Below are 55,191 nucleotides of genomic sequence, written 5' to 3' on the forward strand. Positions count from 1 at the left end.
GTGGTGTACTTCCTGCTCGCCGTCGGTGCGGACGTGCTGCAGATCGTGCTGACCGTGTTGTTCGTCGGCCTGTCGGTGATGCTGCTGGTCGAAGGCATCCGCGAAGGCAAGGTGCAGCGCGACAAGGTGATCGCAATGCTGATCATCTTCGCCTTCAACGTGCTGTTCTGGATGTTCTTCGAACAGGCCGGCAGCTCGTTCACCTTCCTGGCCGACAACATCGTCGACCGCAGTTTCGGCGACTGGACCTTCCCGACCGCCTGGTTCCAGTCGGTGAACTCGATTGCGATCATCACGCTGGCGCCGGTCATCGCCTGGATCTGGGTCAAGGCCGGCCGCTTCAACCCGTCGATTCCGCGCAAGTTCGGCCTGGGCCTGCTGTTCAACGGCCTGGCGTTCCTGCTGCTGATGTTTGCACTGTCGAGCCTGGTCAACGATGCTGGCAAGGTGCCGTTCTGGACCTTGTTCATGGTGTACGTGATCCAGTCCGTGGGCGAGCTGTGCCTGTCGCCGATCGGCCTGTCGATGGTGACCAAGCTGGCGCCAGTGCGCCTGGTCGGTTTCGGAATGGGCGGCTGGTTCCTGTCCACCGGCATCGGCAACAACCTGTCGGGCATTTTTGCCGGGCATGTCAGCGGAAGCGAAGGGATGAGCGTGTCTTCGGCCCTGAGCGGGTATACCTTCGGATTTTGGGCGCTCTTGGGCGCTGGCGCGGTGTTGTTCCTGATCGCGCCGTTGATCAACAAACTGATGCATGGTGTGAAGTGAGGAGAACAGCGATGCCGATCAAACCCACTGTCTGTGGCCTGCTGCTGGCAGGTCTGTTGAGCGCCTGCGGGCAGCCCACCGAGCAACAGGAGGCGCCACGGCCGCTGGATACCTCGATGCAGAAGCCGCCCAGCGCCGATCCCAGCCAGCCGGTGTCCTCGGGCAATACGCCGACTGCGGCGGACATCGCCGCGGCGGCGGCGCTCAATGCGCAGTACGACCCTTCGCGCGATCCGGCCGCCGATCTGGAGACCGCCAAGGTCGAGGCCAAGCGCGGCGGCAAGCGCATCGTGCTCAATGTCGGCAATGCGGCCTGCGAGCCGTGCAAGGCGCTGGACGAACTGATGGGCGGCGATGCGGAGCTGCGCAGCTTCCGCGATGCGCACTTTGTGGTGGTCAAGGTCAATCGCGATGCGGCCAACGAGAATGCCGCGTTCCTGTCGCAGTTCGCCCAGCTCAACGACTATCCATCGCTGCTGGTGCTGGACAACGACGGCAAGCTGCTGACCACCCAGACCGGCCCGGACCTGCGCAAGGGCGAAGGCTTCGACCGCCGCAAGCTGTTCGACTTCCTCAAGCAGTGGGCGCCGCCGCAGGCCTGATCCGTCGTTGCCGTGGCATGCAAAAACCCCCGCACTGCGGGGGTTTTTTTATCAGTCCTTGCCGGCCATGCGCGGCAGCCCGTCCTTGGCCAGCCGGTCGATCAGCTTTTCCAGGATCTGCTGCTCCTCGGCACTGAATACCGACATCAGCCGCTGTTCCATCTCGTTGACCAGCGGGGCGACGGTCTCGTAGACCTGGCGGCCGGCCGGCGACAGTGCCAGCATCGAGCGGCGGCGGTCGTCGCCATGGGTTTCGCGGCGGATGAAGCCGCGCTCCAGCAGGCGCGCCACGGCGCGGCTGACTGCAACTTTATCCATCGCGGTGCGGTCGGAGACCTCGCTGGCCGAGGAACCCGGATACAGCGCCAGGATGGTGATCACCCGCCACTCGGGGATCGCCATGCCGTAACGATCGCCGTAGACCTTGGCGATGTTGCTGCTGATACGGTTGGACAGCACGCTCAGGCGATACGGCAGGAACTGCTCGAGATTGAGCAGCACAGGATGTGGCGGTGGGGTGGGGGCGTCGAGATCGCTCATGTTGCGCTGTGTCTTGATTTTGGTTTCATTTGCAACTACAAACCTTGGGTGGCCTGCGCATTCTCGCGGGTCTTCTGCCACCCCGCATAGCCCTGCGGACGGCCTAGCGTGGAGAAACGACGATGAGCGCACAACCGAGCAGTACCGCAACCCGCCCGAACCTGGGCATGCAGGTCACCACCTTCGACAATCCGATGGGGATCGACGGGTTCGAATTCGTCGAATTCGCCGCACCGGCCGACCAGGCGGCGCAGCTACACGACTATTTCCGCAAGATGGGCTTCAGCGCGGTGCTGCGCCACCGCAGCCGTGCCATTACCGTCTATCGCCAGGGCGGGGTCAACTTCCTGCTCAACGAAGAGCCCGATTCGTTTGCCGCCGATTTCGCCGCCGCGCACGGCCCGAGCGCCTGCGGCTTTGCGATCCGCTTCCGCACCCCGGCCGAGACGGTGCTGCAGACCGTGCTGGGCAACGGCGGCGAAGCGGTGCAGGACAAGGCCGACACTCGCGCCGTGCCGGCCCCGGTGGTCAAGGGCATCGGCGACTGCATGCTGTATCTGGTCGACCGCTACGGCGATGCGGGCAGCATCTACGACGCCGACTACGAGCCGATCGAAGGCGCCGACCAGCACCCGGCCGGCTTCGGGCTGACCTTCATCGACCACCTGACCCACAACCTGTACTTCGGCAACATGCAGCGTTGGTCGGACTATTACGAGCGCCTGTTCAACTTCCGCGAGATCCGCTACTTCGACATCAAGGGCGCCAAGACCGGCCTGGTGTCCAAGGCGATGACCGCACCGGACGGCATCGTGCGCATTCCGCTCAACGAGTCCTCCGACCCCAAGAGCCAGATCAACGAGTATCTGGACGCCTACCACGGCGAAGGCATCCAGCACATCGCCTGCTTCACCGACGACATCTACAGCTCGGTGGAAAAGATGCGCGAGGCCGGCGTGACATTCCTGGATACGCCGGACACCTATTTCGACGTGGTGGACCTGCGCATCCCCGACCACGGCGAGGATGTCGAACGCCTGCGCCGCAACAAGATCCTGATCGATGCCGACGTGGACACCAAGCAGCGCAAGCTGCTGCAGATCTTCACCCAGAACTGCATCGGCCCGATCTTCTTCGAGATCATCCAGCGCAAGGGCAACGAGGGCTTCGGCGAAGGCAATTTCCAGGCGCTGTTCGAGAGCATCGAGCGCGATCAGATGAAGCGTGGGGTGCTTTGAGGGCGGGATTGGGGATTCGCTGTTCGGGATTCGGGATTCGGGATTCGGGATTTGTGGTTGGTGCGGTTAACTGGGTCGGTGCGGGCTTGAGTGGTGCAAAGTGTTGCGATGTCCAGCCTGGCTGCCCGTCACGTCGGATGTAGTTCCGGTACGGATCCAACGAAGCGGGCGGCAAGTGGTCGCAATCAAGCGCGCTCAGGCAAGGTATTTTTCCGACGACACAAAGCAACGAAGACGCACGTCGTTAAAGCCCCTCTCCCCGCGAGGAGAGGGGCTTAATCCGCCAGGTTAGCTCTTCTACGGTAGGAAAGCGGCCTGATTCAATTCAATCCCAACCTTCTGCATCCGGGAAGGGAGGGCCAAGATCCGGACGCATGCCATGCATAACAACCAGCACTACATGACCGGTTTCGGCAACGCGTTTGCGACCGAGGCGGTGGCCGGTACCTTGCCGGTGGGGCAGAACTCGCCGCAGCGTGTGGCGCACGGGTTGTATGCCGAACAGTTGTCCGGCACCGCGTTCACCGCGCCACGCAGCGAGAACCGGCGCAGCTGGCTGTACCGCATCCGCCCGGCGGCCGTGCATGGCAGTTTTTCCCTGGTCGAACAGTCGCAGCTCCACAACGATTTCGGGCGCGGCCCGGTGCCGCCGGATCAACTGCGCTGGAGCCCATTGCCGCTGCCGTCCACGCCAACCGATTTCGTCGACGGTCTGTACACCATGGCCGGCAACGGCGGGCCGGAGGCGATGTCGGGTGTCGCCGTGCATCTGTATGCGGCCAACGCATCGATGCACGATCGCTTCTTCTACGATGCCGATGGCGAGCTGTTGCTGGTGCCGCAACTGGGCCGCCTGCGCATCCATAGCGAGCTCGGTGTGCTGGAGCTGGAGCCGCAGCAGATCGGGGTGATACCGCGCGGTGTGCGTTTCCGCGTCGAGCTGCCCGATGGCGAGGCGCGCGGCTATGTCTGCGAAAACTTCGGCGCAGTGCTGCGGCTGCCCGACCTGGGGCCGATCGGCTCCAACGGGCTGGCCAATGCGCGCGACTTCGAAACGCCGCATGCGGCTTACGAACAGCGCGAAGGTGCGTTCGAGCTGGTGGCCAAATTCCAGGGCCATCTGTGGCGTGCGGACATCGGCCACTCACCGCTGGACGTGGTGGCCTGGCATGGCAACTACGCGCCGTATCGCTACGATCTGCGCCGCTTCAACACCATCGGCTCGATCAGCTTCGATCATCCGGATCCGAGCATCTTCACCGTGCTGACCTCGCCCAGCGACACGCATGGCACGGCGAACATGGATTTTGCGATCTTCCCGCCGCGCTGGCTGGTGGCGCAGCACACCTTCCGCCCGCCGTGGTTCCATCGCAACGTGGCCAGCGAGTTCATGGGGCTGGTGCACGGGGTCTACGACGCCAAGGCCGACGGCTTCGCACCGGGTGGTGCCTCGCTGCACAACTGCATGAGCGGGCATGGCCCGGATGCGGCGACCTTCGACAAGGCCTCGCATGCGGACCTGACGCGCCCGGATGTGATCGCCGACACCATGGCCTTTATGTTCGAAACGCGTGCGGTGCTGCGTCCCACCCAGCAGGCCTTGCAGGCCGCGCACCGGCAGGGCGACTACCAGCAGTGCTGGTCCGGATTGCGCGCGGCGTTTCAGGCGCCCGGTTCAGAGGATGCGCAGTAACTCAGGCAGTTGGGCGAATGTGCTGATCAGGCACTACGGCAGCCAGGGGTCGCAGGTGCCGGATCGAGGGTTCCAGTTGTCCGCTCAAGCCGCCTGCAGCGCATCCGGCAACAGCTCGCCAATCCGGGCACGTACGCGCTCGGCGTAGCTTGCCGAGGTGATCTGCGGCAACGCGCGCAGCGCGTCGGCAATAGCGGCGCCGATGGCGTCCTCGGCGCGTGCGGCCTGCAGCTGCCGATGCAGCGCCGCGGCGGCCGGGTCACGTTGCAGCTGCAGGATGTCGAGCAGGTACAGCCGTGCATTGGTGGCCGCGCGACGGCGCTGGCGCTGCAGGTCTTCTTCGCTCGGTGGTGCCGCTGGCGGCGTCACGTGGGTACCGAGCACGCCCGCCGGCGAGGAATCAGACGCCTGGGCAGTGCGTGTCGCACTCCCTGCCTGCGTGCCGAACTCCAGATAGCCCATCGCGCAGAGCGCATGCACCAGCGCGGCGCCGTCGCCGCCCAGCAGCACGGCCAGCGTTGCCAGATCGCGCTGGCCGTCGGCCAGGATCAGCGCCCGTCGCTGCAGCAAGGTGAGTGGACTGCGGTGCGATTGCAGCGCGGTGAGGGCGAGCTCGGTCTTGCGTGGGGTCATGGCGGCGGTCCTGCGAGGCACCCAGCTTGCCCGCCGCCAATGAAGCGCCGATGACATCGGTACGAGGCAATGCCAGCGCGTTCTGCACATCGTCGCGATGTGGGCTGTGTACGCTGTAGCGGACCCGTAAGGAATGCATGCATGACCACCAGATTGCTCGGTTTGATGGGCGCATTGCTGTTGCTGACCGGCTGCAACCGTGCCGAGGACGCCACCACGGCCGCGCCCGACGCGGCACCCGCACCGGTGGCAGCCGCCAACGACCAGCCAGCCGGGGAGGTTCCGCCGGCCACTGCGCCGGCCGGCACGTTTCCGCCGCAACTGCGCCAGCAGCCGGCTGCGCTCGCGCGCCTGGATGGGTACGGCGATCTGCGCCTGGGCATGGACGCAGCGCAGGCGCGCGCTGCCTGGGGCGGCGACCTGCGCGGCGAACCGGCGACCGACGGCGGCTGCTATCTGCTACGGCCGCAGTGGGCCGAGGATGCACGCCGCTTCGGTTTCATGTTCGAAGGCGATCGCCTTGTGCGTTATCAGACCAACGAACCCAAGGAGCTCGCCCCGGGCGGCGGCAAGGTCGGCATGACGCTGGCGCAGCTGCGCGCGCTGTATCCGGCAGGTCTGACCGAACAGCCGCACAAATACGTCCCCGGCGCGTTCACCCTGCGCCTAGCCGATGCGGCCACCCGGTCCGCATTGGTGTTCGAGACCGATGCCGACGGCAAGGTCAGCAGCTGGCGGGTCGGGCAGCCGCCGCAAGTGGATTATGTGGAAGGCTGCGGCTGATCCGTCACGGCCGCCGCTGCGCCGCATCGGCGGCGCAAGCGGCTTCCGGCAGCGCAGCGTGCGCGCGCATAGTCGATTGGTAGCAGGCGCGTAGAACAATGTGTCGAGACCATCCGGGCAGGGATCTCGAAGCAGCTGCAAAACTCAGCGCGGATCCTTGTCCGGCTCGGCGTGCTGTTTGGCGGTTTCCGCGTTTTCGCCCACATCGCCTTGCGTCTGCGGTGTGGGCAGGCCTTCCTTCTTCATCTCGCCATGGTTGGGTACTTCCGGGCGGTTTTCCATCATCAGCGACAGCGCGGCCTTGGCCATCAGATGGGCGCTGATCGGTGCGGTGATGAACAGGAACACGGTGATCAGCAACTCGCGTGGTTGCGGGTCCACACCCAGGAACAGGTGATAGCCGACCGATGCCAGCAGCACGCAGCCCACCCCCAGGGTGCTGGCCTTGGTCGGCGCATGCAGGCGCTTGAAAAAATCCGACAGCTTCACCAGGCCGAGCGCGCCGATCAGGATGAAGAAGGTGCCGACCAGCAACAGCGCGCTGAGCAGATATTCGGTCAGCGCAATCATTCGACGATGTCCCGACGCAACACGAACTTGCTCAGCACCACGGTGCTGCCGAAGCCCAGCATCGCGATCACCAGCGCGGCCTCGAAGTAGATCGGCGAGTCCAGGTACATGCCCAGCAGCATCAGCTCGGCGATGGCGGTGATGGACAGGGTGTCTAGCGCCAGAATGCGATCGGGCACGCTCGGGCCGCGCAGCAGGCGCCACAGCGCCATCAGCATGGCCAGGCCCACCGTGTGCATGCAGATGACGATGGTCGATTCGATGAACATGTGGCCGGTCACGGAAAGATCTCCATCAGGGGCTTCTCGTAGCGGGTCTTGATCTCGGCGATCAAGGCGTCCGGGTCGTCCAGGTGCAGCACGTGTACCAGCAGATACTTGCGGTCGTCCGAGAGCGCCGCCGACACCGTGCCGGGAGTGAGCGTGATCATGCTGGTCAGCGCGGCGATGCCGTGGATGTTGGCGATATCCAGCGGTACCCAGATGAAACCGGGGTGGATGCGCGACTCCGGGCCGAGCACCTGGCCGGCGACCTTGATGTTGGAGCGAACGATGTCGCCGGCGGCCACCAGCAACATGCGCGGCACCGAACGCAGCGAACCGATGCGGGCGAACTCGCGGTCCAGGCGCGCCGCAAAGATCGGCACCACCCAGCCGAGCAACAAGCCCAGCACCCATTGCTGCGGCCCGAAGCTGTCGCTGAGCAACAGCCAGAAAATGAAGACCGTCACGCTCAGCGACGGCGAGGGCAGCAGCCGGCTGCGCAGCGGCAGGCGCGTGCTCATGGCTGCCTCCGTTGCGGCGTGGTGGCGCGGACCTGCTCGACGTAGGCGCCGGGATCGCGCAGTTGCACGCCAGCCGCGTCGGTGTAGCGCATCAACGGGCCGGCACCGGCCGTCATCGCCACCAGCCCGCTCAGCAATAGCAGCGTGGCGGCGGTTTCCACCGGGCGCATGCGTGCACGCCGTTGCGGCTGCAGCTCGGGAACATCCTGCACCGCTTCGGGCACGCGCCAGAACAGGCGCACGCCGGCACGCGTCAGGCCGATCACCACCAGCAGGCTGCTGCCCAGGATGGCGAACCACACTGGCCCGACCAGGCCCTCGGGCACGTGCTGCAGCAACGCGGCCTTGGCCAGGAAGCCGGACAACGGCGGCAGCCCGGCGACCGCGACCGCGGCGACCATGAACATCGCGCCGGGGATCCCGCGCCGCGGCAGTGGCGCGACCACTTCCTTGCGGTCGCTGGCGCTGCCGCGGCGACGCCGGATCAGGTCCGACACCATGAACAACGCCGCAGCCACGAAGCTGCTATGCGGCAGGTAGTACAGGCCCGCACCCAACGCGCCGGCATCGTCCAGCGAGAAGGCGATGAACAACGTCGCCGCCGAGAACACCACCAGATACGACACCATCACCCGCAGCCGCGATGCGGCCATCACCCCGAACGCGGCCATCAGCAGCGTGGCGATGCCCAGCCACAGCAATGCGTGGCGGCCGAAGCCCTGCAGCGCGCCGGCACCGGCGCCGAACCACAGCGCCGACACCCGCAGCGTCGCGTACAGCCCGACCTTGGTCATGATCGCAAACAACGCCGCCACCGCCGCCGGCGCGCGCGAATAGGTCTCCGGCAACCACAGGTACAGCGGCAGCAACGCGGCCTTGCTGCAGAACACCAGCAGCAACAGGCCCAGGCTGGCCTTGGCCAGCGGCAGGTCCTGCGCCGGCAACGCGGCGATGCGTTGCGACAGCTCGGCCATGTTCAAGGTGCCGAACACGCCGAACAGCAGGCCCAGCGCGATCAGGAACAGGGTCGACGCGCACACGTTGAACACCACGTAATGCAGGCCCACACGCATCTGCAGCCCGCGCCCGCCGCTGAGCAGCAGGCCGTAGGAGGCGATCAGCATCACTTCGAAGAACACGAACAGGTTGAAGATGTCGCCGGTCAGGAACGCGCCGTTCAAGCCCATCAACTGGAACTGGAACAGTGCATGGAAATGTGGCGCGCGCCGGTCCCAGCCGGCGCAGGCATGCAGCAGGCAGGCCGCGCCCAGGATCAGGGTGGTCAACAGCATCCACGCCGACAGGCGGTCGCCCATCAGCACGATGCCGATGCGCGCCGGCCAGTCGCCGAGCAGGTACACCAGCACCTGGCCTTCGGCGGCGCGCGCGAACAAGGCGATGACCGCTGCGGCCAGCAAGGCCATGCTCGCCCATGCCACCGTGCGCTGCACGCGCGGCCCATAGCGGCGGTGTTCGACGAACAGCGACGCCGACGCGCCCAGCATCGGGATCAGGATCGGCAGGATCAGCAGATGGCTCATCGCCGGGCCTCGCGCGTGTCCACGCCGGTGGTGGCGTCTTCATGCGCGTCCACATGATCGCTGCCGTTGTCGCTGCGGCTGCGGATCGCCAGCACCAGGCTCACTGCGGTCATCGCGAAGGCGATCACGATCGCGGTCAGCACCAGTGCCTGCGGCAACGGGTCGGTGTAGTGCATCAGGTCGGCGGGTACGCCCTCGCGCAGCACCGGCGCCTGGCCGCTGCGCAGCCGCCCACCGGCGAAGATCAGCAGGTTGGTCGCGTACGACAGGAAGGTCATCCCCAGGATCACGTCGAAGCTGCGTGCGCGCAGCAACAGGTAGATCGCCAATGCGGTGAGGACGCCGATCGCGCTTGCCACTGCCAGTTCCATCAATGCTGCTCCGCGGTGCGTGTCGAACGTTGGGTGGGGTCGATCTCGCCGCGCTGCGAGCTGCGCGTGCGCGAGGGTTTGATCGTGCCCATCATCGACAGCATCAACATCGCCGCACCGAACACCACCAGATACACGCCGACATCGAAGCCCAGCGCGCTGGCCAGTTCCAGGTCGCCCAGCAGCGGCAACGGAATCTCCAGATGCCCGCTGCTCAGGAACGGCATGCCGAACACCAGCGCACCGGCGCCGCTGACCAGCGCGCATAGCAGGCCGATGCCGATCAGGCGGATGTAGTCGAAGCCGAAGCGCGATTCCACCGACGCGGCACCCTGGATCACGTACTGCATCAGCAACGGCACCGCCAGCACCAGCCCGGCGATGAAGCCGCCACCGGGCGCGTTATGGCCGCGCAGGAACAGGAACAAGGACACCGTCAGCGTCAGCGGGAACATGATCTGCGCCAGATCGGCCGGCACCGGCAACTTGATCGGCGGGCCGGGCATGCTGCGCTCCGGCGCCATCCGCGAGCGCCGCAGCAGCGCGTGCACTACCAGCCCGGCGATCGCGAACACGGTGATCTCGCCGAAGGTATCGAAGCCGCGGAAATCCACCAGGATCACGTTGACCACGTTGCGCCCGTAGGCTTCCGGCAGCGCACGCTGCAGCAGCTCGCCGGCGACCGTGTGGCTGGGCTGGGTCATCAAGGTATAGGCCAATGCGGCAAGCCCGGCACCACCGACGACGGCAATGCCGGCATCGCGCAGCTTGCGCAGGCGCGCGGGCTCGGGCAGCGAGCGCTCGGGCAGGTAATTCATCGCCAGCAGCATCAGCACCAGCGTGACCATCTCCACCAGCAACTGGGTCAACGCAAGATCCGGTGCCGACAGGAACACGAAGGTCATGCTGACCGCCAGGCCGGTGCCACCCAGCACCAGCACTGCGAGCAGGCGCTGCTTGTACAGGAACAGGCTGCCCAGGGCGCAGGCGATCATCAGCAGCCAGATCGTCCAGCCCAGCAGCGGCAGCGGGGTGGGCGCGGGCCAGGCCGGCAATGCGCCGCCCTGCAGAAACGGCACCAGCGCCACCACGACAGCGCTCAGCACCAGCAGCATCAGCATGCGTTGCAGGTTGCCGTTGGTGACTGCATCGGTCATACGCACGGTGCCGGCGAACAGCGCGCGCAGGTTCCAGTTGAACAGCGCCTTGCCGGGCGAGCGGTTCTGGATCGCGTGCATGTCCAGCGTGCGGCGCAGCGCCATGTACAACAGGGTGCCGCCCACCATGCCGGCGATGCTCATCGCCAGCGGCCAGTTCCAGCCATGCCACAGCGCCAGGCTGTAGTCGGGCAGGCGCGCGCCCAGGATGGCGCTGGCACCGGCGCGCAGCACCGGCGCGATGGTCCAGGCCGGCACGATGCCCACGGCCACGCAGATCAGCACCAGCACATCCACCGGAATCCGCATCCAGCGCGGCGGCTCGTGCGGGGTGGTGTCCAGGTCGCGCGGGCCCTGGCCGAAGAAGGTGTCATGCACGAAGCGCAGGCTATAGGCCACGCCGAGCAGGCCGGCCAGCAGCGCGGCGATGCTGGCCAATACCCGCATCGTCTGCGGCGCATCGGTTTCCAGCGCCACGGCAAAGAACATTTCCTTGGACAAAAAGCCGTTGAGCAGCGGAACGCCGGCCATCGCCAGCGAGGCGGTGATCGCCAGTACGCTGGTGACCGGCATCAGGCGGCGCAGGTTGCCCAGCTTGCGCATGTCGCGCGTGCCGGTCTCGTGGTCGATGATGCCGGCGGCCATGAACAACGAGGCCTTGAACACCGCATGGTTGAGGATGTGGAACACGCCGGCCACCACCGCCATCGGCGTGGACAGGCCGAACAGCATGGTGATCAGGCCCAGATGCGAGATGGTCGAGTACGCCAGCACGCCCTTGAGATCGTGCTGGAAGATCGCGTGCCATGCGCCGAGCAACAGCGTGATCGCACCGATGCTGGTGACCGTGTAGAAGAACAGGTCGGTGCCGGCCAGGGCAGGATGCAGGCGCGCCAGCAGGAACACGCCGGCCTTCACCATCGTGGCCGAATGCAGGTACGCCGACACCGGCGTCGGCGCCGCCATCGCGTGCGGCAACCAGAAGTGGAACGGGAACTGCGCGCTCTTGGTGAAGATGCCCAGCAGCACCAGCCCCAGTGCATACGGATACAACGGACTGGCGCGAATCAGATCGCCGGCCGCCAGCACTGCATCCAGCTGGAAACTGCCGACGATGCGGCCGATCATCAGGATGCCGCCGAGCAGGGCCAGGCCGCCACCGGCCGTCAGCACGAAGGCCATGCGCGCGCCTTCGCGCGCATCCTTGCGGTGCGACCAGAAGCCGATCAACAGGAACGAACTGATGCTGGTGAGTTCCCAGAACACCATCAGCAACAGCAGATTGCCCGACAGCACCATGCCGAGCATCGCGCCCATGAACAGCATGAGATAGGCGAAGAAACGCGATGCGCTATCGCGTGCACTCAGGTAGTAATGCGCATACATCACCACCAGCGCACCGATGCCCAGCACCAGTAACGCGAACATCCACGCCAGGCCATCGAGCCGCAACGAGAACATCAGGCCGATCTGCGGCAACCATGCGTACTGGCTGCCGATCACCTCGCCGCGCAACACGGCCGGTGTGAGCGTCGCCAGGATGACCAGCCCGCCCAACGGCGCGGCTGCAGCCAACCACGCAGTGATCGAACGGGAGGTGCGCCAGAGCAGCGCAGTGGCGGCCGCCATCACAAATGGCAGCGCAAGCAGGATTTCCAGCGAGAAAGGCATGCAGGGAACACAAGATTCGCGAGCAGGCCAGAGAGCTTAACAAATCGTTGACTGACGCCAGCGTCAACGCCGTGGCTGCGCGCCTGCGCAAATCGCGGCCGGATCGGCGTCGCGCCGCTGCCTGTCACTCGCTATGCTGGGATCACCCAGACTGCATCCGAGCCCTGTGACTGCTGCCGATCCCGCTCCGTCCACTGCCGTTTCTGCGCCGCGCGCCCTGGTGTTCGGCGGCAGCGGTCAGATCGGCGAACGCCTGCTGACGCGGCTGCTCGGCCGCGGTTGGCAGGTGACGGCCTGGTCGCGCCAGCCACGTGCCGCGCGCGCCGGGCTGATCTGGCGGCAGGGCGATCTGGCCATGCCGGCTGCCGCGGGCGAGGCATTCGAGGTGATCTTCAGCTGCGGTCCGCTGGACCATTTCGCGCGTTGGTATGTCGAAAATCCGGTGCGTGCTCCGCGCATCGTGGCGTTCGGTTCCACCAGCCTGGAGGTCAAGGAACACTCGATCGACGCGGCCGAGCGCGATGTCGCACAGCGCCTGGCAAATGCGGAACAGGCGCTGTTTTCCGCAGCCCAGGCGCGTGGCGCCGGGGCGACGGTGCTGCGCCCGACCCTGGTCTACGGTGCCGGGCGCGACCGCACGCTCACCCAGATCGCCGGGCTGGCGCAGCGCACCGGCGCCTTCGTGCTGCCGGCCAACGCGACCGGGCTGCGCCAGCCGGTGCATGTGGACGATCTGGCCAGCGCCGCGCTGGCGGTGGTCACCCAGCCGGCGACACAGCAGCGCAGCTATGCCGTCGGCGGCGGCGAAGTGCTGGCCTATACGCAGATGGTGGAGCGCGTGCTGGCAGCGCTGCCACGACCGGCGCGGCTGTATCAGGTACCGCCCGGACTGTTTGGCCTTGCCCTGACCGCTGCGCAGCGGCTGGGGCGCCTGCGTGGCATCAATGCGGCCGCATTGCAGCGCATGCGCGATGACCTTGTGTTTGACCTGGAACCGGCGCGTCGCGACTTCGGTTATGCGCCGCGCGCCTTTCGTCCCCTGCCCGAAGAACTCGGCATCGGCGAGTGAGGCTCGTCTGGGCGTATGTGCTTCGAAGACCTGCATGGCGCGCGGTCCGCTAGCTCTGCTGTGCAGGGCGATGCAGTATGACCGTTAGCCGCCGCAGCGCTCAGGCGTAATCCGCTGCTTTCAGATCATGACCACGCCGGCGACCGGCCACGTTATGGCTGTCGTCGCGCTCAGTACCGCCAACCCAACTGACGATAGAGCTTGGCCAACACCCAGATCGGCCCGATCAGCAGATAGGTCAGGTCGGTCAGGAAGCTCGGCTTGCGGCCCTCGATCCGGTGGCCGACGAACTGCGCGACCCAGGCCAGCACGAACACCGTCAGCGCCGTGGCGAACAGCCCGGCGAGCCCGAGTCTGCCTTCGAGCAACCGGCACAGGCAGCCGAAGAAAAAGAAGATCCCCAGCATGCCCAGCCCGAGCGGACGCGATAGGCGGTTGTAGTACGACCAGGCCGCGAACATCGACAACGCCGCCCACACGCCGCTGCTGAACCAGGTGCCGCCAACTGGGATGCACCACAGCAGGGCCACTACCGACCACAGGATCGCCGGCACCGCCAGCACGTGGATCTGCTGATTGGTGGTGTTGCGGTGATCGTCGGCGTAGCTGGCGAAATAGCGGTCGATCGGTCGCGCGGTCTTGGTGCGTTCGGTCATGTTCCCTCCCAGGAATGACCCAAGCATACGCGCGCGGATGGCGCTGTGGCAGCCGTGCTCCCTGCCACGCACAGTGCGCGTGGCAGGGGCCGGTGTGCATCAGTTGACCGACACGGCGCTCCACGCTGCGGCAACCGCGCGGTACTGCGTGGAGCTGCTGCCATACAGATCGGTGGCCGCGCTCAACGTGGCCCTGCGTGCGGCCGCGTAGTTGGTCGAGGAGGTCATGTAGACCGTCAACGCGCGGTACCAGATGCGGCTGGCCGCCGCCCGGCCGATCGCCGTCAATGCCGTATTGCCGTTGCAGACCAGCCCGGCCGGCGTCACGTTCCAGCTGGTGCCCGACCCGAAGCCGCTCGGCACCACCGCGCCTTCGGCCAGCAGATAGTAGAAATGGTTGGCCACGCCCGAGCTGTAATGCACATTGAGCGAGCCCAGGCTGCTGCTGTAGCAATCGGGCGAATCGCCATCCAGGCTGGGCTTGAACATGTAGCGCAAGGCCAGCGTCCCGCTGCTGTTGCCCGGGATGATCTTCTCGCCGATCAGGTAGTTGCCCGGCTGCGCGCTGTTGTTGGCGGAGTACTCCACCATCGCGCCCATGATGTCGGACGTGGCTTCGTTCAGGCCGCCCGACTCGCCCGAATACACCAGGCGCGCGGTGCGGCTGGTCACGCCATGGGTCATCTCGTGGCCGGCCACATCCACCGACACCAGCGGCGTGAACGTGCTGCCGTCGCCATCGCCGAATGTCATGCAGAAGCAGCTGTCCTGCCAGAACGCGTTGCTGTAGCGGCTACCGTAATGCACGCGGCTGCGCGCACCGATACCATCGTTGGCGATGCCGCTGCGCGCATGGGTGGTGCGGAAATAGTCCCAGGTCAACGCCACGCCGTAATGCGCATCCACTGCCGCGGTCACCGTATCGCTGTTGGCGCCGCTGCCCCAGGCGTTGTCGGCATCGGTGACCAGCGTGCCGTTGCCAGAGGTGCTGTTGCGCATGTTGTAGGTGGCGCCGCTGCCGCGGCTCAGATCGGTCAGCTCGTAACCGCTGCTGCAACGCGTCGTTGCCAACGCCACGCTGCCTGCATACAGCGAACGCCCGGTGCCGGCCGCACTGGTGCCACCCGCGCATGCGGTGTGCACCGTGTCCCAGGATTCGAGAATGCGTTGATTGATTGCGTCGACGATGTAATGCATTTCGGTCGGCGTCTGATCGGGCTTGATGCCGCTGTAGATCACTTCATAGACCAGCCGTGGTGCGCCCTGGCGCGCATACAAGGCCAGACTTGCGCGCGGCGCGGCATCGGGTGCCAGATCGAACTGCGCACCGGCCGCACGCACTGCCGTGTCGGCATCGATGCCGGGCACGATGCTCGGGCGCACGCTGGTGTCCATGCTCTGGCTCAGCTGACGCATCACTCCGCGCCGCGAATGCACCACCACATCGCCGCCGATCACCGGCAGGCCCTGATACGTACGATCGAAGCGCACATGCTCGCTGCCGTCGGCATCGACAATGCTGTCGCGCGCGACAAACGCATCGGCCGTTGCACGATTGGCCAGCGCCGCAGCGTGATTGCCCAACAAGGATTGCGCGCGCGACACCGCGGCATCCGCGGAAAGATCCGCAGCAGTGGCGACAGCAGACAACGATAGCGCGCAGCAGATCGCCGCGCCCAGGACATGAAATTGCATGACGACTCTCTCCCCGAAAACGTGCAATGCAAAGATCGGCGGCGATACGCATCACGGCCGATCGCGACTGGCAACAGGTGCCGGCAGATAAACTTGCACAGTCCATGACAGCACAGTAGTAAAAGTTACAGCTGTGTTGCGTTCTGTGCGCCGCGCCACTTTGCGGTGTGGAGGGCATCGCAGAGCAGCAGGAGTGTCACTACGTGTGCGACATCGCCAGCGCGGCAGGCATGCCGTCTTGTCGCAATCTGGAGGGTGCACCAACCTCCAGCGACGCTCGATCCGCTGGCAACGACAGGCAATTCGCGCGGCGTGTGCAGTCAGGCGCGGCCGCAGCGCCGCTCTCGGGGCTACTGTCGAAAGCAGACAGACACAAAAAAACCGGCCAGACATCTGGCCGGTTTTTCGTGCTGCGGCGTTGAACCGTCAGCGGCCGCCGATCGCAACCCGCTGCTGCTCATCCTGCGCACGCTGCTGCGAAGCCTGGCCAGCCAGCAATTGCGCACTGGTCTGCTCCAGCGGGGGAGCTGGCTGGTTCAGATCCACCGCCGCACGGAAGCCCGGCGTGGTGCCCATGACAAATGCCTTGCCATCCTGCACGGTGACGTTCTGCAGTTTGTCTGCCGAATCGATACCGTTCTGCTTGGCCTGCAGGGTGACGTGGGCCGCGGTCTCGTTGGAGATCATGCTGGGCAGCTTGCTGCGGATTGCGTTGTGCAAGGCATGGTCCGGATGCGAGGCATCGTCGAGCGACGGCCCCTTGGGTGCAGCAACCGGCGTCTGCACTGCCTGTGCCTGGGCCGGTTGTGCGGACAACGCGGCCTGCGTGTTGCGCCCCACCACGCCATCGGGCTGCAGCCCGTGCTGCTTCTGGAACGCAATCACCGCCTCACGCGTGTTGTCGCCAAAGCGGCCATCCTCGGCAAGCCGGTTGCCCTGCGCATCGCGCACGCCGAGACGGTTGAGGTCCTGCTGCAGCTTGCCGACATCACTGCCTTGCTCGCCATGCCGCAGCGTGCCATTGCCACCCGCTGTCGCCGGCTGGGGGTGGCGCGCGCCGGACTCCTGCTGATGGCCCTGATTCCAGAATGTCTCCGGACTGGTCAGCTTGCCGTTGGCATCGCGCAGCTGGTAATGCACGTGCTGCGCGTACTGGCTGTTACCGTTCGGGCCGCGTCCACCCATCGTGCCGATGGCATCGCCTGCAGACAGCGTCTGACCTTCCTTCACCTTGAGCGCGTCCAGGTGCAGGATCTCGTGCGAGTTGCCCTGTGCATCGCGAATCTTGACGGTGCCGTAGTTGCCGCCCGCGAAGGTGACGGTTCCGGCGACCGGCGAATGCACCGTCGGGTGCTGCATGTTGCGGCCTGTCTGGCCACCCTGGTAGTTGAAGTCGGTACCGCCGTGATCACGGGCACTGCGATGCTCGCCGTAATGGCCGGTGATGTGCGGTGCCGTCCCGTTCTGCGGTGGGAGCATCCGTTCCATCGTCTGCTGAAACGAGCTGGATCCACCATGCTGTGGCTGCACAGGTGCTGGTGCAGTGTGCTGCACCGGCTGTCCGAGCTGGCCATGGGCCAGGTTGTTCATCAGCTCTGGAGTGATATCGCGCTGCCAGCGGGCAAACCGGTTCTCGCGGTCGGCCAATCCATTTGGCGGATCGCCGCCGTTGATCGCAACACCTGCCGCATGCGCGTCCTGCCTGGCGGCCTGCGGCACGTTGTTTTGCCAGTACCAAGTGGCGATGCGGGATGCGTTTTCAGGTTGTGCCGCCAGATCGGGGTGTGCCACCAGATCCAGGTTCAACGCTTCGCCCGCCGCACGATATTGGTCCTTGCCGGTGAGCTGCATATAACCGCGGCCACGGTACAGGTAGCCGTCGCCGGGCTCGTTATTGCCCATGCGTCCGCCATACATCAATTCGGCCAGTTTTTCCGGTTGCCCGCGCAGGGCATCCAGACGTGCCTGCTCCAGGGCTTCGGGGCCCTCACGCAGTGCGGAGCGCACCTTCGAACTCACCTGTGAGGATCCGTGCGTATAGCGGAACCCTTCTTCCAGGCGGTTGAGGCCCATCGATTCATGACCCACCTGGGCCATGAAGTTTGCCAGCTCCTTCGGCTGGGTAATGCCTGCAGCATAGGCTGACTGGAGCAGTCCTGTTTCACGATCGGTTGCCATGGTGTAACTCCTCATTTCTCAGCAACATGAAATAACGGACTCCTTCCTTGTCCGTGCAAACCATTACGTCCCTTTAATTCGCCTTCTCGGCTGCGGCGTCGTCCAATGCCGCAGCTTTCTTCAATGTGGATGGATCAAACTCCTGAAACGCCACCGTGCCGAAGTCTTTGGCGGTCAATTCCAGGGTGTTGTGCTGCTCGGTCTCGGTATCGGACAGGTCACGCACCACCTTGTCCAGCAACCAGGTCTGCTTGTCTGCCGAATACTTGAACGTGAAGTCGTCTGCCCAGCGCTCGCGCGATCCGCCGGAAATGGAAATGGTGAATTGCCCGGTCTGGATGCGCGAAAACGCGTAGGGGTCGCCTGCCAGACCGCCGCAACGGGCGCATGGCACGATCTTGCTGTTTTCTGAGGCCTTCCGCAGCGCACCGTCTGCGGTCTGCGTCAGCAACACCACCGTACGCGGTTGTCCATCGCCAAGTTTTTCGGCGCCGCTGGAGGGTGGTGAAATCACCATCAACGCATCGGAGCGGCCCGCGCCAGTCAGATCGCCACGGATGGTCTCTAGAGCCTTCGATCCCGCCGGAATGAAGGAGTCTATCGTGCCCATAGGTACAGTCCCTTGTGTCGGTGTTGCGGGGGTTGGTGCGGCAGGTGCGGACGGCTGCGTCGCCGCGGTACCGGCAGCGGGGGTCGACTGCCCGGTCGCACCGCCAGCTTGAGGTCCGTTACAGGCCGCGAGTGCAACTGCCAATGCAGGGCCGATCAGTCGGAAAGGACGCAAGGTTATCTCCTGAAACGTTGGCGGATATGCCATTACCAGTGTCGCCACTAGCGCGCTGATTAAAGGGACTGGTCGTCCACCTTAACCAGCATCCAGCAGGGGCGCTGGGCGAAGTGGTAGACCTGCTGATCGCCGGTGTCCGGCGTGCGGACCAGTACCTGGCGGCCATCGGCCTCTTCGGAAATCGTGACCTCGCGGCCGCCGTTGCGGGCTGCCTCCAGGTTGGGAATGACAGGCCATTCGACCTTGGCCAGCGGAACCGTGCGGGTGACCGGGGCGGGCTCGGGCTGTGCGTCCGGGTCGAGCTGGATCATCGTCAGCGGATCGGCGGTGGCCTTTTCCTGCACTGCAATGTCTGCACTGAAGCTTTTCAGAAATGCAGAGAAGTCGGCGCTGGGGCAGGTTGTCGCCTGCGCAGGCGTTGCCGGAGCAGTGGCGGGTGCCGAGGCTGCAGGTGCTGCATTCGCAGCAGGCGTCGCTGCGCCGGCTGGCTCTGCTTGCGGCTTGCAGGCGACCAGCGCCAGGCTCAGTGCGAGAGCATGCAGGGACGTTCGGAAACGGGCCAAGGGATCCTCCTGATCATTGCGGGGCAACTGGAGCGCGGGCGGGATGTTATACGCGCGCTGCTTGCCAATGTGTGAAGGCTGGCAGAGTCGTGGCTTGCGCAAACTGGCCGGCGTGCGGCAGGCCAATACCCTCGCAGAACAAGCAGCCTGACGGTGGCCCCGGTGCTCGGGTGAGTCCACGGCCATTGATTGCAGTCAGCAAAGCCGGGTTATCTCGATCGATCCTGCGCAAAAGTCATGATGATTTGATCATGGTTTGGCCGGAGATTTATCCGGTATGGTGCGGCTGACTATATCCCGTTTGAAAATACATCGAGTGCATCCGCACCCACCCATCCCTGCGCGCAGTCGCCGACGTATTGCCCCGGTGCGGCGGCATGGCAGCTCTCGCCAGTGGAGCTCTTCGGGCGTTGGATCGGCCTGTCGCCATATGTTCCGCATGCCGGGTTGTTCTTGCATCCGGCGACGCTGTCTGCAGGAATCGCAATGACGCGGTAATACGGAGGTTTCTGTCCGACGCGGCTGCGGAATGAAAAGTATGAGAGCGCCATTGCGACTTTTCTGGGCAACAGACCGCGTCAGGTGCATCTTTCAGCGCCCAATAAAGAGCGCTGCCCGCCATTGTTGCTTTAATACAGCATCAAAGCCCCAGGAGCGGGGCCTTGGAGATCAATCGACCGAAATGCCCGCCAACCGCTGCAATGCTTCGGCATATTTTGCGCGCGTGCGTTCGATCACTTCTGCCGGCAGGCTGGGGCCGGGTGCGGTCTTGCCCCAGTTCAGGGTTTCCAGATAATCGCGCACGAACTGCTTGTCGTAGCTGGGCGGGCTGGTGCCGAGTTCGTACTGGTCGGCCGGCCAGTAACGCGACGAGTCCGGGGTCAGCATCTCGTCCATGATGTACAGGCGGCCATCGGCATCGGTGCCGAACTCGAACTTGGTGTCGGCCAGCAGAATGCCGCGCTCGGCGGCAAAGTCGGCGGCGAAACGGTAGATGCGCAAGGTGGCATCGCGGACGCGTTCGGCAAGCTCGGCGCCGACGGTCATGACCATCGCGTCGAAGTCGATGTTTTCGTCATGGTCGCCGACTGCGGCCTTGGTCGACGGGGTAAAGATCGGCTCGGGCAGTTTCTCGGCCTGGCGCAGGCCGTCGGGAAGTTCGATGCCGCTGATCTTGCCGGTGCGCTGGTAATCCTTCCAGCCGCTGCCGATCAGGTAGCCGCGTGCGATCGCTTCCACCGGCACCGGCTTGAGCTTGCGCGTGACCACGGCGCGCTTGGCATACAGCGCCGGGTCCACGCCTTCGGGCAAGACCTGCTCCACGCTGATGTCGACCAGATGGTTGGGCATCAGGTGTTCGGTCTTGTGGAACCAGAAGTTGGAGACCTGGCACAGCATCTCGCCCTTGCCGGGGATCGGGTCGGGCAGCACCACGTCGAACGCGGACAGGCGGTCGGTCGCCACCATCAACAGATAATCGCCCGGGGGCGCATCGGCGGGCAGGCGCTCGCGGGGAATGTCGAAGACATCGCGGACCTTGCCACGGTGACGCAACGGCAGGCCGGGCAGATCGGATTGCAACAGCGTGGTCGACACAGGCACTCCTAAGGACGTCGCAATGACGCTGTCCCCGGGACCCGGCGGGCCCGCGGGTGGGCAGCGGGCCGCGTAGTGTACGGCGCTTCGGCGCGCGCCGCTGGATTTATTGGGGCCGCCCCGGTGGCCGGCGTGCATGCCGCGTCAGCCAGGCCGGGCGGGCGTTCGGGTAAGATCGCCAGCCCGCCTTCCCGCCCCCGATCGCCCATGTCCTGGTACGGAAAACTGCTCGGCGCACTGGCCGGCGCCCTGCTGTTCCGCGGCGCGCCGGTACTCGGGCTGATGATCGGCCTGGCGATCGGGCATGCGGTGGACGCCGGCTGGTTCAAGCGCCGCGCCGACAACCCGTACGAAGCGCTGGGACTGGAGCCGGACGCCACCACCGCCGAGATCGACCTGGCCTACCGCCGGCTGATGTCGCGTTACCACCCGGACAAGGTGGCCAACGCCGAGCCGGAAGCACGCCGCCAGGCGGAGAAGAAGGCCAGCCAGATCAATGCGGCCTACGATCGGATCCAGCGCCTGCGCAAACGCTGATCCAGCCTACGCTGCAATATCGCTGCCAGGCACCCGCACAGGGTCGGCATGGGCGCCATAAATGAAAACGCCCGACCCATGACAGGTCAGGCGCGGTCACTCGGACGCTAAGCACTCAGAAGCGATAGGTCGCCGTCAGGCGCACCGCATTCGACGAAAAGTCGGTATCGCTGCGACGCAGGTCGGTGCCGGCCGGATTGACGCGCAGAAACGGGTTGGTCGCCGGCGCGGTCCCCGGCCCGACCCGCACGCGGGTGTCTTCGTCCTGCAGGCGGGTGAACAGGTATTCCACACCGACCGAGACGTTGTCGCTCAGGCGGCGCTGCAGGCCCAGGCCGGCCTGGTAGCCGTCGGCGCTGTCGCCGCCGCTGCTGGTGAAGCTGTTGGCGGTGTTGCTGCTGGAGAAGCTGTGGTCGAACTCGCCGCGTGCCACGCCGGCGGTGAAATAGGCCAGAAAGTCGCCCTGCGCGCCAAAGGCATAACCGATACGGCCGCGCAGTGCGGCGGTGCGGTTGAGCTGGCGGGTGAAGGTGTAGAACGCCGGGGTGGTGCTGAAGGCGCTGACGCTATCGCGCAGGTCGTTACGGGTGTACTCGGCAACGACGCCGTAGACCCAGTTGCCGGCCTGCCAGTCGTAGCCCAGCCGCGCACCGTATTCGGCGCCGCCCTTGTCCTTGCTGCAGCCACTGGCCGGGGTGCGCCCGGCCGCCGCGCCGCCGCAGAAGCCGGGCGAGAAGGCATCGGCGCCGGTCGGGGTGCTGACCTGGTCGCCGTCGCGGCCATCCAGGTTGGTGTCGAAGCCGAAGCGGCCGCCGGAAACGCCGCTGACGTCTGCGCCGCCGACATTGGCGCCGATCGAGAAACCTGACCAGTCGGCCGGGCCGGTCTGGGCCCAGGCGGACGGGGCGAGGGCCATCAAAACAAGCGCAGCGGAGGCGAGCGGGGTGGTCTTCATGCGGTGTCCTTGGCGAAAGGGCGCGGTGCGCCGGTTCAGGTGCATACGCAGCCTGGACCGCTGCGGATGCACTGGCTTTGCGCGCCTGCGACAATGTGTTTCCCGTTCCTTGACGAGCTGCCCATGCAACCGACGGCGATTGCCCCGTCCATCCTGTCCGCCGATTTCGCCCGTCTGGGCGAGGAAGTGAACAACGTCCTGAAGGCCGGCGCCGACTGGGTGCACTTCGACGTGATGGACAACCATTACGTGCCCAACCTCACCATCGGCCCGATGGTGTGCCAGGCGCTGCGCAAGCACGGCATCACCGCGCCGATCGACGTGCACCTGATGGTCGAGCCGGTGGACCGCATCGTGCCGGACTTCGCCGAGGCCGGCGCCACCACCATCAGCTTCCATCCCGAAGCCAGCCGCCATGTACATCGCACGATCCAGCTGATCAAGTCGCACGGCTGCAAGGCCGGCCTGGTGCTCAACCCGGCCACCCCGGTGGACATTCTGGACTGGGTGCTGCCGGAGCTGGATCTGGTGCTGGTGATGTCGGTCAATCCCGGCTTCGGCGGGCAGGCCTTCATTCCCTCGGCGCTGGACAAGCTGCGCGCCATCCGCAGCAGGATCGACGCCCTGGGCAAGCCGATCCGGCTGGAGATCGATGGCGGGGTCAAGGCCGACAACATCGGCGCGATCGCTGCCGCCGGTGCCGACACCTTCGTCGCCGGCTCGGCGATCTTCAACGCACCCGACTATGCGCAGGTGATCGCGCAGATGCGCGCGGCGGTGGATGCGGTGCGATGAGCGCGCCCGCGCTGCAGATCCGCGCCGCCACGCCTGACGATGTGGCGCTGCTGCATGAGCTGATCACCGCACTGGCGGTGTACGAACGCGAGCCCGATGCGGTCAAGGCCAGCCCGCAGGACCTGCGCGCCAGCCTGTTCGGCGAGGACGCCACCGCGCATGCGCTGATCTGCGAGCAGGACGGCCAGGCCCTGGGATTTGCGGTGTATTTCTTCAATTACTCGACCTGGCTCGGCCGCAACGGCCTGTATCTGGAAGACCTGTTCGTGCGCCCGCAGGCGCGCGGGCAGGGTGCCGGTCTGGCCTTGCTGCGGCACCTGGCCCGGTTGGCCGTGCAGCGTGGCTGCGGGCGTTTCGAATGGTCGGTGCTGGACTGGAACCAGCCGGCCATCGACTTCTATCAGGCGGCCGGTGCGCGCCCGATGGACGGCTGGACCGTCTACCGGCTCGACGGCGAGCGCCTGGCCGCGTTCGCCGCCGGCGCCTGAGCGCGGCCTGCGCGCCGCCGCGGCACGCAAAGAGAAGGCCGCTCCCCTGGGAGCGGCCTTCGAGAAAAATTGGAGGCTGATCCTGCCTCCGCCCGTCGTCCCTGCTATGGCCTTCCATCCTCCGGGTCATCGGTGACATGCCGATGACAGCCCGGCGACATTGCGTATTCACGATGCGCGCAGCGGGCCGCTGCTAGCCTGCGTCCACCACCCCCACAGCATTGGCAGCGTGCATGGCCGCGTCCCACTGGCGTCTGATCCTCAACGGCAAGTCCACCGACAATCTGGATCTGCGTGAGGCGGTGGGAGCGCTGCGCAAGCGCGGCATCCAGCTCGAGGTGCGGGTCACCTGGGAAGACGGCGATGCCGAGCGCTATGTCGGCGAAGCGGTTGCCGACGGCGCCCACACCGTGATCGCGGCCGGCGGTGACGGCACCTTGAGCGAAGTGGCTGCCGCACTGGCGCATCACACCGCCGACGCCGCCACGCTGCCATCGCTGGGCCTGGTGCCGCTGGGCACCGCCAACGACTTCGCCACTGCCGCCAACCTGCCGATCGAACCGCTCGCTGCGTTGACGCTGATCGCCGAGCGCCCCGCCGAGCCGATCGACCTGCTGCGCATCGATGCCGAGCACGGCCCGCACTGGTGCGCCAACGTCGCCAGTGGCGGGTTCGGCACCCAGGTCACCGTTGAAACCGACGAAGGCCTGAAGAAGATGCTCGGTGGCCTGGCGTATCTGATCACCGGCATGTCGCGGCTGGGGCGGATCGACCCGATCAGCGCCCGCTTCAGCGGCCCGGATTTCAACTGGGAAGGCGAGTTCATCGCGCTTGGCCTGGGCAACGGGCGGCAGGCCGGCGGCGGCCAGGCGCTGTGCCCGGAGGCCTTGATCGACGATGGCCTGCTCGACGTCACCATCGTGCCCGCGCTCAACGGCGAAGTGGCCGCCACCCTCGGCACCCTGGTCACCGGCGGCAAACAGGCCGCGCTGGAACGTGTGGCCGTGCGTGCGCGGCTGCCGTGGCTGGAGATCGTCGCCCATCAGCCGCTGACCTTGAACCTGGATGGCGAGCCGGAAACTTCGCTGCATTTTCGCATCGAATGCGTGCCGGCGCGGTTGCGGATGCATTTGCCGGTGGAGTGCCCGTTGCGGAGCGCTTGAGGGTGGGGAATCGGGATTGGGGAATCGGTAGAGCGTGGGCTGGCTGTTCTGCGCCAGGCTGGCCCGCCCGGCTTCGCAATTTGCTTGGCTTTCGCCTCGGGCTTGCTGCCCTGGCGCGGCAGTTGCGCTACAGTAGGGACGTGTCCCGCTTGACGACTCCACGCTCCTTCTCTTCCGCTCGCCGCTGGTGGCGATGGTGGCCCGTTGCCGTCGTCCGCCCCGCCACAGAGTCCCGGAAGGAAAGTCGTCTTGATCACTGCAGAGCAGTTCCAGCGCCAGGCCGCTGAAGGTCACACCCGTATCCCCGTCGTCCGCGAAGTGCTGTCCGACCTGGACACGCCGCTGTCGGTCTATCTGAAACTCGCCGACGGCCCCTACACCTATCTGTTCGAATCGGTCGAAGGTGGCGAACGCTTCGGCCGCTATTCCATCATCGGCCTGCCGGCGCGGCGCGTGTACAGCTTCCGCGGGCATACGCTGGAAATCAGCGAGCACGGCGAAGTACTGGAAACCCGCGAGGTCGCCGACCCGCTGGCCGAAGTGGACGCCTTGCGCGCCGAGCACTCGGTGCCGCAGCTCGACGGCCTGCCCGGCTTCACCGGCGGCCTGGTCGGCTGGTTCGGCTTCGAGTGCATCCAGTACATCGAACCGCGCCTGGGCAGCGGCAACAAACCCGATGAGCTGGGCACGCCGGACATCCTGCTGATGCTGTCCGAAGAGCTGGCGGTGTTCGACAACCTCAAGGATCGGCTGTACCTGATCGTGCACGCCGACCCGCGCCAGCCGCAGGCCTATGTGCGCGCCAACCGGCGCCTGGACGAACTGGCGCATCGGCTGCGTCAGGGCGGTGCCGGGTATCCGCAGGCGCAGGTTTCCGATGCGATCGACGAGTCGGACTTCCACTCCTCGTTTACCCGCGAGGAATATCACGCGGTGGTGCGCAAGGCGCAGGAATACGTGCGCGCCGGCGACATCTTCCAGGTGGTGCCGTCGCAACGCTTGCGCGTTCCGTTCCGTGCGCGTCCGGTGGATGTGTATCGCGCGCTGCGCGCGCTCAATCCCTCGCCGTACATGTATTTTCTCGATGTCGGCGGCACGCAGGTGGTGGGCTCCTCGCCGGAAATCCTGGCGCGCCTGCGCGATGGGGTGGTCACCGTGCGGCCGATCGCTGGCACCCGCCCGCGTGGTGCCACGCCCGAGCAGGACAAGGCGCTGGAGGCCGAACTGCTGGCCGACCCGAAAGAGCGCGCCGAGCACGTGATGCTGATCGATCTCGGTCGTAACGATGTCGGCCGCGTGGCCGAACCGGGCACGGTCAAGGTGGGCGAGCAGTTCGTGATCGAACGCTATAGCCACGTCATGCACATCGTCAGCGAGGTCACCGGCACGCTCAAGGCCGGCCTGAATTACAGCGACGTGCTGCGTGCGACCTTCCCGGCCGGCACCGTCAGCGGCGCGCCAAAGATCCGCGCGCTGGAGATCATCCGCGAGCTGGAGCCGGTCAAGCGCAACGTCTATTCCGGCGCGGTCGGTTACATCGGCTGGCACGGCGATGCCGACACCGCCATCGCGATCCGCACGGCGGTGATCCAGGATGGGTATCTGTACGTGCAGGCCGGCGGCGGCGTGGTCTACGACTCCGACCCGGATCTGGAATGGCAGGAGACCATGAACAAGGGCCGCGCGCTGTTCCGTGCGGTCGCGCAGGCGGCCAAGGGGCTGTGATGGACGGGCAGGGCAACGCTGCGCGCATCAGCTTCCGCAACGATTACAGCGAGGGCGCGCACCCGCGCCTGCTGCAGGCCTTGGCGCAGGCCAGCGCCGAGCAGAACGCCGGCTACGGCACCGATCGGCATACCGCGCGTGCGGTTGCGTTGATCCGCAGCGCAGTCGCGCAGGCGCAGGCCGAGGTGCATTTGCTGGTCGGCGGTACCCAGACCAACCTGACCGCGATCGCGGCGTTCCTGCGCCCGCATCAGGCGGTGATCGCGGTGGAAGCGGGGCACATCGCCACGCACGAAACCGGCGCCATCGAAGCGACCGGCCACAAGGTGCTGACCGTACCCGCGTTGCACGACAAGCTGACCCCGGCGCTGATCCAGCCATTGCTGGATGTGCACGGCAACGAGCACATGGTGCAACCGCGCCTGGTCTACATCTCCAACAGCACCGAGAGTGGCACCATCTACAGCCGTGCCGAGCTCGAGGCGCTGTCGCGTTTCTGTCGCGCGCACGATCTGCTGCTGTATCTGGATGGTGCACGCCTGGGCGCCGCACTGACCGCCGACGGCAACGATCTGGATCTGCCCACGATCGCCGCGTTGACCGATGCGTTCTACATCGGCGGCACCAAGAACGGTGCCTTGCTCGGCGAAGCGCTGGTCATCGTCACTCCTGCCTTGCAGGCCGACTTCCGCTACCTGATCAAGCAACGCGGCGCGTTGCTGGCCAAGGGCATGTTGCTGGGATCGCAGTTTGCCACTCTGTTCGAAGATGGCCTGTTCTTCGCGCTGGCCGCACACGCCAATGCGATGGCCCAGCGCCTGCGCGCGGGATTGCTGGCCGCTGGCGCGCAGTTCACCAGCGATTCGCCGACCAACCAGCAGTTCATCGCCGTCAGCGCGCAGCAGGCCACGCAGCTGGCGCAAGGCTACGACTTCGAGCGCTGGGAAGTGCGCGCCGATGGCAGTCAGGTGATCCGCTTCGTGACCTCGTGGGCGACTACGGCCGCGTCGGTCGATCGGCTCTGCGCGGATGTTGCCGCGCTTCATCGCGGCGTGCCGTGAGCATGCGCACCAGATGGAGCGAAACAGATGAAGCAACTCGAACGCCGAAATGTTGCCTATCCCGGTTCGCTCGATGCTGGTCAGGTGCGTGGCAGTCATGCCGCGCCATCGCCGATCGCAGAGTCACCTGACGCCGGCAGCCTGACCTTCACCCAAAATATCTATGCGGTCTTCTGATCGCGCAATGAGTCCTTTGCCATGCTGCTGATGCTCGACAACTACGACAGCTTCACCTACAACCTCGTGCAGTACCTGCAGGCGCTGGGCGCCGAGGTCACGGTGGTGCGCAACGACGCGATGAGCGTAGATCAGATCGCCGCGCTCAGGCCCGAGCGCATCGTGATCTCGCCCGGCCCGTGTACCCCGAACGAGGCCGGTATCTCGCTGCAGCTGATCGAGCAACTGGGCCAGACCACGCCGATCCTGGGCGTGTGCCTGGGCCATCAAAGCATTGGGCAGGTCTACGGCGGCGATGTGATCCGCGCCGACACCATCATGCATGGCAAGACCTCGCCGATCCGCCACCAGGGCAAGGGCGTGTTCGCCGGCCTGCCGGACAGTTACGAGGCAACCCGCTACCACTCGCTGGTGGTGGACAAGACCACCTTGCCCGACGCGCTGGAAGTCACCGCCTGGACCGAGAATCCGGATGGCTCGATCGAGGAGATCATGGGCCTGCGTCATCGCCAGTTTCCGGTCGAAGGCGTGCAGTTCCACCCCGAGTCGATCCTGACCCAGCACGGTCATGCCTTGCTGAAAAACTTCCTGCAGCGTTGATCGAAATGCACAGCACACACGTCGCAACGGCTGCCGCAACCCTTGTCGGTCTCGATGCAGTCTTCGGCGCCATCGATGCACCAGCGATCGATGCGCGCAATGCCTGCAATTGCCTGTGCGCCAGCATGCGGCCGGCTCCCCGTTTCGCTTCGTTCACACCTGCATCCGGATCACGATGAGCACCGCCAGCGACAGCTTCCACTTCTACGAACCAGGCCAGGGCCACGGGCTGCCGCACGATCCGTTCAACGCCATCGTCGGTCCGCGGCCGATCGGCTGGATCGGCTCGCGCAGCGCCGAGGGCATCGCCAATCTGGCCCCTTACAGCTTCTTCAATGCGTTCAACTACGTGCCGCCGATCGTCGGCTTCGCCAGCATCGGCCGCAAGGACAGCCTGCGCAATATCGAAGCCACCGGCGAGTTCAGCTGGAACCTGGCCACGCGCCCGTTGGCCGAGGCAATGAACGCCAGTGCGGCGATGGTGCCGGCGGAGGTCGACGAGTTCGTGCTGGCCGAGCTGCAGATGGCGCCATCGCGGCTGATCGGTGCCCCGCGCGTGGCAGCCAGTCCGGTCAGTTTCGAATGCCGGCTCAGCCAGCTATTGCCGCTGCAGAGCGCAGCCGGGCAGGCCATCGAAACCTGGCTGGTCCTGGGCGAAGTGGTCGGCGTGCATCTGGCGCACGCGGCGTTGCAGGACGGCATCTACGATCCCGCAGCCGTGCAGACGATTCTGCGCGCCGGCGGCGCCGCCGACTATTTCGAAGTGCAGGCGCAGGCACGCTTCCGCATGCGGCGCCCGGGCCAGTGAGCGCTGCGCGCCGCGTCGCTGCATGGCATTGCCGCCATGCGCGACTGCAGCGCCAGCATTGATCGATCAAGCTCGCTGCCGCCTATCTTTCCCACGTTTTGCCACGGTCCTCGTCCATGCCCATCACCCCGCAAGAAGCCCTGCAACGCACCATCGAACACCGCGAAATCTTCCACGACGAAATGGTCGAGCTGATGCGCCAGATCATGCGTGGCGAGGTCTCGGACATGATGGTCGCGGCCATCCTCACCGGGCTGCGGGTCAAGAAGGAAACCATCGGCGAGATCGCCGGCGCAGCCACGGTGATGCGCGAGTTCTCGCGTCGCGTGGAAGTGAGTGATCGCCGGCATATGGTCGACATCGTCGGCACCGGCGGCGATGGCTCGCATACCTTCAACATCTCCACCTGCGCCATGTTCGTGGCCGCCGCCGGCGGTGCCAAGGTCGCCAAGCACGGCAACCGCAGCGTCTCGTCCAAGTCCGGCAGTGCCGACGCGCTGGAGGCGCTGGGCGCGGCGATCGAGCTGCAGCCCGAGCAGGTCGCCGCCTCGCTGGCGCAGACCGGTATCGGCTTCATGTATGCGCCGGTGCATCATCCGGCCATGAAGGTGGTGGCGCCGGTGCGCCGCGAAATGGGCGTGCGCACCATCTTCAACATCCTCGGCCCGCTGACCAATCCGGCCGGCTCGCCAAATATCCTGATGGGCGTGTTCCATCCGGACCTGGTCGGCATCCAGGCGCGCGTGCTGCAGGAACTCGGTGCCGAGCGTGCGCTGGTGGTGTGGGGCCGCGATGGCATGGACGAGCTTTCGCTGGGGGCCGGCACCCTGGTCGGCGAGCTGCGCGATGGCCAGGTGCGCGAATACGAAGTGCATCCGGAGGATTTCGGCATTGCGATGTCGGCCAGCCGCAACCTCAAGGTGGCCGATGCCGCGCAGTCGCGCACGATGCTGCTGCAGGTGCTGGACAATGTGCCCGGCCCGGCGCTGGACATCGTCGCGCTCAACGCCGGTGCGGCGCTGTACGTGGCAGGCGTGTCCGACAGCATCGCCGAGGGCGTCGTGCGTGCGCGTGCGGTCCTGGCCGATGGCTCGGCACGTGCAAGACTGGACGCCTATGTCGCCTTCACCCGGCAGATTGCCTCACAGGCCTGACCCCTCCCACTGCACCGGCAGGCATGCGGCGGCATCCTGATCATGACCGCTGGCATGCTGGGGGCTGGCGCGTGGCGGCCGGTTGCGGCCGTCTTGACCGATAATGCCCGACCGCCAGGACCCGATACGATGAGCGATATCCTCAACACCATCCTTGCCCGCAAGGCCGAAGAAATCGCCGAGCGCAGTGCGCGCGTGCCGCTGGCCGAGCTGATCGCGCGCAGCGCCGACCTGCCGCTCACGCGCGGGTTTGCCGCCGCCATGCAGGCCAGCATCGCCGCCGGCGAGCCGGCGGTGATCGCCGAGGTGAAGAAGGCCAGCCCGTCCAAGGGCGTGATCCGGCCCGACTTCCACCCGGCCGACATTGCGGTCAGCTATGAATTCGGCGGCGCCAGCTGCCTGTCGGTGTTGACCGATGTGGACTTCTTCCAGGGCGCCGATGCCTATCTGCGCCAGGCGCGCGAGGCCTGCACGCTGCCGGTGCTGCGCAAGGACTTCACCGTCGACCCCTACCAGGTCTACGAGGCGCGCGTGCTCGGCGCCGATTGCATCCTGCTGATCGTCTCGGCACTGGACGATGGGCAACTGGCCGAGCTCTCCGGCCTGGCCATGCAACTGGGCCTGGACGTGCTGGTGGAAGTGCACGACATCGACGAGCTGGAGCGCGCGGTGCAGGTGCCGGTGCCGCTGGTGGGCATCAACAACCGCAATCTGCGCACCTTCGAGGTGACGCTGCAGACCACGCTGGACATGCGCGCCGCCGTGCCGCGCGACCGCATCCTGGTCACCGAAAGCGGCATCGTCACTCCGGACGATGTGCAGTTGATGCGCAGCCACGGCGTGAACGCGTTTCTGGTCGGCGAGACCTTCATGCGCGCGGCCGAACCCGGCGAGTCGCTGCGTCAGCTATTCTTTGCGCATGACTGAGGCGTATCCCGTACCGCGCGACGACGCACCGCTGGTGGTCTTCGATTTCGACCACACGCTGTATGACGGCGACTCCGGCAGCCATCTGTTCGCCTGGCTGATCAAGCGCAACCTCTTGCGTCTGCTGGTGGCGCTGTTGGCCTCGCCGATCCTCGGCCCGATGGTGGCGATGCTGCCGACCCGCCGCCGCGGCGTGTCCGGGTATGTGTGGATCGCCACCTTTGGCCTGCACCGCACGCGCGAGTTCAACCGCTTCATCGATGCGTACGTGCTCAAGCATGAAGCGCAGATCCGGCAGCGCCTGTTGCCGCACGCCTTGAAGGTGTTCACCGACCACCGCGCTGCCGGCGACCGCGTGGTGGTGGCCACCGGCGCGCCGCCGGAACTGGCGCGCGCCATTCTCGGCTTTGTCGCCCATCAGGACGTGCCGGTGATCGGCAGCCTGGTCGGTCCGCGTCTGGGCGCGGTCACCGCGCGACGTCACTGCCACAACGAAGAGAAGATGCGCATGCTGCGCGAGCGCGGCTATGCCGACATCGCCATTGCCTATTCGGACAGCACCGCGGATCTGCCGCTGTTGAAGGCCGCGCGCGCGCCGGTGGTGGTCAATCCAAAGGCCAATCGCGAAGCGCTGTTCCGGCAGGTGCTGCCGGCCGGCACGCCGATCCTCAACTGGGGATGTCGCGATCGCGGTGGCAAGGCGCTGTAGCGCCTGGCGCCGGTAGCGGCGCGCAGCCTGGCGGGCACGGCAGGTATTCGAACTTGGCAGCTACCGCACAGAGGCACGGATTGATTCGCGCGCATCCAGTGGCTGTTCACCAAGATTTACTGGTCACGCCAAGCCGGCCGGAGCAGCAGGGAAGGGTAAGCACCTAGTAATGCATAGCACGCGGCGGCGCCGCGCGCCCGACTGCATCAGTCCGCATGCCGTGCGGCATGCGGTTCAAGTTGCGGCCGGTGCAGTGCTGCACCAGCCGCGACCACAACCGGTCAGCGGGTGCCGTAGAGCACGACGGTCTTGCCGCGTGCATGCAGCAGGCCGTCGGCCTGCAGCTTCTTGAGCACGCGCCCGGCCATCTCGCGCGAACAACCCACCAGACGTGCCAGTTCCTGCCGCGATACGCGCAGCTGGGTGCCCTGCGGGTGACTCATCGCTTCCGGCTCCTTGGACAGGTCGTGCAGGGTGCGCACGATGCGGTCGGTCACGTCCAGGAATGCCAGGCGGCTGGCTTTCCTTGTGGTGTCGAGCAACCGCTTGGACAGCTGAACGCCAATCGCGTACAGGATGCGGGGCGCATCCGGGGACAGACTGGTCTGGAACAGCTGCTGCAGCCGCTCGTAGCTGATCTCGGCCAGCTCGCACTGGGTGCGGGTGCGCAAGATCACCTCGCGGGTATCGGATTCGATGAACAACCCCATCTCGCCGACGAACTCGCCGCTACCGAAGTAGCCCAGCACCAACTCACGATCGTCATCTTCCTCGGCAATGATGCTCACCGAGCCACTGATCACGTAATAGAGGGTGCCAGCCGGGTCTCCCGGCCGGAACACATCGGTCCGGGTCGGATAGCGCCTGCGATGGCTGTGCGCCAGGAAACGCTCGATCGTGCCCGCGTCCAGCGCCAGAGAAGGGGTAGCGTTACGTACCGTCGTAGTCACAACCGTCGTGTTTCCTGGGCTCATGGTAGTTCCGCGTGTAATTCCTGAAGCTTAACGGCATGAGTCATGCAAGGTAAACCATTCTTAACGTCGGCATTTCGTTGCTGGGATCTTTGGCTCATAATTGTTTCCTTTCCCGCCTTCCATAAGGACAGACCGACGTGGTCAAGCCGTTGCCTCGCCTGAGGCTACAGGGGTTCAACAACCTCACCAAGGCGTTGAGCTTCAACATCTACGACGTCTGTTACGCGCGTACCGAAGAGGAGCGTCAGCGCTACATCGAATATATCGATGAGCAGTACGACGCCGATCGTCTGACGCAGATCCTGACCGATGTTGCCGAGATCATTGGCGCCAACATCCTCAATATCGCACGTCAGGACTACGATCCGCAGGGCGCATCGGTCACGATCCTGATCTCGGAAGAGCCCGTCATCGACAAGAAGCAGGCCGGCAAGGAGCTGATCTCCGATGCCGTGGTCGCTCATATGGACAAAAGTCATATCACTGTCCATACATACCCCGAGACGCATCCGCAGGAAGGCATTGCCACGTTCCGCGCCGATATCGACGTCGCCACGTGCGGCGTGATCTCGCCGTTGAAGGCGCTGAACTACCTGATCGAGAGCCTGGAATCGGACATCGTGATCATGGACTACCGCGTCCGTGGCTTCACCCGCGATGTTAAGGGCAAGAAGCACTACATCGACCACAAGATCAACTCGATCCAGCACTTCCTCGCCAAAAACGTGAAGTCGCGCTACGAGATGTTTGACGTGAACGTCTATCAGGAAAACATCTTCCATACCAAGATGCACCTGAAAGACTTCGACCTGGACCAGTACCTGTTCGAGGAGCGCGCCAAGAACCTCTCGTTCAAGGAGCGCATGAAGATCGAAACGCTGCTCAAGCGCGAGATCGAAGAACTGTTCCACGGGCGCAACCTGAGCGAGTAAGCGCAGCGAGCGAGCTGTTGCGCGACCTGCCTGCAGGCGCGCGAAAGAATCAAGGCGGGACGGCCCGCCACGCGATGACCTCGCGTTCCACAGCCGACGGCGGCCCAGTGTGCAAACACTGGGCCGCTTTTTTTTTGTGCGTTTTTCAAGTGAGGAGTGATGCGATGCCCTGGATCTATCTGCTGCTGGCCGGCCTGTTCGAAATCGGTTTTGCCATGGGCCTGAAGTACAGCGACGGCTTCACCCGCCTGTGGCCGACCGTGCTGACGATCGGTCTGGCGGGCATCAGCCTGTGGTTCCTGACCCAGGCACTGAAGACCATTCCGGTCGGCACCGGTTACGCGATCTGGACTGGGATCGGCGCGCTGGGCGTGACCATCGCCGGCATCGCGCTGTTCGGCGACAGCGCGTCGTGGTCGCGTCTGGCCTGCATCGGCCTGATCGTGGCCGGGGTGATCGGGCTGAAGCTGGTGGGGTAGTCGTGGTCAGCCCTGCGTGGTCAGCCCCACTGCGTGGGCCTGACCCCCCAAGGTTTGCGTAGCAAACCTTGGGCCCCACTTCGTAGCAGCCTATCCCCCCGCCTTCGGCGCGCCCCCTTAACAGAAGGGGGCTCTGCTTCAGTGGGGTTTTGCGAGATGTGGGGCATGGTTTGCTGGGCGCCGCCAGCCGCCAGCCGCCAGCCGCCAGCCGCCAGCCGCCAATCCCCAATCCCCAATCCCCAATCCCCCCGGCTACAGCCGGTACGCCACCGCTTTCATCAGCTTGGAGGCCAGGGCCATGGCGCTGGGGATCGGGGGCGGGAGGATGCGCGCGCCGGCCTGTTCGGCCTGGTCGGCGTGGCGGGCTTCGTCGATCTTCATCACGCGCAGGATCGCGCGGCTGCGCTGGTCGCCCTCGGGGAGGGTTTCCAGGTGTTCATCCAGATGGGCCTCGACCTGGCGCTCGGTTTCGACCACGAAGCCCAGGCTCCAGTCGTCGCCGCGCAATCCGGCCAGGGCGCCGAGCGCGTAGCTGCCGGCGTACCAGAGCGGGTTGAACAGGCTGGGGCGGCTGTCCAGCTCGTGCAGGCGGTCGGCGCACCAGGCCAGATGGTCGGTTTCTTCCTGCGCCGCCTCCAGCAGATGATGCTGGGTGTGGGCATCGCGGGCGACCGCGGCCTGGCCGAAATACAGGCCTTGCGCGCAGACTTCGCCGACGTGGTTGATCCGCATCAAGCCGGCGGCGTGGCGACGCTGGTCCGGTTCCAGTGCGACGTCGGGGGTGTCGGCGGCCGGGTTGGGCCGCTCGGCGGGCGGATTGCCGAATACCGTGTCCAGCGCGCGCTGGGCTTCGACCAGCAGCCGGTCGAGCGGGCCATGCAGTCGGAAAGAGGAGATCTGGGTCATGCGCCGATTCTGGCCCCGGACCGAGCCGCTGCCAACCGCCGGCGCTCCGGCCGGCCGGCGACTTGCGTGGCCTTGTATCGTCCCGTACAATCCCGCCTCTTCTGTTTCGCCTTCACAACGCGTGGCAAAGTTCCAGCGGTCATTGCCGCTGCAATCCGCCCGACCACTCAAGAGTTTTCTCATGACTACGTTCACCGCCAAGTCCGAGACCGTCCAGCGCGACTGGTATCTCGTTGACGCCGCCGGCAAGACGCTCGGCCGTCTGTCCACCGAACTGGCCCGCCGCCTGCGCGGCAAGCACAAGCCGGTTTATACCCCGCACGTCGATACCGGCGATTACCTCGTGGTGATCAATGCCGAAAAGATCGTGGTCACGGGCAACAAGCTGAAAGACAAGAAGTATCACCGCTTCACCGGCTACATCGGTAACCTCAAGACCGAGAGCCTGGAGCAGGCGCTGCAGCGCCACCCGGAGCGCGTGATCGAAATCGCCGTCAAGGGCATGCTGCCGAAGGGCCCCCTGGGCCGCACCATGTACCGCAAGCTCAAGGTCTATTCGGGTGCCGAGCATCCGCACGCCGCCCAGCAGCCGCAAGTTCTGGATATCTAATCATGGCTATCACGCAAAACTACGGCACTGGCCGCCGCAAGTCCTCCACCGCTCGCGTGTTCCTGCGCAAGGGTACCGGCAACATCACCGTCAACGACCGTCCGCTGGACGAGTTCTTTGGCCGTGAGACTGCACGCATGATCGTGCGTCAGCCGCTGGAACTCACCAAGAACACCGAAAGCTTCGACATCCTGGTCACCGCCTCCGGCGGCGGCACCACCGGCCAGGCCGGTGCGATCCGTCTGGGCATCGCCCGTGCGCTGGTCGAGTACGACGAAACCCTGAAGTCCGAGCTGCGCAAGGCCGGCTTCATGACCCGTGACGCCCGTGAAGTCGAGCGTAAGAAGGTCGGCCTGCACAAGGCTCGTCGCGCGACCCAGTTCTCCAAGCGCTGATCCATTGCGTTTGTTGCGTCCCGGTTCGCCGGGGCGCCTGCTTCAAAAGCCCGGCGATGCCGGGCTTTTGTCGTTTTTGGGGCCTGCGCAGTGGGCGCCTGCAGTCGGTGGCCTGCTATGTCGAGGCAGATTTTTCCTTGCCCAGGTCTGGTGACTTTCGCAAACGCTGGCTGGTCATCTCGTGTGTACCGGCCGCTGGCGGCATGGGTTGATGCCGCGGTGGCCGGGCTCTGTGCCTGACTGTTGATGCCTGTCTGACCCGGGATCCATTTTCGACCAGGGCGGGTGCCGCCTTCGGTGATCGCTGTTCGGCCTTGGGGCGGGAATGCCTGCTGCACGAATGCCGGCAAGCGGTAATCGGGCAACAAAAAAGGCCCGATCGTCAGATCGGACCTTTCGTGTTTGGCTGCCCCGGATGGATTCGAACCACCGAATGCCTGAGTCAGAGTCAGGTGCCTTACCGCTTGGCGACGGGGCAATAAAACGTGTTGAACCAAGAGTATTGCATGCCCAGGTGGGCCTGAAAACCTTGGTGGCTATGGGTGGACTCGAACCACCGACCCCAGCATTATGAGTGCTGTGCTCTAACCGGCTGAGCTACATAGCCTAGGGAGCCGGTAATTCTTACCAAGCGCCCGCGTGTTGTCAAGCATTTCGTTTTCAGCTTGTGAGCCGGCCGTCGCCGTGGCAGAGTCGGTGACAGTAGATTTTCAGGAGTCCGCATCGTGATCGATCCGGACGGTTTCCGGCCAAACGTCGGCATCGTGCTGATGCGAGAGGATGGTCAGGTGTTCTGGGCACGACGTGTGCGCAGGGACGGCTGGCAGTTCCCGCAAGGTGGCATGAATACCGATGAGACACCCGTAGAAGCCATGTACCGCGAGTTGCGCGAAGAAACCGGGTTGTTGCCCGAGCATGTCGAATTGCTCGGTGCCACCCCCGGATGGCTGCGCTATCGCCTGCCGAGCCGGGCAGTGCGGCGCAATGAGCGTCAGGTCTGCATCGGCCAGAAGCAGGTCTGGTTCCTGCTGCAGTTCACCGGCCACGAATCCCATCTCAAGCTCGACCACACCGACACGCCGGAGTTCGACCACTGGCGCTGGGTGGATTTCTGGTATCCGGTCGAGCATGTGGTGATGTTCAAGCGTGGGGTCTATGCGCGCGCGCTGCGTCATCTGGCTCCGCTGGCGCAGACCATCGCGGGCTCTGCGGCGGTCGGGGTGATGCCCGAGCGCGCGCTGGAGGCCTGGTTGCCGGGCAGCAGCGCGGCCGGGCACGACAGTCCGCGCAAGCGTCCACGCAAGCGGGGCGGGCCTCGTGCGGTACGGATTAATAATGATTAACGTTTGGAATTGACACCTATTCTCGTTTGCGGTGCAATCAGCGCCGGTCCTCTCCGGATCGCCAGCACCCGACCGATACCGTGTACGTCTGCATCTGTAATGGGGTCACCGACCACCAGATCCGCGAAGCGGCCGAGAATGGCTGCGCCAGCCTGGCCGAGCTGACCATGCGCACCGGCTGTGGTTCGAACTGTGGGTCGTGCCTGGAAATGGCGGGCGACGTGCTGAGCCAGGCCCATGCGAGCCGTGCGCTGCCGTTGCCCATGCTGGGGCTTGCCAGCGCTGCCTGAGCGCCTTCCGCTGTGCTCGCGCACTGTCGGTAACGGACTGCCGCGAGCAGGTTGCCGGTCTGGCTCGCTCTACCGTCGTTCTGTCGCGCCGCCAAGGCGCGATCGATAGGTCGCCTTCCTGGCTGACCATCATGCGGTCAGGTCGTAACCCTGCGGTTGCCGTTCGATCGACAGCGCGCGATCGTTCGGCGAATGATCGATACGCACGTTACGTGCAACAGGCCATCTGCCGGCCACCTGCGGGCGGGCAGGCGTCGCGCAACTGATCACGATTCGCGTTCCTTCATGCGCTGCGGCAACGCGCTACAGTGCGGCCGGCTCACTGTCTCGGAGACATCGCATGAAGGGCGATACCAAGGTCATCGAGTACCTCAACAAGGTGCTCTACAACGAACTCACTGCGATCAACCAGTACTTTCTGCACGCCAAGATGCTGAAGAACTGGGGCCTGAAAGAACTGGCCGAGCATGAGTACAAGGAATCCATCGACGAGATGAAGCATGCGGACAAGCTGTCCGACCGCATCCTGTTTCTCGAAGGACTTCCGAATTTCCAGGCGCTGGGCAAGCTGCGCATCGGCGAGAACCCCACCGAGATGTTCCGCTGCGATCTGGCGCTGGAGCGTGAGGCGGTCGCTGTGCTGCGCGAGGCCGTCGCCTATGCGGAGACCGTCAACGACTACGTCAGCCGCCAGCTGCTGGTGGACATCCTGGAATCGGAAGAAGAGCACATCGACTGGCTGGAAACGCAGCTGGATCTGGTGGCGCGCATCGGCGAGCCGAATTACCTGCTGACCAAGCTGGACGACTGAGGGCGCTCAGCGCGGTGCTGGTCGGCGTTGTGTCGGGACCAGCGCAATAGGGTGAGTCAGTAGGCGCTTGCACTGCTGGGGAGCATGCAGGCGCTGCATGGGTGTCGTGCTGTCGCTGTGGCTGGCCGCATTTGGATGCGCGCGCACCTCAACCCCCAGCCACCTCTCTCCGCGGGCCCGCGTCTGCGACGCGGGCGCTCCAGGGTACGCACGCCAGTGGCACGCAAACCTGCCTTCTCGCCGCGGCGGGAGCAGGGCGGAATTTTTCTTCGCGGGATGTCTTCGACTGTGTTGCCTGGCGGTTGTTGTCGTCGGCTGCAGGCTTGCGCGGTTCAGCCGACTGTGCGGGCCTTGGCCTGCAGGCGGGCGACCTGGCCGAGCAGCGCCAGACGGGCGCGTGCGTATTCGGCAATGACCAGCGCCACCATCACCGAGGGGCGTTCGATGGTGCCGGTGCGCGCGGCCAGTTCGATCCGGCGCGCGGCATTGGCCAGCGCCTGGGCGCCGACATTGGCGCTTGAGGATTTGAGCGTATGCGCCAGATCGCGCAGCTGCATGCTGTCGCGGTTGGTGGCTGCGGTTTCCAGGCGCTCGATGATGCCGGGTGCGTCTTCCAGGAACAGCTGCAGGATGGTGATGGTGTCCGCGCCCGCCACCTCGTACAGCTCATCGATCACGCTGTTGTCCAGGATCGGCAGGGCGCGCGCCTGCGCGGCGCTGACGCTTTCGGGATCGCCCGCTGCCTGGCTGCCGATGGCCGGGCCAGGCAGCAGCGGTTGGCGCGGCAGCCAGCGCTGCAGGCAGGCGTCGAGCTGCTCGCGGGCAACCGGTTTGGACAGATAATCGTCCATGCCGGCGGCCAGGCAGCGTTCGCGATCGCCGGCCATGGCGTTGGCGGTCATCGCCACGATCGGGATCGGGCGGCCGCCGCTCTCGGTTTCCATCGCGCGCCAGCGGCGGGTGGCGGCATAGCCGTCCAGCACCGGCATCTGGCAATCCATGAAGACCATGTCGTAGCGGGTGGACTCCATGCTGCTCAGCGCGGCTTCGCCATCGGTGGCGGTATCGGCGTCGAAGCCGAGCACGGCCAGCAGTTTCTGCGCGACCAGCAGGTTCACCGGGTTGTCTTCCACCAGCAGGATGCGCACGTCGCGCGCGTTGGCCAGCGCCGGCGCCATCGGCTCGGGAATCATCGCCGCGGCCAGCGTGGCCGCGTGGGCCGGCCTCGGCTCGGGCGGCAGCACCAGCGAGCGCAGGGTCTCGTCCGGGCTCTGGCGCGGCACCAGGGTGGCATTGTCCTGCAGCTCGGACGGCACCGGCTCGTCGCCGTACAGCCAGATCAGGCGTGCGCCGCTGAGGTCGTCCGGGCGCGCGAGTGCGCGATGCACGGCGCGCGCGCTGTAGCGCAGCGTGTCGTGGTCGGCGATGACGCAGCGGAAGCCTTCGCTGTCGCTGTGGCGACGCACCCGCTCCAGCGCTTCCTGGGTGGTTTCCATCAGCACGTGCGATACGCCCCAGCTGTCCAGCAGGCGCTTGAGGCGCTGCAACAGGCGGGTGTCGGAGCTGATCACCATCACCCGCGCGGCATCGGCGCCGGCGTTCTGCTGCAGGTCGCCGATGACCTTGAGCAGCGGGATTTCGAACCAGAACGTGGCGCCGCGCCCGGGCTCGGACTCCACGCCGATGCGGCCGCCCATCAGGTCGATGATGCGCTTGCAGATCGCCAGTCCCAGGCCGGTGCCGCCGTACAGGCGCGTGGTGGAGGCGTCGGCCTGGGCGAAGGAGCGGAACAGGCGTGCCTGCTGATCCGGGGCGATGCCGATGCCGGTGTCGCGCACCTGGAAGCGCAGCAGATGCTGGGCGCGGGTTTCGCCCAGGCGACGCAGCTGGATGTCGACGCTGCCGCGCTCGGTGAACTTGATCGCATTGCCGATCAGGTTGCCCAGCACCTGGCGCAGGCGGATCGGGTCGCCGCGCACCAGCAGGCGCACCGACGGTTCGATATCCAGCCCCACGCGCAGCTGCTTGCCTTCGGCGGTGCGCTGCAGCAGCTGCACGACGCCGTCGAGCAGCTCGCGCAGGTTGAAGGTGGTGATCTCCAGTTCGAGCTTGTTGGCCTCGAGTTTGGAGTAGTCGAGGATGTCGTCGACGATGCGCAGCAGTTGCAGCGAGCTGCCGGTGGCGGTCTGCAGCATGTCGCGCTGGTCCAGGCTGAGCTGGCCGCTGGAGATCAGTTCCAGCATCGGAATGATGCCGTTGAGCGGGGTGCGGATTTCGTGGCTCATGGTGGCCAGGAATTCGCCCTTGGCCAGCGTGGCGGCCTCGGCGGCCTGCTTGGCGCGCAACAGTTCCTGTTCGAGCGCGCCGTGACGCTGCAGTTCCTGCTGTAGGCGCTCACGCGCGAGGTCGGCTTCTTCCAGGCGTTGCAACAGGGCGTGCTGTGTGCGCGCGCTGCGGTAGCCGGCAACGGCAGCGCCCAGGCCGAATACCACTGCCAGTGCTGCAGAGAGCGCCGTCACTGCGCGCCACGGCCCGTCGATGGCCGACCACTGCAGGCCGGCACCCAGCGCAGCGACCAGCGCGGTCAGCGTGGCCAGGCTGCTCCAGGCGCGGAGGCCTCCTGCCCGCGCTGTCACTCAGAGCACCGCGTTCGTGAAGTCGAAGTCCAGTTCCTTGCCGACCGTCTGCACCAGGTTGCCCTGGATGAAGTCCACGCCGCTCATCCACATCGCCGCAGCCGCCTGCGGATCTTCGATGCGTTGGCCGATGATCAGCAGGCCGCGCTGATGGGCGATATTGATCACGCTGCGCAGTTCGTCGCGGACTGCCGTGTTGCCGTGGGCATCGGCGAAGCGGTTGGCCATGCGCACGAAGCTCAGCGGCAACTGGCCCAGCAGCGCGTTGGCCTCGTCGCCGGGCTCGAACTGGCTCAGGCAGAACTGCACGCCGGCCGGCATCAATTTGGCGCAGAACTGCTGCACGGTGACCGCGTGGATCAGGGCATCGTCCAGGCGCAGGTCGACGATCAACGATTGCCCGGCCACGCCGCGCTCGACCAGCGCCTTGAGCAGCCAGTCGGCAAAGGCATCGCGCGCCAGCGTGCGCGGCGACTGCGACACGAACAGCCGCAGCGGCGGGTGGGCGTGCTGGTATAGATGCAGCAGGCCGAGCGCGTGATCCATGACCTGCTGGTCGAGATCGGCGATGCGTCCGGCCGCTTCGGCGGCGGGAATCACCTGGCCGGCCGACAGCAGCGTGCCGTCGGCCTGGCGTAGCCGCAGCAGCACCTGGTATTGCGCGGTGTCGCCGCCGGCCACCGCCACGATCGGTTGATAGGCCAGTTCGAGCTGGCCTTCGACCAGGCGCAGTTGCTCCTGTTGTTCGGCCTGGCTGGGGGCCAGATAGGCCTGCACGCCGTCGCTGCGCAGGCGTGCCTGCAGCGCGGTGCGCTCGACCGCTTCCAGCGCGCTGCCGGTGTCGTCGAAGCCCAGGCCCAGCGGTGCCACGCCGATGGCGCAGCGCACGTGCACCGATTCCTCCTCGCGCACCGGGAAGGCATGCGCCGACAGCCGCTGGCGGATCTCCAGCGCATGCTGTTCCAGGCTGGATTCGGGCATGTCCACGCCCAGCAACAGGAAGCTGTTGTCGTTCAAGCGCGCCAGCGGATACGGGTGCGCGGCACTGGCCAGGCGATGCCCGGCCTGGGTCATCAGGCGCTCGTAGGCGGCATAGCCGTAGCGTTCACGCAGGCCGAGCGCGCTGGCGATTTCGATGAAGAACAGCCCGCCGGCCTGCTTGCGCGCCAGCGCATCGGCGAGCAGTTCCATCACATGGCCGCGCGTCGGCAGGCCGGTTTCCGGATTGCTGCGCACGCTGACCGGTTCGCCGGCCTGCTGCAGCGCCTGTTGGCGGGCGCGGCGGATGCGGTTGGACACCGCGGCGATCAGGTGGCGTGGGCGGATCGGCTTGGTCAGAAAATCGTCGGCGCCGCTGTCGAGCACTTCGAACTGACGCTCCGGATCGGGGTCGCCGGTCAGGAACACGATCGGCAGCAACTGCTGGCCCGGCTGCTGGCGGATCAGGGTGGTCAGGCGGATGCCGTCCAGCTCGGGCATGTGCAGGTCCATCAGGATCAGATCCGGGTGGTAGTCCTGGATCGCCTGCGGCACGCTGGCGGCGGTCATTTCCACCTGTGCATGCATGCCGGCGCCGTGCAGCACGCTCTGCGCAAACAGCGCCTGCGAGCGGTCGTCCTCGACGATCAGCACGCGGTACGGCGCGTCGGCGGCGGCGTTGTCATCGCCCTCGCGCGGGGTTGAGGCGGTCGTTGGCGTCGGCGCCGCGGCCGTCGCGTGCGCGCTGCTGCCTTGTGCAGCGGACTGCGCTGGCGCCATCGGCACGATCGGTGCAGGTGCGGCAGCGAGCGCCGGTGCCGGAATGATGGCCGCGCTCACCGGCTCGGCAACGGTGGCCGCCGCCGCGGCCTCGTCGGCCCAGCGGCGCCAATAGTCGGCCGGCGGCGTTTCGGCGCGCAATGGACGATTGCGCGTGGCGGTGTCGTCACGGGTGAAAGGAACCGGATCTCGGGCGGCCATCGATACTCCCTGCAGTCGCGATGATTATGCGATGAACTTCACGATAGCGGGGAGCGACGTGCAGCCGGCGTGGTGGTGGAACGCATCGGCGCGACCAGCCGGCGCATGCCCCGCCACAGCAGGCGCCACACCCACCACACCACCAGCGTGGCCAGCACGCTGGAACCCACGGCAACACTGAGTGCCAGCCACGGGTGCGCCAGTGCCAGCGCCAGCGCGGTGGTGGTGATGGTGTCTTCGGCCAGCGAGGCGACCCAGTTGCTGGCCGGTTCCGGCGAGGTATTGAGCAAGGCGCGGGTACCGGCCTTGAGGGTATGGCTGGTCAGCGCCACGCCCGCGCCGGCGGCCAGCACGCCGGTGCTCAGATCACCGTCCGGCGACAGCGTAGCCGCGGCCAGGAAGGCGCCGGCCGGCACGCGTGCCAGCGTCTGCAGCAGATCCCAGCCCGAATCCACGCCGGGAATCTTGTCGGCGAAGAATTCGGCCACCGCCAGTGCACCGGAGGTGCCCAGCACCCACCACGATTGCGCCGGGTGCAGGGCGGGTGGCAGCTCGATCCAGCCGAGCAGGCCGGCCAGGCCGACACCGAACACGGTGAGATAGACACGGATGCCGGCCAGCCAGGCCAGCAGGATGCCGATCACGAACAGATGGGCTTCGCTCATGGCGTCGTCGATCCCTGCAAACAATTGCAGAACTATCGCAGAACTTTGGGATAACCGCCGGTCCAGCGCCAGCACGACGGTCAGTGGCGCTCTGGCACACTACGCCGCCCATGACTGCGCCGGCCCGTCCGGACCCGATGCCCATGCGACCAGCCGCACGCGTTCAGATCGTCCAACGTGACTCCGGCGGTGGCCGTCCCCGCGGCCGCTGGTTATGGCTGGTGATTGCGCTGGTATGGCTGGCGTCGCTGGGCGTGACGTGGTGGATGGCCAGCCGCACTGCCGCGCCGCGTCTGGTCCAGGCCGAGGCGGCGCTGCAGCAGGCGCAGCGCAACCAGGCCCAGCAGCGTCGGCAGATCGCGCAGCTGCAGCAGCGCCAGGTCAACCTGGCGATGTCCGACAAGATCAGCCGCGCCGCCAATACCGAGGTGCAGGCCTCGCTGGCCGAGCGCGACGAGCAGATCGCCGCACTGCGCGCGGATGTGGCGTTCTACGAGCGCCTGGTGGGCTCCACCGCGCAGCGCAAGGGGCTGAACGCGCACTCGGTACAATTCACCGCCGAGGCCGGCGGCACCTGGAACTACAGCGTGGTGCTGACCCAGAACCTCAACCGCGGCGCGATCAGCCAGGGCCAGCTGCGCTTTGCGGTGGAAGGCGTGCGTGCCGGCAAGCTGGTCACGGTGAGCTGGAACGAGCTGCACCAGAAGCCGGATGCGGCCGGGCAGCCGTACTCGTTCCGCTATTTCCAGCAATTGGACGGCAGCGTGATCCTGCCGAAGGATTTCACTCCGCAACGTGTCAAAATCTCCCTGAGCGGCGATGGGGCGCCGGTCAATCAGACATTCGACTGGAAAGTCGCCGGGAATGGCGCGGGGGAGTAGCTGATGTTCGGAAACAAATCCAACCGTGGTGCGCAGACCGTGGTCGACACCTTGATCGGGCCGCAGGTGGTCATCCGCGGCGACCTGATGTTCAGCGGCGGGCTATATGTGGAAGGCCGCATTCTGGGCAAGGTGATTGCCGAAGACGGCGCCAGCGCCACCTTGACGGTGGCCGAGCAGGGCAGCATCGAGGGCGAGGTGCGCGCGCCGGTGGTGATCATCAATGGCCAGCTGACCGGCGACGTGCATGCCGCCGAGCGGGTCGAACTGGCCGCCAACGCGCGGGTGCAGGGCAATGTGCATTACCAGGTGGTGGAGATGAGCGCCGGTGCGCAGCTCACCGGCCGCCTGATCCATGCCGCCACCGCCGGCGCGACCGCCGCGTTGCCGGCACCGGAGGCCGGCCGCGCCGAGCCGGTCAAGGCCTTGCAGGCCGAGACTGCCGACGCCTGAGGGTGTGGCCTGCAGCTGAAGCGGGCGCCAGATTTGGCAAGCAGCGCTTGAAGTGGGGCCGCCTGGCCCCCATGCTGACGCCATGAGCACGCTCGTTTCGCTTCCCACCGCCGCCCCGGCCCCGGACTATCAGTCCATCGACCGGCCGCTGAACTTTTCCGTGGCCGCCGCCAGCAAGGTGCGCGAGCTGATTCAGGAAGAAGGCAACGCCGAGCTGGCGTTGCGTGTCTACATCCAGGGTGGCGGCTGTTCCGGCTTCCAGTACGGCTTCGAGTTCGACGAGAACCGCGCCGAGGACGACCTGGCCGTGGCTACCGACGGGGTGACGCTGCTGGTGGACCCGCTGAGCCTGCAGTATCTGATGGGCGCCGAAGTGGACTACACCGAAAGCCTGACCGGGGCGCAGTTCGTGATTCGCAATCCGAACGCCAAGACCACCTGTGGGTGCGGTAGCAGCTTCAGCGTCTGAATCGACGCGGTTGCTGGTGCTTGGTTGTTCGTGTGTGATGTTGCGGTCGAGTCGCGGGCAATCTGCTGCCTGCGACGTTTTCAGGTTTGACATGGTGCAGTAATAGCGGCAGCCGCGTGAGCGTGTCGATACGGCCTCACGCTGTGCGCCGCTTGCGCGCGCTGTATGACTCTTGGTGCGACGCGTGTTGCGGGTCAACGACACCGCATCCGGGCGGATTTTCAAACGCCGATCTATGTGATCCATGCACTGCGCAGATGCTCGCCGATGCACTGGCGAAGCGCCACGCGCTATCGATGTACATGTCCAACGCACAGTGAACATTTGCCTGCTGCGGGGTTCGCCATGCGCGCGCAAGCTTCGTGCGCGCGAGCTGGGCCGCGTGCGGCGATGGCGATACTGCACGCATGCCCAGCGCTGGTGCCAGCACATGCCGATTTGGATTCATGCATCGCGTCTTGCCTTGCGTGACGCGTGCTGGCGGTCGCCACTGCGCTGACCGAGCGTACCGCGCACCGCGCCGATCCCACCCCATGGCGCAGTCACCGCGCCGCCCAGCCCGCGGACGTTGATCGCGCAACGGATCTCGATCCTTCGACACGCCAGTCCCCTGCCCATTGCAGTCATCCACGAGAGACGCCTCACCATGTTGCAGATCAGATCCCGATCGACGCTGGGCCTGCTGGCCATGCTTGGTATCGCCAGCGCAGTGCTTGCACCCAGCGCGCAGGCATCGCCCGCACGCGGCAGCTTGCTCAGCAGCAACTTCCTGACCAGCTACACCCGTGATGCGATTGCCGCGTTGCTCACCTCCGAGCCGCAGGCCGAACAGCCCAGATGCAACGTGCGCGTGGCCGAGTTCACCTATGCCACCGTCGGTGTCGATGGCGAGCCGGCCACTGCGTCGGGCGTGGTGCTGATTCCAGGCGGCGAGCGTTGCAGCGGGCCGCATCCGTTGCTGGGCTGGGGGCGGTCGACAGCGACGATCCGCAACGAGGAGCAGGCCAAGGACATCCGTGACGCCAAGGGCGACGACCCGCTGGTCACACGTCTGGCCAGTCAGGGCTATGTGGTGGTCAGCAGCGATTATCTGGGGCTCGGTCAATCCAGCTACGGCTTCCATCCCTACCTGCATAGCGCGACCGAGGCCAGTGCGACGATCGATGCCCTGCGCGCGGCACGCAGCGTGCTGCAGCGCTTGAAGACGCCGTTATCCGGCAAGGTCATGCTGTCGGGGTATTCGCAAGGCGGCCATGCCGCACTGGCAACCCAGCGGGAAATCGAAGCGCATCTGTCCAGGGAGTTTCATCTGGTTGCCAGCGCGCCGATCTCCGGGCCCTACGCGCTGGAGCAGACCTTCGTGGACAGCTGGAGCGGGAGCAACGCGGTCGGCGAAAGCAGCTTCGGCATCATCCTGGGCAGCTACGCGATCGTCGCGATGCAGCACACGTATCGCAATATCTATCTGGCGGCCGGGCAGGTGTTTCAGGATCCGTGGGCGGCCCGGGTCGAGGCGCTGTTCCCCGGCAAGCTGGGCCTGACCGATCTGGTTCTGGGCGATACGCTGCCCGGGATCGACCAGCTCAAGGCGTACTTCCAGCCCGGGTTCTATCGCGATTTTGCCAGCAACCCCGGCAATCCGTTCCGCAAGGATCTGGCACGCAACGACCTGCTGGACTGGGCGCCGCAGACGCCGACGCTGCTATGCGGTTCGTCCAACGACGCCACCATCCCGCTGAAGAATGCGGTGACCGCGATTGCGGCTTTCAAGCATCGCGGCAGCACCCAGGCAGCATTGGTCGATATCGGCAGTGGCGACCCCAACGACAACTCGGCGTTCGTGCATCTGACCACCAACGAACCGTGCATCGTCGCCGTACGGCATCAGCTGCTGGACAAGCAGCGCTGAGGCCGGGATGGGGTGTCGCTGACAGCGCTGGATGATCAGCGCGTCCAGGATCGGCGCTGGACGCCTCGCCCTGCGATGGAGCCTTGTCGCTGTCACCGGCGACAGGGCTGAAGATGCCGGGATTCGGACCCGGCTGGCTGCAGCACATGTCGATCGCACGTGGCCTGCTCTGCGATGTGGCGCGCAATGTGACGCGCTCATGACCGCCCGGCGGGCGCCAGGTGGTGTCGACGTCTGAACGCGCGCCGCCGGGCGGGCCTGCATCTGTGGTGCGCTGCTTGCGGGCGATGCCGATTATCGGCAGGCTTGCGCCGATGTCAGAGTCTTCTTTTTCAACCTCCGGTTTTGCCTTCACTCATGCGCCGCTGGATCGTGGCGATCTGTTGCGTGACGATCCCGCTGCGCTGGCGCGTCTGTGGCCGCAAGGCCGCGTGCTGCTGCTCGATGCCAAGGGCACTGCGCTGGCCGATGCGGATGGCCAGCCGCTGCTGATGGACGGTGCCGCGCTTGGCGACGGGCCGGACGGGGCGATCTTTCTTGGGCTGCGCGATGACGTCGGTTGGTTCTGCCTGCCATCCGATGTGCTCGGTGTGGAAGCGCCGCAGCGCATCGACCTGCGCCAGGCCGCCGCCGACTGGCCGGCAGACATTTCTACCGCGTTCGCTTACGCGCGCGCGATGCTGCACTGGCAGTCGCGCACGCGCTTCTGCGGCGTCTGCGGCGGGGCGATCGCGTTCCGCCGGGCCGGCTTCATCGCCCATTGCACGCAATGTCAGACCGAGCATTACCCACGCGTGGACCCGGCGATCATCGTGGCGGTCAGCGATGGCGCGCGCTTGCTGTTGGGGCGGCAGGCAAGCTGGGCGCCGGGGCGTTATTCGGTGATTGCCGGCTTTGTCGAACCCGGCGAGTCGCTGGAGCAGACCGTGGCGCGCGAGGTGTTCGAGGAAACCCGCGTGCAGGTGCAGGACTGCCGCTATCTGGGCGCGCAACCGTGGCCGTTCCCGGGTGCGCTGATGCTGGGCTTCACCGCGCGCGCTGCGGCAAGCGAGGTGCCGCAGGTCACCGGTGAACTGGAAGACGCGCGCTGGGTCAGCCATGCCGAGGTCACCGCGGCATTGGCCGGCGAAGGCCAGATCGGGCTGCCGCCGCGCATTTCCATCGCGCGGGCGCTGATCGAGCATTGGCATCGCGCGCATGGCTGAGCCGGGGCGGGCGCTGCAGCGCAGGCGGATCGGGTGCGCCTGCATCGGCTCGGCTAGACTCGGCTGAGGAGGCCCACCCATGTTCACCACCCTGGTTGCTGTCGTCGTCGCACTTGCGTTGGGCCACCTGGCGCCTGCCCAGGTAGCGCGGCTGCGGCGTTTCGAATGGTTCGGCCAGTGGCTGCGCCGGCTGGACAGCCATGCCGCCGGGCGCGGTGCGTGGCAGGGGCGCTATGGCGTGGTGCTGGCGCTGTTGCCGGCCTTGCTGGTGGTCGTGCTGCTGCAATGGCTGCTGGGCGATGTCTGGCGCGGGTTCTGGGCCTTGCTGTTCGGCGTGGCGGTGCTGGCCTGGACCTGGGGGCCGCGCGATCTGGACCGCGATGTGGAAGCGGTGATCGATGCCGACGAACCGGGCGCGCGCCGCGATGCGATCGCGCAGCTGCAGGCCGCCGGCGGCAGCGTGCACGAGGATGCGCCGTCGCTGGTGGAAGCGGTGGTGGTCAATGGATTGCGGCGTTGGTTTGCGGTGCTGTGGTGGTTTTTGCTGCTGGGGCCGTTCGGCGCGGTGCTGTATCGGCTGACGGCGCTGGCGGTGGAAAGTCCGCTCTCGGTGCTGCTGCCGCCGCGCAACCTAGCCGGCGCGCGCTGGCTGCTGGCCGCGCTGGAATGGCCGGTGGCGCAGTTGATCACCGTGTCGATGGCGCTGGTGGGCAATTTCGACACGGTGTTCCGTGCCTGGCGGCAGGCGCATGGCAACCGCTGGTCGCTGGAGCCGCATTTTCTCGGTGCGGTGGCGCGTGCCAGCGTCAGCGCCGAGCTGCGCGAGGAAGCCCACGACTACACCGATTCGGGCCTGGTGCCGGTCTGGCGCCGGCTGCCGGAGGTGCGCGATGCGATGAGCCTGGTCTGGCGCGTGCTGCTGCTGTGGATGGTGGTGCTGGCGTTGCTGGTGATTGCCGGCTGGGTGCGGTAGGCGCGCAGCCTGATTTCGATCGCGCGGCTGTTCGCGACCTGCTAACCCGGTGCCAGCAAGGTAAACGGGTACCAAGGCAAATTCCTGGCAATCCAATACATCGGCAATGCCCACAACCAGAACTTCGGTTCGGACATCACTGCCACCACCGGTGCGAACCAGCGCGCGCGCCAGCCGGCTTTCCAGGCAATCAGGCCGGGCAGGGTGAACAGGCCGAGCACGGCGGCCGGGTTCATGGCGAAGGCGCCGGGCAGATCGAAGTGCACCAGCGCATACAGCGCGCGGGTCATGCCGCAACCGGGGCAGTAGCAGCCGGTCACGGCACGGAACACGCAGGGCGGGAACGGGCTGTTGCTCGCGTTCGGATCGAAGCGATACAGCAGCGACACGCCGAAGGCGGCCACGCTGGTGGCCGCCCCGAGTCCAAGCCAGTGGCGTGGACGCAGTTCCATTACTGCATGTGCTGCAACTGCTGCATGTAGTCCATGTAGCCCTGCATGCCGCCGGTGGCGACCATGCCGATGTTGATCAGCAGGCCGATGACGGCCAGCACGCTGGTCACGATGCACCAGGTCTTGGCGGTGTTGGAGGCACGCCGTGCGCCGTCGATGTCGCCCTGGTTGAGCAGGCCGTTGACCTTGCTGGAGAACACGATCGCCACGATGCCGGTGATCAGGGCCGGGCAGCACAGGCAGAAGCCGAGTACGGTGGAGACGATCGCCCAGATCAGGTGATTGGGAATCGGGCCCGGTGCGGCGCTGGGCGAGGGGTGGATCGGCGGTGGGATGGCACTCATGGTGAAGCTCCTTGGGTGGTAAACAACAGCGAGATGTTGCAGCGCGTGGGGAAGGCAGCGATGGGCCGCGCAGGCAGCGTCCACCGATCACGGCGAACGCGTCTGACACGGTGATGTGGCGTACGACGACTTCCCCCGGTCCTTCTTGTCGCGCCCGCTAGGCGAGCGCGGCGGCAATGCGTGCAATGGCGCACAGGCTACTCGCGGCGCGCGGCGGACGCAAAGCCCGCGCTGGCCGCAGTCACGGTTGATCCTGGCGCAGTGCACGGACCTGCTGTTCGAGCAGCGCGGCGGTCGCCGCGTCGCCGGGAACCGCTGGGCCGGCGGCCACTTCGATATGCGCGCGGATCCGGCGCGGCACGCGCATGCGGCCCAGGCGGGTGTCGCGGCGGCTCCACATGCTCGACCACATGCCACGCAGCGCCATCGGAATCACCGGCACCTGGCGGCGTTGCAGGATCTTTTCCACGCCCGACTTGAACGGCGCGATCTCGCCATCCCGGGTCAATGCGCCTTCGGGGAAGATGCACACCAGCTCGCCGTCGGCCAGCGCCGCATCGATACGGTCGAAGGCCTGCTGCATCAGCGCGGGGTCTTCGCGCGCGCCGGCGATCGGGATCGCCTTGGCGGTGCGGAAGATCCAGCGCATCACCGGAATGCGGAAGATCTTGTAGTACATGACAAAGCGCACCGGGCGCGGAATCACCGCCGACAGGATCAGCGCGTCCATGTAGCTGACGTGGTTGCAGACCAGCAACGCGGCGCCTTCGTCGGGCACGTGGCGGTCGATGTCGCGCGTGCGTAGCCGGTACAGTACGCTCACCAGCACCCAGCTGAGAAAGCGCATCAGGAACTCGGGCACCAGGGTGAAGATCCACAGCGCCACCAGCGTATTGGCCAGCGCCAGGGCCAGGAATACCTGCGGAATGCTCAGGCCCGGCAGCGGAATGCGCACGCCGAACAGCACCAGCTGCGGCAGCTGCAGCGCGATGCCGATGATGGCGGCGGTGACGATGAACAACGAATTCTGGATATTGAGCCCGGCGATCACGCGCGAGAGTTCGGCCTTGGGCGTGCGGCTCTGGATCAGCGCAAACAAGGGCACCACGAACAAGCCGGTGAACAGGCCGATGCCGACCAGGTCCACGATCAGGCGCACGCTGCCGGCCTGCTGCACGAACTGGCCGATCGACAGATCGGTGGCCGGTGCAACACCGGGACGCGCGAAGTACAGGTCCAGCAGAAATGCGCTGATGCCGAACGCGCCCAGCGGCACCAGGCCGATTTCCACGGTGCGTCCGGACAGCCGCTCGCACAGCAGCGAGCCGACACCGGTGCCGATCGAAAACAGCGCCAGCGCGAACACGTACAGATCCTGCTGCCCGCCAAGATTGACCTGTGCGTAGGTGGGCAGCTGCGCGGTCAGCACGGTGCCGACGAACCAGAACCACGACACCCCGAGCACGGCGTTGCGCACCGCCGGCGTGCGCCGGGTCAGGCGCATGATGGCGCGCGATTCGGGGATGGGGTTCCAGTTGATCTTCAGCTCGGGCACGCCGGCATCGACCTTGGGCACCAGCCGCGCGACCAGGTTGCCGGTGACGGCAATCGCGATCACTGCGGTGGCCGCGGCGACCGGCCCGTGGCTGCCGGCGATCTGGAAGATCAGCCCGCCGAAGATCATGCCGCACAGGATCGAGATCGAGGTGCCCATCTCGACCAGGCCGTTGCCGCCGGTGAGTTCCTCCGGTTTCAGCACCGAGGGCAGGATCGAATATTTCACCGGCCCGAACAGCGTGGACTGCAGTCCGGTGCAGAACAGCGCGACCAGCAGGATCACCATGTTTTCGGTGACAAACCCCACCGCCGCCAGCGACATGATCGCAATCTCCATCGTGGTGGTGATCACGATGAGTTTCTGCTTTTCCAGCTTTTCGGCGATCTGCCCGGCCAGCGCGGAGAACAGGAAGTACGGCAGGATGAACAGTGCCGGCGCCAGATTGGTGTACAGCGTGCGCTGCGCCGCATCGATGCCCAGGTAGAACAACAGGCCGATGATGGCCTGCCGATAGACGTTGTCGTTGAACGCGCCCAACGCCTGCACGGCGAAGAACGGCAAGAAGCGGCGCTGCCTGAGCAGGGCGAACTGACTGTGACCGGACATGCAGTTTCCTTTGCGAACGCGCGCAGCCTAGCAGGCTTCCACGGCGCGCTGGTGCATGCCGATGGGCTCAGCGCGGCGCGCGTGCCGATGACGCACGTCGCGCGGCCTGGGCGCGCAGCAACGCCATAAAGGCCCGTGCGGCCGGGGTGGGATCGGGCCGCCACACCGCATAGGTCAGAAAGCCGAAGCGCTCCTTCAGAGCAACCGTCACCACCCCGCGCATGGCCGTGGCCATGGTCTGCGGCACGATGCCCACGCCCAGGTCGGCGGCGACCAGTTCGCGCATCAGATCGGCATGGGTGACCTCGTATTGCTGGCGCTGCCGCAGGCCGGCCTGCGCGAAGGCCGCATCGACGATGCCGCGCACGCCGGCGCCGGCGATCAGCCCGGCCATCGGTTCGTCGTCCAGCTCGGCCAGCGCCACCCGCTTGCGCGTGGCGAAGCGATGGGTGGGCGCCACGATCAAGGCCAGGGCTTCTTCGTGCAGCAGCAGCCGCTGTTCCGGCACCGCGACATGCGGGCCGACGCCGACCAGGGCCACATCCAGCCGGCCTTCGCCCAGGTCGTGCAGCAGGGCCTCGCTCATGGCGGTGCGCAGGTGCACGTCCACCCGCGCATGCGCGCTGCGAAAGGCGCGCAGCAGCGTCGGCAGCTGCACGGTGGTGAGCGAGGAGATCTGCCCCAGCGTGAGCCGGCCGCGCACCGTGCCCAGGGCCTGGGCCATTTCCTCGTGCAGGCGTTCGGCCGCGCGCAAGGTGGCGCGGGCGTTGTGCAGAAACACCTCGCCGGCCGCGGTGGGCCGCACCTGGCGGGTGCCGCGCTCGAACAGGCGCGCACCGAGGGATTCCTCGATCTTGGCGACCTGGTGGCTGAGCGCCGATTGCACGGTGTTGCACCGGCGTGCGGCGGCGGTGAAGCCGCCTTCCTCGGCCACGGCCACGGCGAACTCCAGCTGGCGCAGGGTCAGCATGCGATCTCCAAACGCGATGGACACGGTGAAAACAATACATTGGAAAGATGCCGCGTCGCTGCCCACACTGCGCCCATTCCTACAGCAGGCACCTGCCATGACCGTCGAACCGATTGCCCACCCGCCATTGCCGCGCCGACTGGTGCTGCTGATGGCCGCCGCCACCGGGCTGGCGGTGGCAAGCAACTACTACGCCCAGCCCTTGCTGGAGACGCTGGCGCAGGCGTTCGGGATCCAGGTGCGCAGTGCCGGGGCGGTGGTGACCGCTGCGCAGCTGGCCTACGCGGCGGGGCTGCTGTTGCTGGTGCCGCTGGGCGACCGGCTGGAGCGGCGCGGGCTGATCGTCGGCCTGTTCGTGCTCAGTGCGCTGGGGCTGCTGGTAAGCGCCGCCTCGCATAGCTTCGGCATGTTGCTGGCCGGCACGATCGTCACCGGTGCCAGTTCGGTGGCGGCGCAGATCCTGGTGCCGTTTGCCGCGACCCTGGCCGCCCCGCACGAGCGCGGGCGGGTGATCGGCACGGTGATGAGCGGCCTGTTGCTGGGCATCCTGCTGGCGCGCACCGCGGCCGGGGTGCTGGCCGGCGTTGGCGGCTGGCATACGGTGTACTGGATCGCCTCCGGCCTGTTGCTGGTCACCGCCTGGCTGCTGTGGCGCGGGCTGCCGCGGCACCCGGGCAATGCGCAGCTGTCGTATCCGCAGCTGGTGGGTTCGGTGCTGACGCTGCTGCGCGACGATGCGGTGTTGCGCTCGCGTGCGGTGCTGGGCGGGCTGATCTTTGCCGGCTTCAGCATGTTCTGGACCACGCTGGCGTTCCTGTTGTCCGGGCCTGCGTATGGCTATGGCACGGCGGTGATCGGGCTGTTCGGCCTGATCGGTGCGGCCGGCGCGCTGGCGGCCAACCGTTCCGGTCACTGGTCCGATCACGGCCATGGCGACCGCGTCAGCTGGGGCGGGCTGGTGATGCTGCTGCTGTCGTGGGGATTGCTGGCGTTCGCGCCGCAGTCGATCGCGCTGTTGATCGTCGGCGTGCTGCTGCTGGATATCGCGGTGCAAGGCGTGCACATCGCCAACCAGAGCGTGATCTACCAGCGTAATCCGAACGCGCGCAATCGCATCACCTCGGCCTACATCACCTGCTACTTCATCGGCGGTGCGGTGGGTTCCACGCTGGGCACGGCGGCATATGCGCAGGCCGGCTGGAACGGTGTGGTGATCGGTGGGGCGGTGCTGGCGGTGGCGGCACTGGGCTGGGTGGGACTGAGCGTGGCGCGCAAGCACTGGAAGTAGGTGCGGCTGCCGGAACGGCGCCGCGGCTACCGGATCAAGTGGCCTGCGCGCGCATCGCGGTGCGTCGGCATCGCCGCCCACATCGATGC

56 protein-coding genes, 2 tRNA genes and 1 pseudogene (1 of these 59 running past the window's edge) are annotated in these 55,191 nt (G+C 66.2%); 32 read left to right on the forward strand and 27 right to left on the reverse strand.

The features are described from left to right. Positions 1-768, forward strand: the 3' portion of a protein-coding gene (locus ABQ039_RS02165) for a peptide MFS transporter (protein ID WP_046345443.1). It extends 750 nt beyond the left edge of the window; the window shows 768 of its 1,518 coding nt (coding positions 751-1,518); its start codon lies beyond the left edge, outside the window; it ends in the stop codon at positions 766-768. An 11-nt stretch (positions 769-779) separates the two neighbouring features. After that, a complete protein-coding gene (locus ABQ039_RS02170) occupies positions 780-1,370 on the forward strand; it encodes a thioredoxin family protein (RefSeq protein ID WP_016901644.1) in 591 nt (196 codons plus the stop codon). A gap of 51 nt (positions 1,371-1,421) precedes the next feature. Here the strand turns inward: ABQ039_RS02170 and ABQ039_RS02175 are convergent, their stop codons facing one another. Continuing rightward, positions 1,422-1,910, reverse strand: a complete 489-nt coding sequence (locus ABQ039_RS02175) for a MarR family winged helix-turn-helix transcriptional regulator (RefSeq protein ID WP_024938218.1) — start codon at positions 1,908-1,910, stop codon at positions 1,422-1,424. Positions 1,911-2,032: 122 nt separating this feature from the next. Here ABQ039_RS02175 and hppD point away from each other — a divergent pair, with 122 nt between their 5' ends. Both hppD and hmgA read left to right on the forward strand, forming a co-directional pair. Further along, on the forward strand, positions 2,033-3,148 hold the full coding sequence (gene hppD, locus ABQ039_RS02180; protein WP_046345445.1) for a 4-hydroxyphenylpyruvate dioxygenase: 1,116 nt from the start codon (positions 2,033-2,035) through the stop codon (positions 3,146-3,148). 379 nt (positions 3,149-3,527) lie between these two features. Continuing rightward, positions 3,528-4,841 (forward strand): homogentisate 1,2-dioxygenase, encoded by a 1,314-nt coding sequence (hmgA, locus tag ABQ039_RS02185; protein WP_046345446.1) that lies wholly within the window; start codon positions 3,528-3,530, stop codon positions 4,839-4,841. An 84-nt stretch (positions 4,842-4,925) separates the two neighbouring features. Here hmgA and ABQ039_RS02190 read toward each other — a convergent pair whose 3' ends face one another. After that, positions 4,926-5,474 (reverse strand): hypothetical protein, encoded by a 549-nt coding sequence (locus ABQ039_RS02190; RefSeq protein ID WP_184609981.1) that lies wholly within the window; start codon positions 5,472-5,474, stop codon positions 4,926-4,928. Between the two features lie 165 nt (positions 5,475-5,639). Here ABQ039_RS02190 and ABQ039_RS02195 point away from each other — a divergent pair, with 165 nt between their 5' ends. Further along, entirely contained in the window at positions 5,640-6,257 is a 618-nt protein-coding gene (locus ABQ039_RS02195) for a lectin (protein WP_184610447.1), read from the forward strand. Between the two features lie 144 nt (positions 6,258-6,401). Here ABQ039_RS02195 and ABQ039_RS02200 read toward each other — a convergent pair whose 3' ends face one another. The 6 genes from ABQ039_RS02200 to ABQ039_RS02225 are packed head-to-tail and all read right to left on the reverse strand — an operon-like array spanning position 6,402 to position 12,351. Continuing rightward, positions 6,402-6,827: a Na+/H+ antiporter subunit G gene (locus tag ABQ039_RS02200; protein WP_047127936.1), complete on the reverse strand. Its 426-nt coding sequence runs from the start codon at positions 6,825-6,827 to the stop codon at positions 6,402-6,404. Then, positions 6,824-7,108, reverse strand: a complete 285-nt coding sequence (locus ABQ039_RS02205; protein WP_046345450.1) for a K+/H+ antiporter subunit F — start codon at positions 7,106-7,108, stop codon at positions 6,824-6,826. Before ABQ039_RS02205 ends, ABQ039_RS02200 begins: the two co-directional genes overlap by 4 nt. Beyond that, complete coding sequence (locus ABQ039_RS02210) at positions 7,105-7,611, reverse strand: Na+/H+ antiporter subunit E (RefSeq protein WP_047127937.1); 507 nt, start codon at positions 7,609-7,611, stop codon at positions 7,105-7,107. Before ABQ039_RS02210 ends, ABQ039_RS02205 begins: the two co-directional genes overlap by 4 nt. Continuing rightward, positions 7,608-9,152, reverse strand: coding sequence for a monovalent cation/H+ antiporter subunit D (locus tag ABQ039_RS02215; protein ID WP_102583227.1), 1,545 nt, complete (start codon positions 9,150-9,152; stop codon positions 7,608-7,610). The genes ABQ039_RS02210 and ABQ039_RS02215 overlap by 4 nt, the downstream gene beginning before the upstream one ends. Next, entirely contained in the window at positions 9,149-9,523 is a 375-nt protein-coding gene (locus ABQ039_RS02220; RefSeq protein WP_016901335.1) for a Na+/H+ antiporter subunit C, read from the reverse strand. The genes ABQ039_RS02215 and ABQ039_RS02220 overlap by 4 nt, the downstream gene beginning before the upstream one ends. Next, the gene (locus ABQ039_RS02225) at positions 9,523-12,351 is read right to left on the reverse strand and encodes a monovalent cation/H+ antiporter subunit A (RefSeq protein WP_184609983.1); all 2,829 of its coding nucleotides are present in this window, start codon (positions 12,349-12,351) and stop codon (positions 9,523-9,525) included. The genes ABQ039_RS02220 and ABQ039_RS02225 overlap by 1 nt, the downstream gene beginning before the upstream one ends. 166 nt (positions 12,352-12,517) lie before the next feature. Here ABQ039_RS02225 and ABQ039_RS02230 point away from each other — a divergent pair, with 166 nt between their 5' ends. Next, on the forward strand, positions 12,518-13,420 hold the full coding sequence (locus tag ABQ039_RS02230) for an NAD-dependent epimerase/dehydratase family protein (protein WP_184609986.1): 903 nt from the start codon (positions 12,518-12,520) through the stop codon (positions 13,418-13,420). 170 nt (positions 13,421-13,590) lie between these two features. Here ABQ039_RS02230 and ABQ039_RS02235 read toward each other — a convergent pair whose 3' ends face one another. The 7 genes and pseudogenes from ABQ039_RS02235 to ABQ039_RS02265 all read right to left on the reverse strand — a co-directional run bounded on the left by ABQ039_RS02235 (position 13,591) and on the right by ABQ039_RS02265 (position 20,895). Then, on the reverse strand, positions 13,591-14,076 hold the full coding sequence (locus ABQ039_RS02235; protein WP_104577302.1) for a DUF962 domain-containing protein: 486 nt from the start codon (positions 14,074-14,076) through the stop codon (positions 13,591-13,593). Positions 14,077-14,175: 99 nt separating this feature from the next. Continuing rightward, positions 14,176-15,771 (reverse strand): M4 family metallopeptidase, encoded by a 1,596-nt coding sequence (locus ABQ039_RS02240; protein ID WP_184609988.1) that lies wholly within the window; start codon positions 15,769-15,771, stop codon positions 14,176-14,178. A gap of 426 nt (positions 15,772-16,197) precedes the next feature. Further along, positions 16,198-17,949, reverse strand: coding sequence for a peptidoglycan-binding protein (locus tag ABQ039_RS02245; RefSeq protein ID WP_221232370.1), 1,752 nt, complete (start codon positions 17,947-17,949; stop codon positions 16,198-16,200). Positions 17,950-18,022: 73 nt separating this feature from the next. Further along, positions 18,023-18,559 carry a hypothetical protein gene (locus tag ABQ039_RS02250; protein ID WP_184609990.1) on the reverse strand — a complete coding sequence of 179 codons (537 nt, stop codon included), beginning with the start codon at positions 18,557-18,559 and terminating at the stop codon, positions 18,023-18,025. 233 nt (positions 18,560-18,792) lie between these two features. Continuing rightward, positions 18,793-19,299: a hypothetical protein gene (locus ABQ039_RS02255; protein ID WP_104577324.1), complete on the reverse strand. Its 507-nt coding sequence runs from the start codon at positions 19,297-19,299 to the stop codon at positions 18,793-18,795. Between the two features lie 290 nt (positions 19,300-19,589). Beyond that, positions 19,590-19,820: pseudogene (locus tag ABQ039_RS02260) on the reverse strand (hypothetical protein); the annotation flags it as partial. Between the two features lie 148 nt (positions 19,821-19,968). After that, positions 19,969-20,895: a phosphoribosylaminoimidazolesuccinocarboxamide synthase gene (locus ABQ039_RS02265; RefSeq protein ID WP_184609992.1), complete on the reverse strand. Its 927-nt coding sequence runs from the start codon at positions 20,893-20,895 to the stop codon at positions 19,969-19,971. Positions 20,896-21,102: 207 nt separating this feature from the next. Between ABQ039_RS02265 and ABQ039_RS02270 the strand changes: the two genes are divergently transcribed. Further along, positions 21,103-21,432, forward strand: a complete 330-nt coding sequence (locus ABQ039_RS02270; RefSeq protein WP_016901358.1) for a DnaJ family molecular chaperone — start codon at positions 21,103-21,105, stop codon at positions 21,430-21,432. Between the two features lie 115 nt (positions 21,433-21,547). Here the strand turns inward: ABQ039_RS02270 and ABQ039_RS02275 are convergent, their stop codons facing one another. Then, positions 21,548-22,387 carry an outer membrane protein gene (locus tag ABQ039_RS02275; RefSeq protein WP_039511280.1) on the reverse strand — a complete coding sequence of 280 codons (840 nt, stop codon included), beginning with the start codon at positions 22,385-22,387 and terminating at the stop codon, positions 21,548-21,550. A gap of 123 nt (positions 22,388-22,510) precedes the next feature. Here ABQ039_RS02275 and rpe point away from each other — a divergent pair, with 123 nt between their 5' ends. The 11 genes from rpe (at position 22,511) to ABQ039_RS02330 (ending at position 31,994) form a co-directional block, all read left to right on the forward strand. Then, the gene (gene rpe / locus ABQ039_RS02280) at positions 22,511-23,182 is read left to right on the forward strand and encodes a ribulose-phosphate 3-epimerase (protein ID WP_349778098.1); all 672 of its coding nucleotides are present in this window, start codon (positions 22,511-22,513) and stop codon (positions 23,180-23,182) included. After that, entirely contained in the window at positions 23,179-23,670 is a 492-nt protein-coding gene (locus ABQ039_RS02285) for a GNAT family N-acetyltransferase (protein WP_349778099.1), read from the forward strand. The genes rpe and ABQ039_RS02285 overlap by 4 nt, the downstream gene beginning before the upstream one ends. Before the next feature lie 233 nt (positions 23,671-23,903). After that, positions 23,904-24,833, forward strand: coding sequence for a lipid kinase YegS (gene yegS, locus ABQ039_RS02290; RefSeq protein WP_126965267.1), 930 nt, complete (start codon positions 23,904-23,906; stop codon positions 24,831-24,833). Positions 24,834-25,082: 249 nt separating this feature from the next. Then, positions 25,083-26,558 carry an anthranilate synthase component I gene (gene trpE, locus ABQ039_RS02295; protein ID WP_184609994.1) on the forward strand — a complete coding sequence of 492 codons (1,476 nt, stop codon included), beginning with the start codon at positions 25,083-25,085 and terminating at the stop codon, positions 26,556-26,558. After that, positions 26,558-27,619, forward strand: coding sequence for an aminotransferase class I/II-fold pyridoxal phosphate-dependent enzyme (locus ABQ039_RS02300; RefSeq protein ID WP_349778100.1), 1,062 nt, complete (start codon positions 26,558-26,560; stop codon positions 27,617-27,619). Before trpE ends, ABQ039_RS02300 begins: the two co-directional genes overlap by 1 nt. 27 nt (positions 27,620-27,646) lie before the next feature. Continuing rightward, positions 27,647-27,796, forward strand: coding sequence for a hypothetical protein (locus tag ABQ039_RS02305; protein WP_349778101.1), 150 nt, complete (start codon positions 27,647-27,649; stop codon positions 27,794-27,796). Positions 27,797-27,817: 21 nt separating this feature from the next. After that, entirely contained in the window at positions 27,818-28,396 is a 579-nt protein-coding gene (locus tag ABQ039_RS02310; RefSeq protein ID WP_024938197.1) for an aminodeoxychorismate/anthranilate synthase component II, read from the forward strand. A 175-nt stretch (positions 28,397-28,571) separates the two neighbouring features. Beyond that, positions 28,572-29,204 (forward strand): flavin reductase family protein, encoded by a 633-nt coding sequence (locus ABQ039_RS02315; protein WP_016902430.1) that lies wholly within the window; start codon positions 28,572-28,574, stop codon positions 29,202-29,204. Between the two features lie 116 nt (positions 29,205-29,320). Further along, positions 29,321-30,358 (forward strand): anthranilate phosphoribosyltransferase, encoded by a 1,038-nt coding sequence (gene trpD / locus ABQ039_RS02320; RefSeq protein WP_046345540.1) that lies wholly within the window; start codon positions 29,321-29,323, stop codon positions 30,356-30,358. Positions 30,359-30,412: 54 nt separating this feature from the next. Next, positions 30,413-31,285, forward strand: a complete 873-nt coding sequence (gene trpC, locus ABQ039_RS02325) for an indole-3-glycerol phosphate synthase TrpC (RefSeq protein WP_374057853.1) — start codon at positions 30,413-30,415, stop codon at positions 31,283-31,285. Beyond that, positions 31,278-31,994, forward strand: a complete 717-nt coding sequence (locus ABQ039_RS02330) for a haloacid dehalogenase-like hydrolase (RefSeq protein ID WP_349778102.1) — start codon at positions 31,278-31,280, stop codon at positions 31,992-31,994. The genes trpC and ABQ039_RS02330 overlap by 8 nt, the downstream gene beginning before the upstream one ends. 281 nt (positions 31,995-32,275) lie before the next feature. On the opposite strand, the gene crp is transcribed toward ABQ039_RS02330, so the two are convergent. After that, positions 32,276-32,968: a cAMP-activated global transcriptional regulator CRP gene (gene crp, locus ABQ039_RS02335; protein ID WP_024938194.1), complete on the reverse strand. Its 693-nt coding sequence runs from the start codon at positions 32,966-32,968 to the stop codon at positions 32,276-32,278. 137 nt (positions 32,969-33,105) lie between these two features. On the opposite strand from crp, the gene speD reads away from it, so the two are divergent. Together speD and ABQ039_RS02345 are read left to right on the forward strand one after the other, a co-directional pair. Further along, positions 33,106-33,900, forward strand: coding sequence for an adenosylmethionine decarboxylase (speD, locus tag ABQ039_RS02340; protein ID WP_005990692.1), 795 nt, complete (start codon positions 33,106-33,108; stop codon positions 33,898-33,900). Positions 33,901-34,064: 164 nt separating this feature from the next. After that, complete coding sequence (locus ABQ039_RS02345) at positions 34,065-34,379, forward strand: multidrug efflux SMR transporter (RefSeq protein WP_003483069.1); 315 nt, start codon at positions 34,065-34,067, stop codon at positions 34,377-34,379. Positions 34,380-34,631: 252 nt separating this feature from the next. Here ABQ039_RS02345 and coq7 read toward each other — a convergent pair whose 3' ends face one another. After that, positions 34,632-35,285, reverse strand: coding sequence for a 2-polyprenyl-3-methyl-6-methoxy-1,4-benzoquinone monooxygenase (gene coq7, locus ABQ039_RS02350; RefSeq protein WP_102250951.1), 654 nt, complete (start codon positions 35,283-35,285; stop codon positions 34,632-34,634). A gap of 181 nt (positions 35,286-35,466) precedes the next feature. Here coq7 and rplM point away from each other — a divergent pair, with 181 nt between their 5' ends. Continuing rightward, complete coding sequence (gene rplM / locus ABQ039_RS02355; protein ID WP_003483082.1) at positions 35,467-35,895, forward strand: 50S ribosomal protein L13; 429 nt, start codon at positions 35,467-35,469, stop codon at positions 35,893-35,895. Positions 35,896-35,897: 2 nt separating this feature from the next. After that, complete coding sequence (rpsI, locus tag ABQ039_RS02360) at positions 35,898-36,290, forward strand: 30S ribosomal protein S9 (protein ID WP_016902423.1); 393 nt, start codon at positions 35,898-35,900, stop codon at positions 36,288-36,290. A gap of 403 nt (positions 36,291-36,693) precedes the next feature. Here rpsI and ABQ039_RS02365 read toward each other — a convergent pair. Together ABQ039_RS02365 and ABQ039_RS02370 are read right to left on the reverse strand one after the other, a co-directional pair. After that, positions 36,694-36,768: transfer RNA gene (locus ABQ039_RS02365), tRNA-Gln, on the reverse strand. Positions 36,769-36,820: 52 nt separating this feature from the next. Further along, positions 36,821-36,897, reverse strand: a tRNA-Met gene (locus ABQ039_RS02370). Between the two features lie 118 nt (positions 36,898-37,015). Between ABQ039_RS02370 and ABQ039_RS02375 the strand changes: the two genes are divergently transcribed. The 3 genes from ABQ039_RS02375 (at position 37,016) to bfr (ending at position 38,734) form a co-directional block, all read left to right on the forward strand. Next, positions 37,016-37,633 carry an RNA pyrophosphohydrolase gene (locus ABQ039_RS02375; protein WP_024938192.1) on the forward strand — a complete coding sequence of 206 codons (618 nt, stop codon included), beginning with the start codon at positions 37,016-37,018 and terminating at the stop codon, positions 37,631-37,633. Between the two features lie 80 nt (positions 37,634-37,713). Next, entirely contained in the window at positions 37,714-37,923 is a 210-nt protein-coding gene (locus tag ABQ039_RS02380; protein WP_024938191.1) for a bacterioferritin-associated ferredoxin, read from the forward strand. 340 nt (positions 37,924-38,263) lie between these two features. Beyond that, positions 38,264-38,734 (forward strand): bacterioferritin, encoded by a 471-nt coding sequence (gene bfr, locus ABQ039_RS02385; protein ID WP_005990707.1) that lies wholly within the window; start codon positions 38,264-38,266, stop codon positions 38,732-38,734. 332 nt (positions 38,735-39,066) lie between these two features. Here the strand turns inward: bfr and ABQ039_RS02390 are convergent, their stop codons facing one another. From ABQ039_RS02390 to ABQ039_RS02400, 3 genes are read right to left on the reverse strand one after another with little or no spacing between them, the layout of a single operon-like run. Continuing rightward, on the reverse strand, positions 39,067-41,331 hold the full coding sequence (locus ABQ039_RS02390) for an ATP-binding protein (protein WP_349778217.1): 2,265 nt from the start codon (positions 41,329-41,331) through the stop codon (positions 39,067-39,069). Positions 41,332-41,370: 39 nt separating this feature from the next. Continuing rightward, the gene (locus ABQ039_RS02395; protein WP_349778103.1) at positions 41,371-43,329 is read right to left on the reverse strand and encodes an EAL domain-containing protein; all 1,959 of its coding nucleotides are present in this window, start codon (positions 43,327-43,329) and stop codon (positions 41,371-41,373) included. A gap of 38 nt (positions 43,330-43,367) precedes the next feature. After that, the gene (locus ABQ039_RS02400; protein ID WP_024938188.1) at positions 43,368-43,994 is read right to left on the reverse strand and encodes a DUF4126 domain-containing protein; all 627 of its coding nucleotides are present in this window, start codon (positions 43,992-43,994) and stop codon (positions 43,368-43,370) included. 143 nt (positions 43,995-44,137) lie between these two features. Between ABQ039_RS02400 and ABQ039_RS02405 the strand changes: the two genes are divergently transcribed. From ABQ039_RS02405 to ABQ039_RS02430, 6 genes are all read left to right on the forward strand, one after another. After that, positions 44,138-44,875, forward strand: coding sequence for a DUF6776 family protein (locus ABQ039_RS02405; RefSeq protein WP_126965261.1), 738 nt, complete (start codon positions 44,138-44,140; stop codon positions 44,873-44,875). 3 nt (positions 44,876-44,878) lie between these two features. Then, on the forward strand, positions 44,879-45,328 hold the full coding sequence (locus ABQ039_RS02410; protein ID WP_016902416.1) for a polymer-forming cytoskeletal protein: 450 nt from the start codon (positions 44,879-44,881) through the stop codon (positions 45,326-45,328). An 82-nt stretch (positions 45,329-45,410) separates the two neighbouring features. Next, positions 45,411-45,797, forward strand: coding sequence for an iron-sulfur cluster insertion protein ErpA (erpA, locus tag ABQ039_RS02415; protein ID WP_024938186.1), 387 nt, complete (start codon positions 45,411-45,413; stop codon positions 45,795-45,797). Between the two features lie 646 nt (positions 45,798-46,443). Then, on the forward strand, positions 46,444-47,706 hold the full coding sequence (locus ABQ039_RS02420; RefSeq protein ID WP_349778104.1) for a lipase family protein: 1,263 nt from the start codon (positions 46,444-46,446) through the stop codon (positions 47,704-47,706). A gap of 314 nt (positions 47,707-48,020) precedes the next feature. Further along, the gene (gene nudC, locus ABQ039_RS02425; RefSeq protein ID WP_039531650.1) at positions 48,021-48,911 is read left to right on the forward strand and encodes an NAD(+) diphosphatase; all 891 of its coding nucleotides are present in this window, start codon (positions 48,021-48,023) and stop codon (positions 48,909-48,911) included. 79 nt (positions 48,912-48,990) lie between these two features. Further along, a complete protein-coding gene (locus ABQ039_RS02430) occupies positions 48,991-49,884 on the forward strand; it encodes a cobalamin biosynthesis protein (protein ID WP_349778105.1) in 894 nt (297 codons plus the stop codon). A 41-nt stretch (positions 49,885-49,925) separates the two neighbouring features. Here ABQ039_RS02430 and ABQ039_RS02435 read toward each other — a convergent pair whose 3' ends face one another. The 4 genes from ABQ039_RS02435 to ABQ039_RS02450 all read right to left on the reverse strand — a co-directional run bounded on the left by ABQ039_RS02435 (position 49,926) and on the right by ABQ039_RS02450 (position 53,814). Next, positions 49,926-50,336 (reverse strand): DUF2752 domain-containing protein, encoded by a 411-nt coding sequence (locus ABQ039_RS02435; RefSeq protein WP_024938182.1) that lies wholly within the window; start codon positions 50,334-50,336, stop codon positions 49,926-49,928. Then, entirely contained in the window at positions 50,336-50,680 is a 345-nt protein-coding gene (locus tag ABQ039_RS02440; RefSeq protein ID WP_016902410.1) for a CD225/dispanin family protein, read from the reverse strand. The genes ABQ039_RS02435 and ABQ039_RS02440 overlap by 1 nt, the downstream gene beginning before the upstream one ends. A gap of 241 nt (positions 50,681-50,921) precedes the next feature. Continuing rightward, positions 50,922-52,844, reverse strand: a complete 1,923-nt coding sequence (locus tag ABQ039_RS02445; protein WP_349778106.1) for an MFS transporter — start codon at positions 52,842-52,844, stop codon at positions 50,922-50,924. Between the two features lie 67 nt (positions 52,845-52,911). Beyond that, positions 52,912-53,814, reverse strand: coding sequence for a LysR family transcriptional regulator (locus ABQ039_RS02450; RefSeq protein ID WP_349778107.1), 903 nt, complete (start codon positions 53,812-53,814; stop codon positions 52,912-52,914). A gap of 97 nt (positions 53,815-53,911) precedes the next feature. Here ABQ039_RS02450 and ABQ039_RS02455 point away from each other — a divergent pair, with 97 nt between their 5' ends. Beyond that, the gene (locus ABQ039_RS02455; protein ID WP_016904528.1) at positions 53,912-55,102 is read left to right on the forward strand and encodes an MFS transporter; all 1,191 of its coding nucleotides are present in this window, start codon (positions 53,912-53,914) and stop codon (positions 55,100-55,102) included. Positions 55,103-55,191: the final 89 nt, after the last annotated feature.

The sequence above is a fragment of the Xanthomonas sp. WHRI 6108 genome, from assembly GCF_040202385.2.
GTDB lineage: Bacteria > Pseudomonadota > Gammaproteobacteria > Xanthomonadales > Xanthomonadaceae > Xanthomonas > Xanthomonas arboricola.

What these genes read in the sequence shown, in the direction of transcription:
- ABQ039_RS02170 (WP_016901644.1), top strand. Translation starts at nt 780, where the DNA reads ATGCCGATCAAACCCACTGTCTGTGGCCTGCTGCTGGCAGGTCTGTTG.
- ABQ039_RS02175 (WP_024938218.1), bottom strand. Translation starts at nt 1,910, where the DNA reads ATGAGCGATCTCGACGCCCCCACCCCACCGCCACATCCTGTGCTGCTC.
- hppD (WP_046345445.1), top strand. Translation starts at nt 2,033, where the DNA reads ATGAGCGCACAACCGAGCAGTACCGCAACCCGCCCGAACCTGGGCATG.
- hmgA (WP_046345446.1), top strand. Translation starts at nt 3,528, where the DNA reads ATGCATAACAACCAGCACTACATGACCGGTTTCGGCAACGCGTTTGCG.
- ABQ039_RS02190 (WP_184609981.1), bottom strand. Translation starts at nt 5,474, where the DNA reads ATGACCCCACGCAAGACCGAGCTCGCCCTCACCGCGCTGCAATCGCAC.
- ABQ039_RS02195 (WP_184610447.1), top strand. Translation starts at nt 5,640, where the DNA reads ATGGGCGCATTGCTGTTGCTGACCGGCTGCAACCGTGCCGAGGACGCC.
- ABQ039_RS02200 (WP_047127936.1), bottom strand. Translation starts at nt 6,827, where the DNA reads ATGATTGCGCTGACCGAATATCTGCTCAGCGCGCTGTTGCTGGTCGGC.
- ABQ039_RS02210 (WP_047127937.1), bottom strand. Translation starts at nt 7,611, where the DNA reads ATGAGCACGCGCCTGCCGCTGCGCAGCCGGCTGCTGCCCTCGCCGTCG.
- ABQ039_RS02215 (WP_102583227.1), bottom strand. Translation starts at nt 9,152, where the DNA reads ATGAGCCATCTGCTGATCCTGCCGATCCTGATCCCGATGCTGGGCGCG.
- ABQ039_RS02220 (WP_016901335.1), bottom strand. Translation starts at nt 9,523, where the DNA reads ATGGAACTGGCAGTGGCAAGCGCGATCGGCGTCCTCACCGCATTGGCG.
- ABQ039_RS02225 (WP_184609983.1), bottom strand. Translation starts at nt 12,351, where the DNA reads ATGCCTTTCTCGCTGGAAATCCTGCTTGCGCTGCCATTTGTGATGGCG.
- ABQ039_RS02235 (WP_104577302.1), bottom strand. Translation starts at nt 14,076, where the DNA reads ATGACCGAACGCACCAAGACCGCGCGACCGATCGACCGCTATTTCGCC.
- ABQ039_RS02240 (WP_184609988.1), bottom strand. Translation starts at nt 15,771, where the DNA reads ATGCAATTTCATGTCCTGGGCGCGGCGATCTGCTGCGCGCTATCGTTG.
- ABQ039_RS02245 (WP_221232370.1), bottom strand. Translation starts at nt 17,949, where the DNA reads ATGGCAACCGATCGTGAAACAGGACTGCTCCAGTCAGCCTATGCTGCA.
- ABQ039_RS02250 (WP_184609990.1), bottom strand. Translation starts at nt 18,559, where the DNA reads ATGGGCACGATAGACTCCTTCATTCCGGCGGGATCGAAGGCTCTAGAG.
- ABQ039_RS02270 (WP_016901358.1), top strand. Translation starts at nt 21,103, where the DNA reads ATGTCCTGGTACGGAAAACTGCTCGGCGCACTGGCCGGCGCCCTGCTG.
- ABQ039_RS02275 (WP_039511280.1), bottom strand. Translation starts at nt 22,387, where the DNA reads ATGAAGACCACCCCGCTCGCCTCCGCTGCGCTTGTTTTGATGGCCCTC.
- rpe (WP_349778098.1), top strand. Translation starts at nt 22,511, where the DNA reads ATGCAACCGACGGCGATTGCCCCGTCCATCCTGTCCGCCGATTTCGCC.
- ABQ039_RS02285 (WP_349778099.1), top strand. Translation starts at nt 23,179, where the DNA reads ATGAGCGCGCCCGCGCTGCAGATCCGCGCCGCCACGCCTGACGATGTG.
- yegS (WP_126965267.1), top strand. Translation starts at nt 23,904, where the DNA reads ATGGCCGCGTCCCACTGGCGTCTGATCCTCAACGGCAAGTCCACCGAC.
- ABQ039_RS02300 (WP_349778100.1), top strand. Translation starts at nt 26,558, where the DNA reads ATGGACGGGCAGGGCAACGCTGCGCGCATCAGCTTCCGCAACGATTAC.
- ABQ039_RS02305 (WP_349778101.1), top strand. Translation starts at nt 27,647, where the DNA reads ATGAAGCAACTCGAACGCCGAAATGTTGCCTATCCCGGTTCGCTCGAT.
- ABQ039_RS02310 (WP_024938197.1), top strand. Translation starts at nt 27,818, where the DNA reads ATGCTGCTGATGCTCGACAACTACGACAGCTTCACCTACAACCTCGTG.
- ABQ039_RS02315 (WP_016902430.1), top strand. Translation starts at nt 28,572, where the DNA reads ATGAGCACCGCCAGCGACAGCTTCCACTTCTACGAACCAGGCCAGGGC.
- trpD (WP_046345540.1), top strand. Translation starts at nt 29,321, where the DNA reads ATGCCCATCACCCCGCAAGAAGCCCTGCAACGCACCATCGAACACCGC.
- trpC (WP_374057853.1), top strand. Translation starts at nt 30,413, where the DNA reads ATGCTGGGGGCTGGCGCGTGGCGGCCGGTTGCGGCCGTCTTGACCGAT.
- ABQ039_RS02330 (WP_349778102.1), top strand. Translation starts at nt 31,278, where the DNA reads ATGACTGAGGCGTATCCCGTACCGCGCGACGACGCACCGCTGGTGGTC.
- crp (WP_024938194.1), bottom strand. Translation starts at nt 32,968, where the DNA reads ATGAGCCCAGGAAACACGACGGTTGTGACTACGACGGTACGTAACGCT.
- ABQ039_RS02345 (WP_003483069.1), top strand. Translation starts at nt 34,065, where the DNA reads ATGCCCTGGATCTATCTGCTGCTGGCCGGCCTGTTCGAAATCGGTTTT.
- coq7 (WP_102250951.1), bottom strand. Translation starts at nt 35,285, where the DNA reads ATGACCCAGATCTCCTCTTTCCGACTGCATGGCCCGCTCGACCGGCTG.
- rplM (WP_003483082.1), top strand. Translation starts at nt 35,467, where the DNA reads ATGACTACGTTCACCGCCAAGTCCGAGACCGTCCAGCGCGACTGGTAT.
- rpsI (WP_016902423.1), top strand. Translation starts at nt 35,898, where the DNA reads ATGGCTATCACGCAAAACTACGGCACTGGCCGCCGCAAGTCCTCCACC.
- bfr (WP_005990707.1), top strand. Translation starts at nt 38,264, where the DNA reads ATGAAGGGCGATACCAAGGTCATCGAGTACCTCAACAAGGTGCTCTAC.
- ABQ039_RS02395 (WP_349778103.1), bottom strand. Translation starts at nt 43,329, where the DNA reads ATGGCCGCCCGAGATCCGGTTCCTTTCACCCGTGACGACACCGCCACG.
- ABQ039_RS02400 (WP_024938188.1), bottom strand. Translation starts at nt 43,994, where the DNA reads ATGAGCGAAGCCCATCTGTTCGTGATCGGCATCCTGCTGGCCTGGCTG.
- ABQ039_RS02405 (WP_126965261.1), top strand. Translation starts at nt 44,138, where the DNA reads ATGCGACCAGCCGCACGCGTTCAGATCGTCCAACGTGACTCCGGCGGT.
- ABQ039_RS02410 (WP_016902416.1), top strand. Translation starts at nt 44,879, where the DNA reads ATGTTCGGAAACAAATCCAACCGTGGTGCGCAGACCGTGGTCGACACC.
- erpA (WP_024938186.1), top strand. Translation starts at nt 45,411, where the DNA reads ATGAGCACGCTCGTTTCGCTTCCCACCGCCGCCCCGGCCCCGGACTAT.
- ABQ039_RS02420 (WP_349778104.1), top strand. Translation starts at nt 46,444, where the DNA reads ATGTTGCAGATCAGATCCCGATCGACGCTGGGCCTGCTGGCCATGCTT.
- nudC (WP_039531650.1), top strand. Translation starts at nt 48,021, where the DNA reads ATGTCAGAGTCTTCTTTTTCAACCTCCGGTTTTGCCTTCACTCATGCG.
- ABQ039_RS02430 (WP_349778105.1), top strand. Translation starts at nt 48,991, where the DNA reads ATGTTCACCACCCTGGTTGCTGTCGTCGTCGCACTTGCGTTGGGCCAC.
- ABQ039_RS02435 (WP_024938182.1), bottom strand. Translation starts at nt 50,336, where the DNA reads ATGGAACTGCGTCCACGCCACTGGCTTGGACTCGGGGCGGCCACCAGC.
- ABQ039_RS02440 (WP_016902410.1), bottom strand. Translation starts at nt 50,680, where the DNA reads ATGAGTGCCATCCCACCGCCGATCCACCCCTCGCCCAGCGCCGCACCG.
- ABQ039_RS02445 (WP_349778106.1), bottom strand. Translation starts at nt 52,844, where the DNA reads ATGTCCGGTCACAGTCAGTTCGCCCTGCTCAGGCAGCGCCGCTTCTTG.
- ABQ039_RS02450 (WP_349778107.1), bottom strand. Translation starts at nt 53,814, where the DNA reads ATGCTGACCCTGCGCCAGCTGGAGTTCGCCGTGGCCGTGGCCGAGGAA.
- ABQ039_RS02455 (WP_016904528.1), top strand. Translation starts at nt 53,912, where the DNA reads ATGACCGTCGAACCGATTGCCCACCCGCCATTGCCGCGCCGACTGGTG.